This window comes from Acidobacterium sp. FHG110202_01 (genome assembly GCF_059115305.1).
The window spans coordinates 343,340-401,010 of record NZ_JBZYWJ010000006.1 but is presented as its reverse complement, the minus strand read 5'-3'; the positions used below and the strand labels follow the sequence as shown (position 1 = coordinate 401,010).

The following is a 57,671-nucleotide window of genomic DNA, read 5'->3' as shown; positions in this document are numbered from 1 at the left end:
GTTACCATCGCGCCGGGCGCAACGTACAGCGTGGATATAGGCTTTAAACCCGATGGCGGCGCGTACTATTCCGGAGAATTCACGGCGATGGATGCCTCGGCGAAGCCTCTGGCCAAGGCCTCGGTCAGCGGCGTGGGTCTGGCTGCGAACACTTCGCCCCAGTTGACTGTTGACCATGCGAGTCTGAATTTCGGAGAGGTGCCTGTCACCACATTCTCTGCAATGCAGCAACTTACTCTGACGTCTACGGGAACAGCTCCGGTTACGATTAATCGCGCGGCGCTTGCAGGAGCAGGCTTTATCATATCGGGAGCGAATTTCCCGCTTACTCTCAATCCGGGCCAGTCAACCAAGCTGCAATTGCAGTTCGGCCCGGCGGCGACTGGAGCAGTGACCGGTAGCCTTACGCTGTACTACACAGATGATAAAACTGCTACCGTAAGCCTGAGTGGAACGGGTACACCTGAGCCTGATTCACATTTGTCTGTCGGCTCCCAAAGCCTGGACTTTGGCGACGTGACGGTTGGCGCATCTTCGACGAAAAATGTCACTCTTATTTCTACAGGAACGGCTCCAGTTACTTTGTATTGGGCAACGCCTGCGGGTGCTGGCTTTAGTGTGCCCCAGGTAAAATCTCCAATTACTCTCAATCCGGGCCAATACACAACATTACCTGTCACATTCACCCCGGCATCAACCGAAGCAGCGACAGGAAGTCTCACTCTCTACTACTCAGATCACCAGGTTAATGTTGTCAGCTTGAGTGGTACTGGCACGTCAGCTCCTTCCGTGTTTCCAGAACTGACAATTAATCCAACGAACCTGAATTTTGGTGATGTGACGGTAGGATCGTCGTCCACCCAGCCGATTACACTCACCTCCAACGGAAAAGGTCCGCTGAGAATAAATTCAGTATCTGTGAATGGGACAGAATTCTCCATCTCAGGAGTGTCTTTCCCTGTCACGCTGAATCCGCACCAGTCCGTGACGCTGCAGGTACGATTCACTCCAACCGACACAGGTTCGAGCTCTGGCAATGTGGCCATCAGCAGCAACTCGGCTGCAAATGCAATGGCAACGGTCAACCTGAGCGGCACTGGAACACCCGCTCGAAGTCCACAATTATCCGTCAGTGCCGCCAGCCTGAACTTCGGCGATGTAACTCTAGGATCATCGTCTGCGCAGCCACTTACCCTGACATCGACGGGAACAGCTCCCGTGACAATTGATACAGCTGCCGTCACTGGTTCTGGATTCAGCATTACCGGAGCAACCTTCCCGCTCACTCTCAATCCGCGTCAGGCCGTGACGGTACATGTGCATTTCTCTCCTGCAACAACAGGCGCTACTAGAGGTCATCTGACGATTACCAGCAACTCATCTACTAATCCAATCGCAGCCATCAGCCTGAACGGCACAGGAGCGCCTGCTACCAGTCCGCAGCTGTCTCTCAGCGCTGCCAGCCTGAGCTTTGGAGATGTGACAGTTGGTACATCCACCACGCAGTCCCTCACTTTAACGTCCACCGGAACAGCTCCAGTCACGGTTAATTCTGCAAATGTGACAGGCACTGGATTCAGTGTTACAGGGGCAACCTTCCCACTGACTCTGAACCCACGCCAGACGGCGACGATCGAAGTGCGCTTCATACCTGGAGCAACTGGCGCTGTATCAGGACTGCTGACCATCGACAGCAATTCGTCCACGAATACGACGGCAACGGTTAACCTGAGCGGCACAGGAACTGCTGCCCCCAGCCCGCAATTGTCTGTCAAACCGGCAAGCCTGAGTTTTGGGAATGTGACAGCTGGTACATCTTCGACGCAGCCGCTAACGCTGACTTCCACCGGAACTGCCGCTGTAACCATTCGCTCAATCACAGTGTCAGGAGCGGAATTCGGCGCGTCTCAGGAATCCCTGCCGCTGACCCTGAATCCGAATCAGTCCGTTACCTTGAACGTGCAATTCGCTCCCACGGCAACCGGAGCTGTTACAGGCAGCGTGACCATTCACAGCAATTCCTCTACCAACGCGACGACAGCCGTCAGCCTGAGCGGAACAGGAACTGCAGCTTCAAGCCCGCAGCTCTCTCTCAGTGCCACCAGCCTGAGCTTCGGTAGCGAAACTGTCGGATCTCCAACAACCAAATCACTCACGCTGACCTCAACGGGAACAGCCGCCGTTACTGTCAATTCTGCTGCTGTGACTGGTACCGGATTCACCGTTTCCGGAGAAAGCTTCCCGCTCACACTCAATCCCGGACAGGCCGTAACCCTTGAAGTTCGGTTTGATCCAACAAATGTAGGAGCAGAGACCGGTCAGTTGACCATCAAGAGCAACTCCTCCACAAATGCAACTTCAACAGTCAGCCTGAGCGGCACTGGAGCTGCAGCTGCCAGCCCGCAATTGTCCATTAGCGCTGCTAGCCTGAGTTTTGGCAACGTAACAGTCGGCTCTTCGTCGACGCAGCCACTAACTCTAACTTCGATAGGGACAGCTCCAGTAACCATCAGCTCAGCCGGCATCACTGGTACGGGATTCAGTGTTTCCGGATCTACCTTCCCGCTTACCCTCAATCCTCAACAGTCAGTAACGCTGCATGTGCGCTTTACTCCGGCAACAACGGGAGCGGAATCCGGCACTCTGACTATTGAGAGCGATTCCGCAACGAGTGCCGCTGCCAGTGTGAGACTGAGCGGCACCGGCACCGCGGCTCCGAGTCCGCAGCTATCTATCAGCGCTGCCAGCCTGAGCTTTGGTAATGTAACCGTCGGCTCGTCATCCACACAGCCGCTCACTCTCACTTCAACCGGAACTGCCCCTGTTACGGTTACGTCGGCGGTTGTAAGCAATACCGGCTTTACAGTTTCAGGGACTGCATTTCCTCTCGCATTGAATCCGGGCCAGTCAGTAACGTTGCAGGTGCGGTTTGCTCCGACAGCGACCGGCACTGTATCGGGCACTTTGACGATTGACAGCGATTCTGCCACCAACGCAGCTGCTTCGGTGAGTTTGAGGGGTACTGGTGCCGCTGCCCCCAGCCCGCAACTATCAGTTAGTGCAGCCAGTCTGAGTTTTGGCAGCGTGACGCTGGGCTCTTCGTCCACACAGCCGCTTACGCTCACCTCAACCGGAACCGCAGCAGTAACTGTCAACTCCGCAAGTATTACTGGCACTGGCTTTAGTATCTCCGGCGCCACTTTCCCGCTTACGCTCAATCCCCAGCAATCTGTAACGCTGCAGGTAAAGTTCCAGCCAGCGAACACAGGAGCTGTTACTGGTCAGCTGACAATTGCCAGTAATTCCTCCACGAATGCCACGGTCGCAGTCAGCCTGAGTGGTACAGGCAAGGCCGCATCCAGCCCGCAATTATCAGTCAGTGCAGCCAGTCTGAGTTTTGGTAATGTGACGGTCGGATCTTCATCGAAACAACCGCTCACCCTTACTTCGACAGGGACAATCGCTGCAATCCTCAACTCCCTCACCTTGAGCGGTTCCGGCTTCAGTATCTCTCCAGAGTCTTTCCCGCTAACCCTGATTCCAGGTCAGGCTCTAACGATCGAAGTCGAATTTAGTCCGACTAAGACCGGTCCGGCCTCAAGCATACTGACGATCGGCAGTAATTCTTCCACGAATTCGAATGCGACAGTAAATCTGAGTGGTACCGGCACAGCCGCTACCAGCCCGCAGTTGTCAGTCAGTACAGCCAGTCTGAGCTTTGGCAACGTGACGGTCGGATCTTCAGCTACCCAGTCCCTTACGCTGACCTCGACCGGAACCGCGCCGGTAACTATCAATGCAGCAGATGTAACAGGCGTGGACTTCACTGTATCTGGAGAGAGTTTCCCGCTCACCCTCAATCCGCAACAGTCAGTAACGTTGCAGGTTCAGTTCTCACCGACTGCGGCAGGTGCGGTCACAGGACAACTCACAATCACCAGCAACTCCTCCACCAATGCAACTGCAGCAGTCAACCTTAGTGGTAGCGGCGTAGCTGCGGAAAGCCATGAAGTAGATCTCACATGGGCCGCTCCGACCAACTCGCCCGTCGCTGTCGTCGGTTATCACATCTACCGGGCAACCGGTACTGGATCGTTCGGGTTGTTGAATTCGTCTCTGGAAGCAACAACCGCTTATGTGGACACCGCGGTTCAAAGCGGTGTGAGTTATACCTATGAAGTGAAGAGCGTCGATGCCTCGGGGGTAGAAAGCAATCCATCGAACGTAGCCACCGTAACCATTCCCTGAAAACAAAAAGGGGAGGGATACGCGCAGCACTTTCCACCAAGTGCTGCACGCATCCCTCCCCGAGAAGATAGACGCAACAGAAATACAGGATTTAGTTGTTTGTTAAGGCCCCGCCCGAGAAAGATAGGATTTTGACTGTAGGTCCGCCGAAAATTGCGTCGGCGATTCCAGGCTGCCCAGTAGTGTACGTGCTATCCGTATAGCTCAACATCAGCACGTCATTGAAATAGATTCGGTGAGTCGCTCCTTGTGATTCCAGACGCAGTCGTCGTGGAGCCGTTCCAACATCCACGTCCGCCGCCGCCAGCTGGGTGAAGTTCAATCCGCTGACGTCATCAGTCCGATAGAGACGTACCTGTCCGGCATAAGCAATTGCCAGGTATCCGCTCCCATTGGATGTCCCCTGTACGCGCGTCATGACTCCGGGCCAGCTTGCCGTTCCCGGGTCCTGGTCGTAGGTGATCTCCGCATATTGATCAGTGCCCACAGCTGGAGCCACCAGCCGCGCTCCGCTGGTGGTTTGTGTCGTATAAACGCCGTTGTTCTTCTTGAGAACTGTCCACGATCCTGTCGTGGACCACATCCCATTTTCCGACAGTGGATCTTCGACTCCGGCAAAACTGCTGGTTATCGACGCGCCAGCACCCGATGTTCCCACTGAGAACGAGATCGTATAGTCGTCTGAGTTTGCATTGCCTGTCCCGTCTTGACAGCGCACATAGTAGTTGTAGGTGCCTCCATCCGCTAACCCCGTAATCAGTGTCGAGTGCGCCGTTCCTCCCGTGGTACTGAAGGTATTGGTCATCGACCCATACGCGATGCCTGTTGCAGTCGCATACCGGCATGCGGCATTTTCATCAGTGGCAAGGCTTAACGATGTCTGTGTAGTCCCCGATGCCAGCACGCCGCTCGGTTGTCCAGCGCTCCGCACCGGAGCAGTGCTATCTGATAATGAGCCGCCGGAGAATGTGAGAATCTTGACCGTGGGTCCACCGAAGATAGCATCGGCAATGCCGGGCTGCCCAGTACTATAGGTGCTATCGGTGTAGGTGAGCATCAGCGCACCGTTGAAATACATACGGTGAGTTGATCCCCGTGATTCGAGGCGCAACTTCCGCGGCGCCACACTCACATCCGTATTCGCCGACGCCAGTTGGGTGAAGTTCAGTCCACCGGTATCATCGGTCCGGTAGAGCCTCACTGCGCCCGCGTATGCGATCGCCAGATATCCGCTCCCGTTGGATGCTCCCTGCAAGCGTGTCATCACTCCGGGCCAGCTTGCCGTTCCCGGGTCCTGATCATAGGTAATTTCCGCATACTGATCTGCACCTGCCGGAGCCACCAGCCGCGCAGCGCTCGTGGTTTGCGTCGTGTACACGCCGTTATTCTTCTTTAAGGCTGTCCATGATCCGGTCGTGGCCCACATCCCGTTCTCGGAGAGCGGATCTTCTGTTCCTGCGAAGCTGCTGCTAACGGTTGTTCCCGTTCCGCCATCAGAGCTTCCCACCAGGAAGGCGATTACATAATCATCCGGATTTGTATTTCCCGCAGCGTCCTGGCAGCGCACGTAGTAGCTGTAGCTGGTTCCATCCACGAGTCCTGCCACTACTACTGACTGCGATGTACTGCCCGCGCCGCTGAACGCATTTGTCATGGAATCGTATGCCACACCAGCAGTCGTCGCATATCGGCATGTCGCATTTTCATCTGTCGTTAGACGCAGCATCGTCTGACTTGTTCCCGCAGCCACCACTCCAGTTGGCTGCCCGCCACTTCGTTGTGGAGGTGTCGTATCGCCGACTCCACCGGGATCAGAACCAGAACCGGATAGCGCGCCACCTATAAAGGAGAGGATCTTGACCGTAGGTCCACCAAAAAGGGCATCAGCAATACCAGGTTGCCCTGTAGTGTATGTGCTGTCGACGTAGGTCAGCATCAGTACACCGTTGAAATACACACGATGCGTTGATCCTTGCGATTCGAGGCGTAGCTGCCGTGGCGCTGTTCCCACACTCGCATTTGCCGATGCAAGCTGAGAGAAGCTTAGTCCGCTCACGTCATCGGTCCTGTACAGTCGCACCTGCCCTGCATAGGCGATCGCCAGATATCCGCTCCCATTCGTTGGGCCCTGCACCCGCGTCATCACTCCAGGCCAGCTTGATGCTCCGGGATCCTGATCGTAGGTGATTTCGGCAAACTGATCGGTGCCGGTCACAGGCGTTACCAGACGTGCTCCGCCGGTTGTGTCGGTCGTATACACGCCGTTGTTCTTCTTCAGACTGCTCCACGACCCCGGTTTGTCCCACATCCCGTTCTCAGATAGCGGATCCTCAACTCCACCGAAACTGCTGCTGCCTGTGCCACCGCTGCTGGCTGTTTCCACCGAGAAGCTGATTGCATAGTCGTCGAGGTTGACGTTGCCCGCACTGTCCTGGCACCGCACGGAATAGTTGTAGCTGCTTCCATCTGCCAGGCCCGTCACTAGTGTCGAGTGAGTAGTTCCTCCAGTGACGCTGAAAGTATTGGTCATCGACCCATAAGCCACACCTGCAGTCGTTGCATAGCGGCAGGTTGCATTTTCGCTTGTTGTCAGACTCAATGTTGTCTGTGTCGTCCCCGATGCCAGTACACTGCTCGGTTGTCCTTCGCTGCGCACCGGTGCCGTCGTATCGCCAGTTCCTCCACCGGTCAGCACGCCGCCAGTAAAGGACAGGATTTTGACCGTAGGTCCACCAAAGATGGCATCCGCAATGCCGGGCTGTCCCGTCGCGTATGTGCCGTCCGTATAACTCAGCATCAGCACGCTATTGAAGTACACACGATGTGTCGTTCCTTGCGATTCTAGCCGCAGCCGTCGCGGCGCCGCGCCCACACTCGCATTTGCCGATGCCAGCGCGGTGAAATTCAGCGACCCAGTGTCATCGACTCGATACAACTGTACTTCTCCTGCATATGCAATTGCGAGATAGCCACTCCCATTTGCCGAGCCCTGTACGCGGGTCATGACTCCTGGCCAGCTCGTGGAGCCTGGATCCTGATCATATGTGATCTCCGCGAACTGATCAGCGCCCACAGTCGGCATTGCCAGCCGCGCTGCGCTCGTAGTCTCTGTTGTGTAGACGCCGTTGTTTTTCTTCAGGGCCGTCCAGGACCCAGGGTCATCCCACCTTCCGTTTTCCGACAATGGATCTTCGACTCCGGAAAAGCTGCTGCTGATGTCTCCGTTGGCTGTTGCCACCGAGAAGGCGATTGCATAGTCATTAAAATTCGCGTTCCCCGCTCCGTCCTGGCAGCGCACATAGAAGCTGTAACTGCTCCCATCCACCAGTCCGGTCACTAATGTTGAATGCGTGGTTCCTCCAGTAGTGCTGAAGGTGTTCACCATCGTGCTGTACGCTACTCCGGCGCTTGACGCGTACCGGCATGTCGCGCTTCCGCTGGTCGTCAGGCTCAACGTTGCCTGAGTCGTTCCGGCCGGCAGTGTTCCTCCCGGCTGGCCATTGCTGCGTACGACAGCTTGGGCAGCAGGCAATGCATTAGCATCGAGATCTGTGACTGCACCATCCAGCCAGCCGCTGCCCCAGCTATGTTCCCGAACGCCACCCTGTACCCAGGTATGCGGAATGGAGGCCGCCGTCAATTGGTTATGCAGCTGTATCATGTCTGCGGTCCAGGCAGCCTGGTCTCCGCTGACCCATAGGCGATTTCGCTGCTGGAACGGCTGAGCGCTGCTCGATACAAGCGCAGGAATGTTATAGAGGTTGAAGTTTGCCTGTGTCCCAAAGTTTTCTGGTAAAGCAGAGAAGGCCGACAAATCGCTAAGTTGCGCAGGGGAATCCCACGCTGCTGCTGCGCTGAAAAGATCTGGATGGCGGAAAATAAGAAAGAGAACGCCATTTCCAGACTTGCTGAATCCGATCAGATAGTGTTGCGGAATGTCATTGCCTTGCGCAAATGCGTCGCCAAATGGAAGCAGATCGTTGATGATGAAACTCTCCATCCGGTGTGTAGGGTCATCAACGTTATCTCCATACCACGGCTCATAGTTAAAGGATGGAGAAATGAGCGTCATGTTGAAGCGATTGGGCACATCAAGCAATCGCAGCTCTTCCAGCCCGTCACTCCACATCGACGTCAGATCCTTAACCCCCTGATCTACAGGCAACACATATAGAAATCGCCGAGGCTTTCCCGGCACTGGATTCGTCGGCTCAAGCACGCGAATGATTTGCTGCTGCGACCCCTGATAGATAGACGTCACGGGATAATACTTCACTCCGTTGGCGTCAACTGTAGGAGTCCCGACGGTCATTGCTGGCGCGTTGCTTTGCGCATGGACCAAAGGTGCGATCACGGCCAGGCCCAGCAACAAACAGATCGCGAGGATCGACAGATGTCGAATCCATGCGTTGCAGTTGCAAGGCCTGACAGTGCCTTGGCCTCGGACTCTGCTCTCGGGGAGCATCAAAGATATGGATCGATTCATAGTAGGAGACTCGGAAAGAAAAGCATCTGCGAGGAATCGGTGTCCGCTAGAACTGTGGCAGGAGTACCAGGCAGCAGCTAAAGTACTGAAGGGCCGTTAATTCTGTGGAATGAGAAAACCGGGATGTGGAAGAAAGCTGTTGACTGCTCAAAGGATTTGCTACGCAGAAACCGCAAGAGGTTCATTGGCTGACCGTCTTCCCATGAACCCTCGAATAATCTCAAGGTAAAAGTGCTTCTGTTTCATTACATATAAAAGCATCAAGAGATAGACAGAACAAAGCACGACGACGCCTGTCCCCAGTCTGGGAATTGGCGACAACCGCCATCCCCAGAAAAACTGCAATCCCAGAGCCAGTCCGGCAGCCGGGATTCCGGATAGTAAAGGTCGACTTATAGCCAGCAAGAGATCCCGCAGAGAAACGGGAGTCCCATGTGCAGACCAGCCGATCAATGGAATCACGGACAGCGTCATTACGGCAGAGTATGCCAGGGCGACGCCCTTCGGTCCCCAGTGCAGGCCTGCTGCATAGCCTAATGCGAGAAGAGGAGCAATAGTCATAGCCAGTTTCAGGCCCCTTCCGACGAGCCCGCAGGCAGAAAGCAGCCATCCAAGAGGCGCGAGAATCGCAAAGCCTAAAGTGACAGGCGCAAGGAGGCGAAAGATTGGACCTGCGCTGTTCCACTTAGCGCCAAGAAAAACGTGAATGATGTCGTTGCCAAACAGCCCGCATGTAAACGCGATAGGCACTGTCAATGAGAGCACCAGAGAATAGCCTTTAAGGAAATAACTCCTCAGGCGTTGCGGCTCATTCTGAAGCCTGGATAATGCCGCGAAGACAACGCCCCCGGCAGCGTTATTCAGGTTGTCGGTTGGAATGTTAATGAGTTGATAGGCTCGTCCGTAAAGTCCAAGTGCGGTGACGCCCCAGAATCGCCCTAATAGGATCTTGTCCAGATTCATGGCAAAATACATGATCAGGCCATTCAGTGTGAGCGTGCTGCCAAACCGCATCATGGAGCGGACGCCCATCCCCCGGCGGGGTTTTCCTGGAATCCATCTGGATATCGACCAGACACAGATTGTGAAAACCAGCGGCGTGACGGTCGTGGTGACTACGAGAGACCAGTATCCAAAGCCAGACAGTGCCATGCCGATGCCAATCGATGTGCTGATCAGCAACGAAAATGTATCGATGCAAGCCAGAGTGACGAAGCGCATTTGCCGTTCAAGCAGGGCGCAATGCTGCACAGCGGCAGAATTGAACAGAAATGCTGATGCCAGTACAGCCGTCACGGCGATGAGACGGTGCTCATGATAAAAAGCAGCAATAAATGGGCCCAGCGCCAGAGTAATGAGGCTCATCGTTGCGCCGACCAGCACGTTGATCCAGAACAGCGTTGAAGACTGCTCGGTTGAAATACTTTCGCGTTGAATGGCTGCCGCCGATAATCCGAAGTCTCTGAAGACGCTGAAAACTCCGGTTACAGCGGTCACCATGCCTACCAAGCCGAAATCTTTGGGATCTAGGAGTCTGGCCAGGATCATCAGCGAGCCGGTTCGCAGCAGCAGAGTCGTCACCTGTGAGACGATTTTTGCCAGACCGCCGCGAATCGCCCGTTGTTTCAAATCCTTCATCGCTTCCTCACACCACTCAAGCAGATACCTCCTCGAGTATTTTTATTGCAGATGCAGTCGTTTTAGAGAACGGCCTTGCGGCAGTAAAAGGCTTCAGCATAGCCGCTGGGCGCATTGCATTCCATCCCGCGCAGCCGCATGAGAGATTGAAACGTCGACTCCTCAAACCAATGCTTACTGCGCTGAGATTCGAACGAATCAATCAGATAACGAACTTTCGTCTGCCACGCTTCAGTAGACAGTGGCACAAAAAACGACGGCTGCCCAAGATCGCCATCGTATTTCGGAATTTCATATTCGAGGATGAAATGATTCCGAAAGGTATTCCATGTTAGTTCTGACAGCAAACGATGGTCCTGGTGTGCGTCCCGCCTGTTGTGCGTCAGAATAATGTCTGGCGATACCAGCTTCAGCTGCTCGAAAGTATCTTTTACCTCGGGGCCGACAAAGGGCATGAATCCATCACGGAATTCTTTCAGCAGCAGATACTTCAGCCTTGACCCGGCAAAGGATTCCGCCGCCCGCTGTGCTTCAGCCTTGCGTACTCCGATAGTGCTGAACACTACCCAATGAAATTCACACTGAGGGTATTCCTCCGCAAGGCGAAGGATCGTGCCGCCGCACCCGATTTCAATATCATCAGAGTGCGCACCCAGACAGAGGACATTCAGTGGACCATCACTCTTGCCGAGATTCAGTTTGATCATGATGAGACGCTATTCTACTCCGGCTGCATGGTTCTTATGTTGCTGATACAACCGCTGACAGAGCGCGCTCCGCAGCCAGTTCGCCGCTCTTGAAGCTTTCGTCCGTCCACATATAGCCCCAGTCTCCGTAGCGGCCGCAGTAGGCAATGCCAATCTCATCGAGATAGCCATGCACTGTCTTAAGCGCCTCGGAGCGTTCAAGATCGAAGATAATGTTGGCATACTTGAGAAACATCGCCTTGCGTTCCAGAATCACGTCATCCTCGCGTAGCAGACCGCAGCGCCGAAGATCGCGAATCACAGGCTCAATCCAGTCCTCGGGCTTACCGGTAAAAGGCTTGTATTTGTCCGAAAAGTAGACTTCCGCCTGAATGTTCCCAGTGCCCGGAGGTGCATTGCGCGCAGAGAGCATATGCGGAAATCCAAGCCGGGTAAAGCAAATGTCCTCGTCATAAAAGTAAGTCATGTGGGCCGACGATATGTCCTCACGGTTGACTCCAATATTCACGAGAATGCAGGTGGAGCATGCCAGCCTCTTCGAAGCCTCCACCACATCCTGCGGAGCGCCATTGATCATACGAATCAGGTCCGGAAGCGGTACTGAAGAAACTAGAGAGTCGTACTGTGTGACCACGCCATTCGAAAATGTGACCTCACGCGCTTGAGGATCGATCGACACCAGCTCATGATTCAGCTTTATGTTCCCTAACGGAACAAACTTGTTCAGATAGTTCCTGAATCCGCCATCGCTGGGGTAGCGGAAGTGGGTGATGTAATGAACCTGCGGCGCTGACGCCGACACCGCTCCGCGAAGCACCTCTTCCAGGCTCGGGCGATAAATGCGCGGCCCAAGCCAGTCAGTGCTCATGTTTTCCGCCGTTGTCAGGTGATACTTCCGCGTGTACTGCATGGGAAATTCCTCGGCGAATGTCTTGCCGAAACTCGCATAAAGCCAGTCCGCATAATTATGGATCGGCCGCTCCGGAGCATAGCGCTCTTCGACGAAATCACTGATGACTTTAAGAATTGTCTCTTCCGGTAGCCCATGAAGATGGAGCTGTACAGGATGCAGCGGCCAGTATCCGCGCCAGTAGTTATTCAGATTGATCTGTATTGTTTCGTACCGCTGCTCTACGCTGTCGGCAAACAGTTCCTGGATGCGGCTGTCCTTTGTGAATGAGATATGCGGCCCAACATCGAACAGGAAACCGCTCTCATACCGAAAGGACGTCGTATGTCCGCCATAGTAGGCGTTTTTGTCATACATCACAGGAGCGATGCCCTCCTGGTGCAGGCGGTAGGCAGCGCCGAACCCAGCCATTCCGGTTCCAAGAACAACAATATTTGGCGATGACATTAATGGATCTCTCCGAATTTTCTGATTTGAATTACTAACTGGCCTTGGGGGATAGTGTGAAAGTACATGAGATGCCCCGATCAGCATCCATTTTCTGCCAGAACTTCGTATCGTTTGATCTGCTCAAGGGTGAGTTGCTGAAGATCAGCTCCGCCTTGAAATGCCTGGTACCACTCGACAATCCATTCGAGCGCCTGCTTCAGAGGAAGCACAGGACGCCAGTTCAGATGCGCACTGGCCTTCGATGCATCCAGCTTGAGCGCATGCGCTTCTTCCGGATGTGCCGCTGAATCCAGACTCCACGAAGCATGGTTTCCCCAGAGCTGTTTTAGCTCATCCGCAATCCACGATACCGGCTTGGCGTCAGTATCGACGGGTCCGAAATTCCATCCGGAGACAAAACGTTCGCCATTTTCTGAGAGCCGTTCTGCAAGCATCAGGTATCCACGCAGCGGTTCAAGAACAAATTGCCAGGGCCTGAAAGCAGACGGATTTCGTATCAGGCAGGATTCATTGCTGATGAAAGCGCGTATCAGGTCAGGAATAAGCTGATGGCTCGTCCAGTCCCCGCCGCCAATCGCATTACCGGCGCGGGCACTGGCAAGAGCAACACCGTGCTCGCTAATTGATTCGGGAGGGAAGAACGACTTCTGGTAAGCAGTCGTGACAAGTTCAGCGCAGCCTTTCGAATTCGAGTAAGGATCGCGTCCCCCCATTGGCTCATTCTCGCGGTAGCTCCACACCCACTCGCGATTCTCATAGCACTTGTCGCTGGTCACGTTCACCACAGCGCACGGCCGCCCGAGTTGCCGCACAGCTTCCAGCAGATGCACTGTGCCCATCACATTGGATGAATAGTTTTCTATCGGATCTTCGTAGCCGCGACGCACAACCGATTGCGCGGCCATATGAATTACAACTTCAGGATTGCACTCGTAGATTGCGCTTCTGAGATGCGGATAATCTCGAATATCTCCCCGTATCGAGCGGATAGCACCTGCGACATGCGCCTGCTCAAAAAGATTTGGCTGGGTCGGAGGATCAAGAGCATAGCCGGTAACATCGGCTCCCAGCGCATGGAGCCAAAGCGACAGCCAGCTGCCCTTGAAACCGGTATGTCCGGTCAGAAATACGCGACGGCCTTGCCAGAACGAGTGGCTGACGTTCATCGAGCTCCTGCCATGGACAGCGTCTGCTGTGTGGATTCTACCGCCGCCGGCCAGCGCTCATTCTGTTCGCGCCAGAGCGCTCCGGCAACTCCCTCCGGAACTGCATCGACATCATCAAAGGAAATCACATCATCTTTCGCGACATCCCGACGCAGCACACAGCCTTCAGACAGGCCGATAGGCAATGCTCTTACGCTGCGCGCTGCCGCAGCGTTCTCGATCAGACCATAGGTGCAGAACCCTCCAATACCGTCAAGACGCTCGCCGGCTTTCAGGTCACGCTTGGCAACACTCACCACTTCACACACCGGACCGCCGAGAGGCGAAACCGTCGCATCGCGATGAATCACGGCGCGGCCAATCGTGGACATGATCTGAAGATGAGGCAGATGGAATGGTGTGTAGAAAACATAGAACGGGCCATCTCCCAGTTTGTAATACGCAAGCTGGGCCTTCTTGAGCTGTGAATCTTCGTGGACCACAACAAAGGCTCCTGTGTGCGGAGCTGCGCCTAGCGCATAATCTACGAGACCGGTCTCCAGCATCTCTTCTGCCGGCAGGAGATTGGCAACCTCGCGCACATAATTGCACGCCGGACCATACATGCCGCGGCGTCCAACTCGGAACCCCGTAGCATTCGCAAGCACAGTAGCTTCCATAGATAACTTGGTAGAGTCAGCAAAGGAAGTGACTTTCTTCACATCCTGATCGTTCTTCTCCGCAAATGCCTTCTGCGTTTCTGGATTGCGGTAATAGTCGACCATGCCCTTGATATTGCCCGCTGCAACAGTGCGAAGCCCCAGCGTCCGCAGATAGCGCAGCAGTGTCATGGCGACTCCGGGCTCATCTCCATCCGTATGCGTCAGGACAACCCCTGCTTCGTCAGCCTTGACCTTCAGAATTGGCCCGATCAGCGAGTCCAGTTCAGCATTCACCAGCACTACATGTTTGCCATGTTGGAATGCATCCAGCACCACTTTGGCTGCAGACTCCACCGTGCCTGTCACTTCCACTAGAACGTCGATGGCATCACAGCCTGTCAGCACCATAGAGTCATCAGTCAGCACAGGCAGGCCGCGAGCAATATTCTCCTCAGCTTCGCGGGAAGAACTGACCCGTGTCCACTGCGCAAAGCCGCCTTCGCGAAATGCTCGTTCTGCATGTTCTGGTGTGCGATTGGCGATCGCGACCAGCCGCATTCCGGGAACCGGTGTTCCCAGTTGCAGCGCAATGGCCCGGCCTGTAGCTCCAGCGCCTACTATGCCCACACGAATAGGATTTCCAGAAGCCTCCAGCTTCTCGAGGGCAGTATCAATATTCATAAGAGGTCTCCAGCGATTCGGCTCGAAGCGAGCCAGGAAGAAATGATTGATTGTTGTTTGATCTTAGTTGCCCAGTCAATCGCGAGCGTTTCCGTTCGCAACCACGGCCGTTTCCAGGTCTTTCCAGCCAGATAACGCCGGAACAGGAACAGCAGTAGGCACTCTATTGTGTATGGAATGATTACCGTTGTTTCTCCACACATGCCATGGTGCCGAACCTGTAGACCAGAGACGCTCCAGTTCCTGCCGATCCTTGAAAGTGTCCATACCGGCCCAGAAGCCATCGTGTTGATAGCCAATCAGCTGCCGCTCTTCCATCAACCTCTGGAAAGGCTCGAGCACCAGCTCTTCTCCCTCGCCGATGTAATCGAAGATCTCCTTCTTGAAGATGAAGTATCCTCCATTAATGCGGACACTGCCGTTGGTGATCGCGTGAACTCCTGAAACCAGGCTGCTGCCCGGCTCAAGCGAGACAACGTGATAGCTAAGGTTTGGCAGAACACAGAGGAAGCTGGCGATCTTATCTTGCCGCCGGAAATGTTCCAGTTGACGCGGCAATGGAATATCGGTCAGGCCGTCACTGTAATTAGCCAGAAACTCATCTTCTCCATCGAGATACTTCTCGACGGCCTTAAGACGCTGGCCAATATTGGCATTGACTCCCGTATCGACGAAAGTAATGCGCCAGTCATGGATATCGCTGTTAAACAGCTCTACCTTTGCACCGCCGCAGGAAAGCACAAAGTCATTCGACGTGCACTCGCTGTACTGCAGGAAGTACTTCTTGATTGCGTCGGCGCCATAGCCCAGGCAGAGGATGAAGTCTTTATGGCCAAAGTGCGCATAGTACTTCATCACGTGCCACAGCACGGGCCGGTATCCGATGGTCACCAGCGGCTTTGGGATGTTCTCACTATCCCGAATACGCAGGCCCATTCCACCGCAGAAAAGTACGACTTTCATAACAGATCTCCTTGAGTTACAGACAGATTCAATTTGAGGAGGAGGAGAGAAGGGAATAGGGATAAGTGTCCGATGGTACTGAGGTATTTATCTTGCCCGTATGATGGAAGCGGACTAGACCTATCTGGTTGTAGCGTCTGCTCGCAGGAGTGCTGGTTCATGTGCAGGCATCCATGCTTGTGTAGAATTCGGCGGAAAGAGAGTGTCGAATTGCTTCGTTAATTTCACGCCATACTCTGCTCGACTTGCCGCCATGCTTCTCTTGATTGTTTCTGTGTTACGAACTAAATCTGCGAACCTGTCCATTAACTGGATAGGGTCAAAAGTGAGCATATCGACACAGTATTCTGACAACCCAAGATCGCCCATAAGGTGTGTAACTTTTGGATGGTGCGCAATTGCAAGAACAGGCTTGTTTAATAAATGCGCTAGCACAACGCCATGGAATCTGCATGTAACAACGTAGTCCATTGCAGACATTTTCGACAACAGTTCGTCGACAGACTCAACCGAATCGTATTTCGGTGTTGAAATGTCGTGACGGTCTCGCAAGACCTTTCGCAGATCTTCAATTGCGGCGGGGTCGGCCTTGGTATCACTGCCGAAAAGCTTGAGAGAATAGGGTTGCTTGACGAGCAGTGACACAAACGTCGCTATCTTGCCTATCAGATCCTCTTGAATTGCAGTTGCATTCGACGGGTATTGCAGGAGATCACTAAATGGAAACGGCATGGGAGCCACGCCTACGACTGGCTGGCTGGCATCTCTGACTGACACTGTGGGTGATATTACTTCAAGGCTGTATACATTGTCCGGGAAGACATAATTGTTGCCTTTAAACCCTAGTTCTAAGGCAAGTTGTTGTGATTGCTTATCACGGAAGGATACATAGTCAGCCGCATGAAGAGCTCGGGGAACGAAGAATTTACTTATGGGATGGTTTAGAGGACCTGCCCCAACATTCAGAAAAATACACTTAACTCCAGCCTGCTTAGCCATGCGCGTCCACATAAAAAGTGCATAGGGAAAACTCCACGGGCCGCCTCGTTCGGTGAGTTGTCCCCCACCGCTGACTACTAAAAGATCAAAGGACTTCAGAGTTCGATACGAGTTAACCAGAAAAGCTAGTTCATTGAATGCTGCTCTGGGTAGACGGACTAGAGGATTTCTTGTCTTCTTAAACCTGCTTATTAGCTTGCGTTTGCCGGGCTCGCTGGAAGCTGTTGCCCCTGATTTGCGGCTCTCCCATCTGTATCTCCGAATGGGGCAGCAGGGAATTCCATGTCTCTTCATGGTGTCATCTGGATTCATGGAAAAGACGATAATTTCGGCATCATTCCATCGCTGTCGGATGTTACCTATGACAGCGTCGATGATTGCATCATCACCTAAATTTCCGCAGCCTGTGTGATGCAGCAGTGCGATTTTCTTATTTGTCTGCTTCATTCGCTCGATTGGATAACTTCAAATATGCAGTGGACAGAGAGATATAGGAAGGGGAATCTAGCCAGCGTGCAGGCTAAATCAGTGAACAAGTAACCCTGATGTCAGCCCGATGTCCGGTGAAGTACTTGCTGGTGAGATCTTATTTTGGGCTATGGATCCTGCCAGGCTCTTTAAATGCTGCTTTCTGACTTCCAATTGCGGCAAAGGAGAAATACCCACAGTATTTAGAATTGCTTCCCATCTGTAAACCCAGTCATGCCTCAGTAGGGCCTGCCGCATATTCATTTGCCGCATCGCCTGCTGCCGTTCGGGCTGTTTATCAAGTTCCTTCACGATTTTGTCAGCATTCGACGAGTTATAAGGAAGATCAATCATCGCGTCTGGCCAATCAAAAAACTTCTCGAATTCTCCGTTGTTCGGACGCTCTCCCAATAAGATGCCGCCCGAAGCAGCAGCCTCGAAATAGCGATTTCCGATTTCAATTTGTGTTCCCCTGATATCTGGTCGATCAATTAGGCCCGGATTGACAATGAAATATCGGCTTCTCTTTGAGATATTTGCAAAGAGAACTCTGTGTTCGATTGGATCAAGCACCTGATTGGCAGATGTGCTGTCATATATATAGAACGTTCCATCTTCTTCGGCCATTTTCAGGAAAGCTCGATGCGTGACTGCGGATCGGCGGCCGATACTGTAAATATCGCCGGCTCTCTGAGGCGGGTTCGGATAAGGGCAGAAGCGGATTGTGTCCACTCCAGGCGGTAGAAAGACACATTTGTTTTGCCCTAGTAGATCATTAATAGGCTTAACGCTCTGGCTATAATAAAGGACAACAAGGTCAAATTGCTCAAGCATCCGCAAGTAGTTGCGATAGCTGTTTATTTCCTTGATCCATACTTCGTCGATGAGGCAAATAGCCTTCTTGCAGTTGTTTCTCCAGTCTCCTGCCGCATTGATTCTGAGCAAATCCGATGGGTTCCCGCAAATTGCCAGAAAAAGATCATATCCCGTATTCATCGATGTTTGTTCAATCCCGGGATTCAGAATAAACGGAGTGTGGTAGGCAAGCTGCTTGGCAAGCGTATGACGTCGCGTCGAGGGATCAATTGTCGGCGACAGCATCTCTACCGTGTCTATTTGCGCAATTACATCTTCAAATTCAAAATGAGGACACCGAAACGGAAGTATCTTAGATAAATTTCGCTGCGAGAAGATAAGTGTGCGTGGATGCATAGATTGTATTTCCATATCGTGATTCACGGCTGTCATCGAATGCTTTATGAGCTGTTGATAAGCTTTTCGCGCGAGATGTTTATTCCTGTTATCGCTGCGTTAGCGGCCAGTTGCGATCCTGTTCAGAAATTGCGGCAACCTCCGAAGGCCACTGAATATCAAATGCAGGATCATCAAAACGGACGCCACGAGCCGAGCCCGGAGTGTAAAACTGCGAAGTCATATAGTGCATTTCAGTCTGGTCTTCGAGAGTCTGGTATCCATGGCCGCATCCTTCCGGCACATATAACATGCGGCCATTTTCTGCAGTTAGGGCAGTTCCGAACCATTGGCCATACGTTGACGAGTCAGCGCGAAGATCCAGGGCCACGTCAAACATGGCTCCTCTGGTGCAGCGCACCAGCTTAGCCTCTGTTGCTGGTTCGACCTGAAAGTGCATGCCGCGAACCGTGCCTTTGTATTTGCTGAATCCCATATTTGCCTGAACGGGAGCAAAATGAATTCCACGCTCTGCAAATTCCCGGAGACACCATGCGCGAAAGAAGCGCCCACGATCGTCTTCGCGGAAATCCGGCTCTGTGACCCATACGCCCGCAATAGCGGTTTCGGTAAACCGCATGCTTTTAGCTATCTCCTTGAGCATTCTGCAAGGCAAGCTCCATGTGTTCAGATGTTGTCTCGCCGACCTCGAAAACTGAAGCATAGCGAATTTTCCAGTCCGCCCGACGGTCGTCAAGTGGCTCCAGGCCCCAGTATTCGAGAGGCCAGCCGCGGCGGATGGAATCGTCGCCGTCGTGAATCTCTCTCAACAAATCCGGCACAGGTTGCCAGCCCATTTCAAGCGCGATCTTAGTCCGCACGTCCAGGTCAATGCCTGACACGAAGAGATGACCTCTAGGTTTAACCATCTTTGCAATATTGCGCAGACATATCGATGCAGCATCAGATTCCATATGGCAGAGGAAACGGTTTGCCACCACGATATCCTGAAGGCCCATCTCCTCTCTGAGACTGGAACTACCGGCATCTCCGCATATCCAGGTGATCCCTTGTCTGAGGTAAGACCGAATGCTCGCCTGATTCTCATTTACCTCGAACATGGCATCAATTTCGTCCTTGGACATGCGCTCGAACATCCATGCATTCTGGTCTCTCGATGTATTCCATCCAATAGCATTCCTGCCCCCGGAAATATGATCGCGCTGCGCGATAACTGCTTTGGGACTTTCAAATGCGTACACTCCCTGCGATGCAAAATCAACGATCTCCTGGGAAATATCCACTGCATATATATTGAGTTGCAGGTCGGGGCGCGCTGAGCGAATCGCCCAGACGATTGAGTAGACCTCAGCGCCCTTACTGCATGCCATGACAGCGAGATCAACGCGAGCGCCATACGGCTTGCGATCGAGTAGTCGTTGCACAAGCTGGAGCTCAGGCCGATTGCGCAGAAAAAACGTCGCAAAATATTGCTTGCGGTCAGCAGAGAGGCGAACCATGCGATCCAGATGCCGGGCATATGCCTGGCCAAAAGACTGGCGACGCAAAGCGGGTGGTAGATACTTCCAGGCCCGCCTTGCTAGGGAAGCATAAACGCCGAGACTCTTTCGCCGCATCTCTGAATCGGCAGCGGACGTGATAGGACTTATTTTTGTCATACTGTTTCCAGCAATGAATAACCCAAGCAATGAGAAAGACTTGGTTGAGTTTGCTCCTACAAGCGGTTTTGCTTCGTATTTCCTGCTAGCAGGCACGAGGTTCCTCTATAGGAAGAACAATGGGAGTATCTATCTGGTGTTCTTTTCGCCGTAAAAGATCGATCAGTTTTCCGATAATACTTCGACCTGACCATGGATGGAGTAGTTCTTGAATAAGTTCAGGATGCTCCCTGGGAATATCGTGATGGATGCGACCATCTAATGCCGCATGATCAAGATAGTCAGCAGTTTCTGCAGCCTGGGGAAAATATGCAATCATGTTTTTCTCTATTGCAGGCTGATTGCTGAGAAGCCGTTCGCCCGTAAGCTGTGCCCGAAGTGCCACCATCAGATTGCGCCCGTTTCCAAGAGGCAGGGGGCAAGGCGGAGTACAGCGAGGGTTCATCTCAATAAGGTAAGTAACCCCCGTATCCTTTTCGATCATAAAATCCAGCCCGAAAAATCCGGAAATTCCAAGGCGCCGGGCGATTTTCTCAGCTGCGGATATCATTTCGGTGCCGGGCACAATCTGTACTACAGTTGCCGGACCTGTCGCTCCGCGCGTTTTGATTACCTCGACGGCAATCCCTGCCAATACCTTCCCCTGCCAGCAGACAACCGCGCAGTTTGCCGGGCGGCCATTGATCATGGATTGGGCAATCACCGATCTGCGCGAATGCTTCCAGTCAAACCACGACCTGCCCCGGTCGCGGTCGAGCAACAGTCTCTTGGCTAGTTCGACCACACTGGCGCGATTCGTAAATTCAAGAAAGAAATGTTCAGCCTCGCTAATATCCTTTGCGATTTTTACCCCGCTGCCTCCCCATGTGCCGTCTGCCTTGATCACCCAGGGCGGTGCAAGCTTGCTGCTCCAGAGATGTAAGTCAGTGCCGCTCTCAATTGCAACCATCTCCGGTACTGGAATGCCTTCCGATTGAGCCATTTTAAGAAGTTCATAGCGGCTGGAAACTATCGGGAAGCCGTCGGGCGAGCCCAATGAACGCTCAATCAAAGTTGCAATTTTGCTCCCTGCCGTGCCTTGCGATAAAGAGATCGAGTGCAATTTATGCAGATGCTCGACACCACGATCGCAGGAAGGAACAATCAGATCAGGATCAAATGACTCAATCGCCGTTCTCAGAGAGTCTGCAGGTTTGAACCCGTTATAGTGAAACACGCGTTCAACACTAACCTTCTGAACAGGGTGGCCAGGTGTAGGGCAGAGCACTGCTACCTTGCAGCCCATGTTGCAGAAGGAGATCGCCAGACGCGGAACAACAGGCCAGCGATTCGTATCTGTCAAAAGAACCCTGAGACCACCCGAAGTAGGCTTTTTCAATTCGGATTTTGGTTTGCTCATTTATTTACAGGAAATTCGGTAATGTCCTCCCTATATCTGTTCGAATACCTGCAGATTATCGGGTCTGCCATAAAGCACCGATGATCTATGAGCCGACTTTGCAAGATGCCTGGAAAGGCGTCGCGCAGTAAATCGTGTTCCATATGCAAATCGCATAACGGGGCCGAATGTATTTGCAGCAGTTACACCGACAAAATAGAGACCAGGGACAGAAGATTCAAAATTTGTAGATAGGCGTGGCGATTTGCCTGTAAGACGGATTTTGCCGCGCAGTTCATCGTCAAGCAAGGCTAAACGCTGCAGATCGATGCGATACCCTGTTGCGGCGATGACGTGATCACATGTGAGCATCCAGGTTCGTTCACCATTAGTCAACTGCAGGCTAACCATGCCATCGTGAACTGCAGCGCTAATGATCTTCGTACCGACGTGGAGAGGGACTTGTCCAACAACCTCATCTCGAATAAACCATCCAGGAGCTGGACCGAGAGTTTTACGAACTCTGTTAAGTCTCAGCCTTTCCGGCAGCCAGCGGAAGACCTGAGGGGCAGTCACATAAAAGTAGAAATCCATTCCCAGTCCAATGCCGGTCATTGGTTTAAGAATCCGTTCCGGCAGTGAACGAAGTTCAGGCGGATTATGGAAACGGATCGCAGGGCTACGTGCAATCACTTGAGCAGCGGCGCCGGCCTGGTGCAGCAAAGCCGCCAGATCCAGAGCTGACGCACCTGCTCCAACTACTGCGACTTTGCGGTCTTTAAAACCCTGGAGATCGCTGTGTGCAGAACTGTGACTGATGAAATCGCTGGGGATTGACGACAAGACCTCGGGGATTTGTGCAAATTGCGTTATGCCTACCGCAAGGACTACCTTGCGTGCAAACAAATGTTCGCCATCATCCAGTCGCAATTCAAAACCTACTGGAGACTGCAGCAGCGACACTACTATCTTGCTCTCGAGGTTAGGCACGAATTTCTTCTGAAACGCCAATCCATAAGCCACAAATGTTTCCAGCGGAACGGGAAGCTCCGTGTCCTGGTATGGCAACCCTTTCTCCGTGCAATAGTGAGCAAGTGTGAATTGAGACTGCGGATCAGCCAGAGAGGAGGCAAAGCCCTCCGATTTTAGCCGCATTCCCTTGGGCATCTGGTTGGCCCAGGCACTCATCGGGTTTCCAAAAATACGAAATGAGATGCCGAGCTCGGCAAGATACGCAGCAATCGACAGCCCGTAGGGTCCGGCTCCGATAATTGCCACGTCGGTTGCAGTTCTAAGTGTTGGTTGTGTCATTGCCATATAGCCGGCAGGAATAGATATCCTTGCCTCCTGTCAAAGAGTCGTTCTAGTTAATTTGTGTGTTCGGGAGATATCGGTAGAGATAAGAAATAGAGCTCTATGCGATTCAGGGGATATCCGGAGTGCTTTATCAAGCGAGAACTCTAAAGCACTCCGTTCGTAAAAGGGAAGTGACAATCTAGTGTGGCGTTGCTGTCAGACTAGTAGGAGCTGCGGGAACTGGAAGGCTGCCGCCGCACGATGTGTCTCCTTCGTACCGTGCTTTTGCCGGCATTTGATTCGTGATTGGAGTGATATCCGGTCCGATGCCTGGCCAGGTGCAGGATCCGAAAAAGGCTGGTTTGGAAGTGTAGTACATCGAGGCCTTTAGCGTGTGATTCGAGCCGCCTTCCCAGTAAGCCACTCCATTCGTCTTGTAGTCATAGTTGCCGTGGTTGAGAGAAGTTGTATCCGCACTTGGAATGCTTCCACTTGCGCCGCCAAAACTGTATACGATCGGCTTGGAAGGACTTGCATACTCATCAAACCCCCTCAATGTCGCATTAGCCCAGGTGGTGTGCTTGTCGGTAATTCCAAGCACATTCCCGACGAATGAGTAATAGGTTTGCATGGGATAGAGATCAATGGCGTCAAAACCATTGCTAGGCGGAAAACTGGGTACCCCTGTTCCAGTTTCATCCCCCCATAGCCAGTTTCTAAAAAATACAAAGTGGGAAGAAGATCCCCAAAAGTCATCCGCAGCCACATGAGAAGCTATATTCCCTTCCCATAAGTTCATATATGGGTGGGCACCATGAGAGATTCTTGCGGAACCAAGATAAGTTAGGTCATCAGTATAGTCGTCATCAATGTAGTTATAGAGAATGGCTGTTCCAGAGCCACCTCCCTGGTAAACAACACTGTGACGATTGTGCCGCATGACATTGTTCTCAACTTTATGGTCGCTGTTGACGAACTGAAAATAGACGCCATAATTGGCTCCGCTGGCGGATGACCTTCCGTCGTGCACATAGTTGTCCCGGATCTCGTTTCCATAGCTGTAATCGAGTTCGATATGCGCAGAGCCACTGTTGCTTCCCGTATTGTATGTCTCCACTCCTTTTACCCAGCAATAGAGGCAACCGGAGAGCAGGATAATCTGGTTTGGCCCGATATCGCCCGTCACATTCACTCGAAAATTCTCAAATCCCGCCTTTTGCGTGCTGAACGTATATTTACGATACTCAGGGTTTGCGTAGAGAGTGTAGTAAAGCGGCCGCGTGAGTGTGGCAGTCGAACCGGAAACAGAAGCAACTTGTACGATCTGCTGCATCACATCATAACCAGTGTTATCGCCGCACCATCTGCAGTTTCCATCCTCTCCGTTAACGGAGACAAGAGTTGGATCATTATCAGCAAACACTGCAATCCACTGGCCTGCGCTGAGCGATCCCGAGGCAAAGGTGATTGTGGTATCTCCTTTCTTCGGAGCGCCGCTGAGGGCATATCCCGGACTCTTTACCCCATATGTGGTCGACGGAGATAGGTTGTTGCTTGAAGCCGAAAAACTCTGTGTCGTCAGGGTGCCATTGGCGCCAAGAAGAAAGGTAGTAGCCGTGGTGTCCGCAGCCGGCAGGAATGGCTGGCCCGAGGGCTTGGCACCGCGCAGAACAACATTACTCTTCAAGCGAATTGAACTGTTAATAAGATATGTCCCTGCCGGAACGTATACTGCGGTACCGCTGCTTGCTGCGTTGATGCAGCTCTGAATTGCAGGCCCATCATCAGTGGTTCCATTTCCTTTAAGTCCGCTGCAGGTGACTGAAGTGTAGGTAGGTAGAGTTCCGTTATTCCACAAGTCAGATCCGGTTTTCCAGGGGATCTGACGACAGCTTCCCGGGCAGCCACTGTTGTTATTCGGAAGGTCATATGCGGTCTGTGCTGCAAGGGATCCGACCAAAAACATACTTACGAGCGCCGCGAATGCGAACGCAGGGGGGGAGTTTCTCTTAAACATGAATGTCGCACCTCTCTAGGATCAGTTGCTATCCAGCCTGGTCACAAAGAGGTTCAACAAAGATTTCGGGAACTCTCCTCATCACAACAACATGCTGAATTTGTTGTAATGGCCCACTGCTCATCGTGCCGAGATGATCAACGTTGCTGTTATCTATATCAAAAGATGAGCATCTTTGCATAGGCTGATCGATAAGGCGGCGTTAAAATTCATCATGCTCGTAAAATTACCGAGCAAAATCTGAATCGCAGCGCTTATTTTTCCAAATTAATAAGGGTTTGATGTACAAGGGGATGGAACGGCAAGAGCAAACAACTACTTGCTAATCCACCCTGATTCATTTTATTTACTGCACAATGCCTCTGCCGCGAGCCTCATGCGCATAGTTGAATCGGAATCTGAAGCACGTAGCGCGCGTGAACTGTCGTGCCAGGATCCGCTCTGCAGACGCTGCTGTTTTCTCCATACTGACGCGCTGGATATTTCTTGGGTGATGATGCCTGATGAGGCCTGAAGTCCCGAACGAAACATCCAGTACTGGCTCAAAGAAAGCGGCGGTAAAGAATTCGTCCTGGACTCCGTTATCGTTGTGGGGAAATGCGAATGCTTTCGGGCTTATACCGAATTGCGCTTCCAGAGTGTCTATACTCGTGCGCGTCTGTGCAAGCTGTTGAGACAGCGAAAGATTTGCATATAGCGAATGATCATGGCCATGTGCGCCCACAGTGAATCCTCGGCTGAGCAGTGTCTCAATCTGCTTCGAGGTGAGGATCGGCTGGGCATCTTTGACATATTGCTCTAGATCAAAGCCCATAACTTCAGCGAGGGAACGCACAAGCGATCCATGCTTATACCCGATCGACAGCATCCGGCCCTGCAGCGTGCTGCCGCCGTTTTTCGGCGCGGGCAAAATGGATTCAAAGCGTGCCCTTGCAGTGTCGGAAAGGTGTTGGGTCCGGTCCATCAGCACACTGATCGCGTTGTAGTGAGCAAGTCCGCCGCCGTCCAGAAATGCCGTATTGAGGAAGAACGTAGCAGGAATGCCGGCGCGATGCAGAATGGGTGCAACAATGTCGTGCATCTCTCTGAAGCCATCATCGAACGTTAAATGAAAGCACGAGCGAGGAAGTGAGCGCTTCCCGTTCAACGCGTCAACGATATCGCTGAGCGTTACGGGTTCGAAATGACGGGCAAAAAATTCTACATCCGCTATGAACTCTGCGATGCTTCGGAAGCGATATAAATTGCTTACGTGCGGAACATGCTGATCGCTCACCATGTGGTAAAACGGGACGACGAGTGATACCCCGGAGAGCGGACGCACCCAATCCATTGGTATTCGCGATGCTGCTTTCGACAGTAAAGATGACGACATGGTCTAGAGGCTGGAACGCTCGTTCAGTGGCAACCGGTGGATCAGGTGAGCAAGACCTTTGAACATCGTGGCCTGTCCCCAGTGCAGCATAGGCGTGCGGGCCGTTATCCCAAGAGGATACTTGCGGTAGTAGAAGAAGCCGGCAGGGTCCTGCATGTTGCGAATCGTCCAGTCCGCCACCTTGAGAGCGAGAGACAGTGATTCAGGATCTTCCGCAGAGAAATAAGCAAGCGTATCAATCGCTTGAGACGCACACTGAATATCAATCGGGTATGCACGGCTGTGGTAGTACTTCGGGCGTCCGGACTCCTCAAAGAAGTGATCCTTAAAGAAGCGAAGGCCTTTTTTTAGATGACCGGAGAATTCCGTATCGGACGTGCATTCGATATAGCACTTCAGACTGTCCAGGTTATACCCGGTATGAAAATTGTCAATCCAATGATGCCCATCATATTCTGCATACCACCATGCACCGTTGGAAAGCATGCGCGAGCAGCTGTATACCATTGCGCTGCGGGCTACATCTATATAGTCCGGCCGATTCGTATGTTGCGCGGCACGGGCGAGCGCCGCGGCGCCCAGCATATTCGCGTTATGGATCGATTCCTGTGCGTGGGCAAAGTAGCTGAGGCAGGTCCCTTGATCGGTCCGCTCGCGCGGCAGTGACATGATCCAGTCGCACGCGCTCAATGCTAAATCCAGAAACCACTGGTCCTGTGACTGCTCGAAAGCCTCAAGATATGCCTGAGCAATCATGCTCGTCCAGACAATGATGCTGTCATCTTTGTGGTAGGCCCCGCCTCGGCTTGAGAAATCAAAGAAGTTCGCCCAGCTGTGTTTTTCGAATTTCGGAGATTTGTGAACATCGAGCCAGTACAAGCATTCCGTTGCTTTCGTCCAGTAATCTGTATTGCCGGTAGTGCGATGCAGCAGAAGATAGCCCCAGGCCATCATTCCTCTGCCCTTGGTGGAATCAAGGGGTTTGATTCCAACCAGTGGCCTGATATTGATTGGCGATTGTCGAACAGCCTGTTGCAGAATGCGTTCGGCAAGCAGGTTTCTAAATGTAAGGACTCTGAGCGGGCTTGACAGGCCATCAAACGGCTCGTATCCACGGTATCCATGTGCTTCAACCCAGTTCTGCACAGCGGTGGCGCTTTTCAGCAAAGGCGCCGCCAGCGATTTGTATGTTACTGCCTGGGCCGGGTTCGGAGCTGCAAGTGTTTCCATAGGTGTCCTCTTGGTTGTCGTCTGAGAAGTGCTTGCAATAAATGGAGAAAATGATTAGTGGGATAGATGTTGAACGCAGGAGAGAAATCCACCGAACATTCCCTCGATGGAGGCATTCGCAAGAACGTCCCGGCGCGCATTCGCAGACATGCGCCAGCGCTCCTGATCGTTATCAAGCAAAAATAACAATCGATCACGGAGCGCGCACCGATCGTCTTCAGGCACCATGAAACCGTTCTCCCCCTCGCGCAGATATTCGATCTCGGGAGGCTGATTTCCATGCTCAGTTACCATCGGCAAGCCCCAGAAAAAAGCCTGATTAAGGCCGAGGCCAACGTGGCCGGGAATCGAACAGACATCGGCCATTTTGAAGATCCGGCTGATTTCACGGTTCTCAGCGTCATGAACCTCGCCGAGATAACGCGTGTTTGCGGGATTCATGCGCACGCGGAGCTCATCGCTCAGCCCCGACCCGACGATGACAAGGCCAATGTCAGATCGGTCGAGTTCACGAAACATGTCGATCAGATGATCGACCTTCTTCCGGTTCCGTTCCTCTCCGATGCGGCCAACAAACAGCACCACTTTTTGAAATGGAATGCCGAGATCCCGCTTGATTTCATCCTTCGACTCACGTACCTGAGGGAAATCCTCAAAATTGATCGTGTTATTCGCAATGAACACCTTATCGTGATGTTGCTTGGGAATGAAACGGATCAATGATGCCGTGTAAAGAATGAGACCGTCGCTGATGACATGCAGATAGTCAAAAAACATATTGCGCAAACGGTTGTCGGGATCGTCCAGGTTCCGCGTCTTAGTCCAGAGCGCCACAGGTATGCCAGAGAGTTTCAGCCAGTGAATCAGAGGCCATAAGATGCGGTCCTTCAAATGCAGAAACAGGATCACCACATCAGGCTTGAAACGCTGAATCTCGGCTCGATAGGCAAAAAAATCAAATGGCTCTTCAATGAGCTCAAACTCGCGCCGGTTTTGATTCTGCTGCTGCAGCTCGTTCGATAGGACAGCAAAGTCCCACCCATGCTCGCGAAATCTGCGCCAGAAATAGTTGTAGACCGAAACGCGGTAATGCATAAGCCTGTTGGAAACCAGCAGAACGCGCTTCGTCGGCGACGCCAGGGCGTCATCCACAGAGATTGGTGTGAGTATTTCGCTACCAGCAGATACCATGATATCGGCCATTCATTGCTTCGGTATTTTCGATAATCCGAACGAGATCAACAACAATCTGATCCGGTCGACCCACCCGCGTGAGAGTCTCGAGAAATTCCTCACTCGCATTGCTGACTACAACTACGTCGGAGTCACGCACAAGCTCCTCCGCTGACGCTCGCATCAATGACGAGATGTGAGGAATCTCTTTTTGGATATATTCCTTATTAGCGCCGACGAGACGGGCGATCGAGACAAATTCGTCATAGATGTTTACGCGGAACCCTTTCCCGATCATGGTTTCGATAACTTCCAGAATCGGGCTTTCGCGCAGATCGTCGGTTCCGTGTTTGAAGCTCAATCCAAGAAATCCCAGTGATTTTCCTTTGTACTTCTGCAGCAGTGTTGTCACCCGCTCGACTTGCTTTCTGTTGCTTACCAGAATCGCATCAAGCAGAGGAGTCGAAACATCCAGCGTGCGTGCGTGGTAGGTGAGCGCTCGCAAATCTTTCGGTAAGCACGAGCCGCCAAATGCAAAACCCGGCTTGAGGTAATAAGGCGACAGGTTAAGCTTCTTATCCATGCAGAAGATTTTCATCACTTCATGGCTGTCGCAATCGGCGGCTTTGCAGATATTGCCAATCTCATTCGCAAAGGTCACCTTGAGAGCATGAAACGCATTGTCTGAATATTTCAGAGTCTCTGCCACACGAATACTGGTACGAATCAAGGGGGCGTCAATCTCACTGAATAATGCGGCAACCGTGGTCCCTGCGCGGCAATCCAGTTCTCCAACCACGGTTCGAGGTGGGCAAAAAAAATCTTTTACAGACGAGCCTTCGCGCAGGAATTCAGGCACCATGCATACGCCGAAATCACGCCCTGCGGTTTTCCCTGAACACGCCTCAAGGGTAGGAATGACAAGCTTCTCGACGGTTCCGGGCAGGACCGTGCTGCGTACGGCAACGACGAAGTATCCATTCTTGGTCGCTAGAGCCGTACCAATCTGCTCGCTGACACGTTGCACCAGGTCAGTGCTCAAGCTCCCGTTCGGGCTGCTCGGAGTGCCGACGCAGACCAGGGCGATATCGCTGCCTGCAATTGCCTCTTGCCAGTTCTCAGTAGCCCTTAAGCTGCCGTTCTCAGTAACGCTCGCGAGCAAGTCCGTCAGCCCGACTTCAATCACCGGCGGCAGGCCCTGATTGATCAGCGCAACTTTGGCGGGGTTCGCATCAACACCTATGACCTCGTGTCCCATCTGGGCGAGGCACGCCCCAGACACCCCCCCTACATATCCAAGGCCGAATACTGAAACTCTCATCACTGATTCCTTATTGCTTGCGAGCTCAAGCCCAAACCACCACGCGCCAGATTCGCTGTAGCTTGAATTTCATGTTCCTAAGCTGGCAATTAAAGTGAAAAAATTCTCTGGAGAGGCATTTACCGCAGCGCGGCTTCAAGGGGATAGGACGAGCGCGCAGTCTCTGAGCCGGCTCTGAGCTGGCTGAAGATTTGATCCATAATGTGTGCGGTCAAAATAATTTCCCGATAGGGAATAGGCGGCGGAGTATCCTTGACGATCGACTCGTAGAAGGATTCAATCAGATACTTCATGCCCGACTTCATATGGAAGTCTCGCTTCAAAAAGCGCCGCACGTTGGTGATTCCATTGGAGACATTCTGTTTCGCCATGGCGAAAGGCGGGACAAATTTTTCTACATAACTTGTATATCGCTGGCCGCGTAGCTTGATAAGCGTTTCCTGGTCTTGATCAAGCACAAGCCCGTTCTTTTTCCCGTACACGCGGAACTGATGCAGAGAAGGTCGCATCTGTGACGAAAATGTGAAGTAGGCCGTAGTTCCTTGCTCTTCAGAAATAATGACTCTCAGCTCATCTATAAGCTCCATCTCGCCTTTGCTCTGAAGAAATGGGCTGATAAAGCCGTGAGCCATAACAGATGGTGTTTCGCTTGTCAGATGCTCGGCAATACGGGCTATGCCATGACTGATAATGTTGTGCAGCAGTCCGCCAGGCAGCTTGCGTACCCAGTAATTCTTGTCATTGAGCAACGCACCGGCAAACCCACCGCGCCCAAGTTCATAGCAGAAGTAGCTCTCCATGTGGACTGGCCGACCACCCAGATAGCCACTGTGGATGAATTCCCGCATGAGGCGCGCAGAGTGCCTGAACTGATCGTCATGTCCTGCAGTTACCTTCAGGTCTCTGGCGCTTGCGAACGCCAGAAGTTCCCTGGCGTCATGCTCGTAAAGCGTAAACGGCTTTTCTACATAAACGTGACAGCCGGCTTCGAGGCAAGCCTTGGCGATACTGTAGTGGCTCTGCGGCGGCGTTGTGATGTGGACCACATCCGGCCGCGCCTCGCTCAACATGTCGTCCAGATTGCTGAAGTGCTGCTTGATCGGAAACCGTTGAAAAAGCTGGCGAGCCATCAAAGGCTCGCGGTCGCAAACCCCTACGATCTCGCAATTCTCGATCCGCTGAATCTGCTCGCAGTGATCATCCGCGATCTTTCCACATCCCACAATTGCGACTTTAAGCATGTGACCCTTCCGCACGGCAGCTTTCAAAATGACGGCGAAGCCCTTCGCTCGTAGGTATGGAAGGTTTCCATCCGACTTGCGTCTTCAGCTTGGCATTGCTGTAGCGCGTTTTCTTCCAGGACGAGTGCCAGGCCAGCCGGTTGTATGCCGGCGGTAGTTGGCCCTTCGACCATTTCGAATACGACTCCCAGAGAAAGCACAGGTAATAGCTCAGGGCATGCGGCACATAGATGGATTGAAAACGTCTCACGTTCCTCTTATAGAGGCGAAGAAATTCGCGGCTGGAAGGCAGATTGTCATCAACTATATTGAAGACCTCACCATCCACATTCTTTGCCAGGCCGGCAAGCGCCATTGCCTGTGCGCAGTTGTCTACATAGGTCAGCGGCATTGTGTTTCCGCCGCCGAGATGCAGAAACATTCCAAAAGTGCCTATTCCAACACGGCTATGGATACCCAGGTTTCCGGGTCCATAAACCCATCCGGGGCGGATGATGACATAAGGAATGCCAAACCTCCGCCCATAATCCTTAACGAGCTTGTCCTGCTCAGCTTTGGCAAAGCAATATGAATTGCCCCGCAGTTCCGGATGTTCCTCAACAGGAGCAGACTCGTCCAGCAATCGACCTTTGGGATTGTCTTGGTTTCTATAGACTGCGAACGAACTCATGTTGACGAACCGCCGCAGACCACCTTGAGCTACGCAGGCATCCAGCAGGTTCCGCGTCGTTACTACGGAATTCATGAAAGCATCAGGAAACGACTTTTCGCCTCTGCCCGCAGCCAGGTGAAAGACAACCGTCACGCCATCGACAGCCGCAGCGCAATCCTCGGCAGAAAGCAGGTTGCCGGTCATGAGTTCTATTGCAGTGCCATTCTTATGAGTGCGAAGCACATCATCGAGGCCATCCATTTTGCTGGACGGTCTGGTTAGACAACGCAGATTGCAAAAGCCTAAATCGAGTAGAGCCTTTACTACCCTATGGCCGATAAAGCCCGCCGCACCGGTTACAAGTATGCGATCGTCCGGGCTGATAATCGAAGGATCAATATTCATGGAGTCCACTATGAACGTGCAGTTCTTTATGCAGTAACGTACGGCTCTTTTATCGGATTGATGCCGACAAAACCAAGGAGCTTGCCTAGATGATCGAAGAGTCGAACTAAGATGCTCATGAACTTCCCTTGACCTAAAATCAACGCGAACGGCAGGGCCAGAGCATAGACCGGAGCAGCCACGGCAGAGGTCAACAGATCGCGCGTAGCAAATGTTGGATGGGCCAGAGAAGTGTATCCTCGCAGAAGAGCTCGCTTCAGTAGAAAAGAGCGGTTCCAGCGTATCGATGGCACTGTTTCATAAGCCACGGCTTCGTTACACCAGATAAAGACGTACCCCTTTTCGATCACTCTTCGAAAGAAATCCTGGTCCTCGCCTGTGCGAAACTCCGGCCTGAAAGGCTGTGCCATACCATCAAAAACTTCTTTTTTCAGTAATGTGTTGCCGGTGCGCCCTTTGCGCCAGTCAATCACTAACCCTGTAGGGTATGTTGGGCGATCATAAAACTTGCCTGCCACAACCCATGCAGGCGGAGGCTCTGCGAACCGTGGATGTACCGGCCCAAGAGCGCCATACGCATTGTATTTTTGGCAGGCCTCGAATAAGGTAAGCAGCCAGCGGCGAATAGGAGACTCATCATCATCGATGAATACGACAAACTCGCCTTTCGAGTGTTCAATCGCCTTGTTCCGCGCGAGTGCTATATTCTGCTCGGGCTCGACATAGTAATCGATGTCAATTGTCTGCGTTGCCGCGAACTCGGAAGCCACTTTATGTGCCGACTGTTCACGATCGTTATCTACTATGAGTATCGAGTAGGTGAACAAGCCTCCCGTGTCTTGCCCTCGAAGATCCTCCAGCAGATTTCTCAGCAGTTCCAGCCTTCTATAGGTGCAGATACAAACCGTAATATGAGTCATCCAATCGTCTCTCGTGGGTTTTGAAGAGAAGTAATGCAAGTGGCTCAGGCCACCCGGATATGCGTATCGTGTTTGAGTCGAATCCTCGGAGTTGATCGCGGAACATTAATGGCCAAAAGGAGAAACAGGAACCATAAGTCATGCGTTCCCTTGAGAAAACTTGTTTCAGTAATGTTGTTTATGAGAACGCTCAGTAGTAGCACCAGGCGAAGGCTTCCGAGTGCGAAATCCTTCTGCATGTCATCCAATGCGCCGGCAAATCCCGCACAAATAACAATGAATAACAAGACAATGCCAATCGCACCGAGTTCAACGTAGACATCTAAGTAGCCGTTATGTCCTTCCTCTGGTCGCCATCCGGGTGTTTTCGCGGACCAATTGGGCATCGGATAAATTGCGTAGCCGGTGGGCCCAACCCAGAGAGCCCCAACTCCTACACCCAGCACTGGGTTTCTCTCTGAAATATGAAGAAGGTCAGTCCATATGAGTGTGCGGTCGGTAAATGACATGTCGCGTCCGGCAGCCGAAAACACAACTGTGGTCGGCGTCGTATCGAATGCTGCAAATGCGGCATACACGAATGGAGCAAACAGGACAGTTGCGATCGTGAAGCCAAGAAGAATGCGCTTGGCGCGGGTGGCTCTTTTCCTTATGAGTTGCAAACCGATCAGAAGAACGGCGCAGATAATATACGCAATGATGGAAGTGCTGCTGTGGGAATTCTTCGATCCGCGCAATAACCACAATGTAAGGACAAGAAACAGCAGGTTCAGTGTCAGTTTTTTCTTGGGCCAGTTCTCAAAGATTTCCCATGTAAAGTACACCCCGCTGCACATTGCAACCTGTCCCAGGCTGTTTTTATCCGTGCTGATTCCAACCCACTGTTCTTCCGATCCACTCCAGTCATACTGAACTCCAATATTTCTGAAGTACTTGATTGCCAGGATCGACAGCGGGATGTGGAGGATATAAAACCGCCTGAGGAGGGTCCGCATTGCGCCGAGTGGATCGGGCTCGGTAAGCGCAACCAGCACCATCACAAGCGTTCCCGCTGATCGAATCCATCGACGAATTGAAATACCCGGGAAGTTCGACCATATGATGGTCAGCGCCATATAAAAAAACAGCGCTACCACCCATTTATTGCGGCTAAGAATCCTCTTGACCCGTTCCGCTCTCAGGTTAAGCACATATAGCCCGAGCGCCATCAGCAAGATCACTAGCACCTCGTCTATCGGGCTGCCAGCGGAAGAATCTGAGTCCCAGACTCCGGGATGAAGCCAGGTGGATAAAGTCCTGGTGCCGGCAAAGAAAAGCCAGATAAACGGTACCCAGATCCACTGAGAAGGAACCTCTGGTTTTGTAATGAGAACCTGTTCCGAAGCCGGCTGCTTCGCCCCAACAGGCTCCAAAGTAGCCTGCATCACGCGGGACGCTCGGTGCCGGTGCGCAAACCTACGCCTGTCGCTGTTAACAGACTAAGGTAACGATCCGCTTGTGCTTTGGGATTGTGTTTTTGATAGAAAGTGAATGCTGTACGCGCTAGCTCCTTGCGCTCTTCCTGGTTACGATATAGCTCCACAATGGCGTCAGCCATCTGCTCTACATTCTCGGGTTCATAAAATCGCACCATCGTATCGTCAAAGTAGCGAGAGATCACGGCAAGGCGCGGTGCAATGACTGGAACACCCAGATACACATACTCCAGCAGCTTAACCGGAAGCATATATTTGTCGCAGGCAAGATTGCGACGGTTGCCAATGATACCCAGATCCATCCCCGATACCATCTGTGAGATTTGCTCCACCGGGAAGAACTTGCCGCTGAAGTGAATCCTCTCTTCAATTCCCAGTTGACGTGACAACGCAATTGCCTCAACCAGATAATCGCCTGAACCATATATCCACATCTCTACTGGAACCTGGTCAGCGGCCTTGGCTACTGCGCGGACAATCAGATCGATCCCAAGACGATGCGCAATTGTGCCGTGATAGACAATTCGAAATGCGTCGTCTTTCCGTTCCACTGATACTGGTGCGAACAGATCCACGTTCGGCAGGTTCATCAGCACAGTGATTTTGTCTCTTGCAATCCCACAATTCTCGACAAGATAGTCCTTCTGGTTATGGTCCGCACAGAATATATGATCGACAAAAGCTGCCGATATCCGTTGTTCCAGCTTCAGTGTCTTAATCCGCGCATCGTTTTCTCCTGCATCAAACTTCGCCATGTAATTGACAGTCATCAGGTCGTGAACGTCGAGCATTACCCGTGCACCCTGCACCTTCGGGATAATCGCGGCAAAAACCAGCGCATTGGGCATGTTGTGCACATGTATCACATCGTAACGATGGCGAAACGAGCGGGATGTAAGGAAGAAAAATGATTTCAGGAAAAACTTCAAGTAAGACCAAAGGTACATAACTGTGCTCTGGCCTTGGTACTTGTTCATCAGGTAGAAAACGGAGCCTGCTCTGAGAGCACCTGCATTCGACTTTTCATTCTCTCTCAACGCAATTACATCAACCAGGTTTCCCTCGTCCTCAAGCGTACGCACATATGACTTGATTCGAGCGTCATTGATGTAGTGCGCGTAAGCTAGCATGCAAACTTTCATTCGTATATCCGTATTGAGGTGGAGTTGTTAGTTTCGGTACGAAGCAGATACGTCTCGGGCTTTCAGCAGGTGTTTATAGCTTTTCGTCAGCCGACATGACGGTACAAAATGCGTCCAGTCGCCTGCAGAACAGCATCCGGCATCATGGCGAAGAGCTGTTTCGCTATGCCGGAGGAGTGTTGTTCGCTCTCTTCCTTCGACTGCTTGCGCGACCAGCGAACATATGTGAGTGTTGAGGACTTCGCTCCCCAACGGTCCTTGAATGTAATCAGCCCGGGATTATCGGCGTCTGAACGACCGAAATCCATGCTCGTCAGCCCTGCAGTTTTTGCCTCGGTGATCGCTTTCCAGAAAAGAAACGGAGTGCCTCCAAGATTCTGGAATGCCTCATCGGAACATCCGTACTTGTAGACAATTACGTCTTTGTGTTCCAGAGTCAGGATGCTTGCAATCTCGCTCCCATCTTTGAAGGCGACTCGAATCTTTAATCGATTTCCCATGCGGGCGGCAAGGTTTCTGAACCATTCAATAGGCTGCGGCGGTAGCTGATGCCGGCGGCGCGTCTTGACCATGAGCCGATAAAATGCCTGCAGCAAAGGCTCTGAATTGCCATGTTCATATACAAGGGCCTCACGTTCCGCTCGGCGGACTTTTCGCTGTACACAATCTTTATGGAAGCGCTTGAAGAGGTCGTCTAAGCTCGGCCGCAGATCGAGCATATGTAGATAACAAGATGGACGCTTGACCGCACCGTGAAGTATCGAAAGCTCGCTCCGCGGTCTCAACTCCACATACTTCCATGCCCCTGCATCCACTGTTTTCTTCAATTCTTCCAGGATGACGGCTTCAGCATTCGAATTGTCCATCAATGGTTCGCAGTGATCCGAGAACGGAAGAGATACCATACGACGGCCGGTCAGCCAGCTCTTGATTTTGCAAAGTACAACGCCGTTAGACAGCGATGAGGATGGTGGTGAAGTCGTGTAAACCACCGGCGTGTATCCATACGTCTGATGCACAGCTTCCAGCCATGGACGGCTGTGAAAGACGGACGAGGATTCGTGTTGACTTACGAACTCCGGCCATCTGGCATCGCGAAGAGGATTAATGGTGTAAACAGTCACAGCCCTTCCTTTATCGGTAGGTCGTCATTTCTTCAGCGTGTACCGATGCTTTTACAAACTCAGCAACATCGCGCGGTAAAGCACGCCAGGCGGTGTCTCCAAACTGCGCGGAGACGTAGGTGAGGAAGTCCTCATAGAGCGATACAGGAAATTCTGTGCGGCCAGCCCGTCCATCAAATGCAATGTAATCGGGATGAACATTGACGAGCGCTAAGCCGCCATGCCGCGCAACCCAGTCGAGTTTGTGCTTCCAGAGGTCGTTGGTCTTTTCGCCGAGGACCAGGTAGAGTGTCGAATCTTGCGGAAGGCTGTAGGGGAGCTCCACATAACCGGTGCCGTCAGGCCGTTCCACCCAGAACGGGAAAATTGTGCCGGCGCCATCAGATTGTGGCTCAAATGGATCCGTATCAAACGTCGACGCGTCATACAGCACGTCGAGCTGTTTTAGCCAATCAAGATTATGGAACATGAATGCTGACCGGAATCCTACCGCCTGCCAGCGCTTGAGATGCTCATTGATGCGTTCGGCTCCTGTACTGAAATCAGCTTTTGACCGGTACAGCGTGCCATCATGATGCAGATCATGAACACCTACTTCGAAGCCGTGCCCAGTGAGAAAAGATCGAAGCCAGGCTGGAGTCTCATACTCGCCTTCAGGAACGAAGTTAAAAGATGAGCGAAAGCCCAGGTTTATCTCAAGTTCAGCGAGGGTTCTGCTTCGTTCCATCCCCTTCTTGCCTTCGACATCGTGTGTCAGAACAAAGGCGAAGGTCTTTCCTTCAGGCCATCCCGGCCAACGCTCCGGCTGCCCAGCGGTGGTTTCATTAATCGGCCAAACATTGGCACTGCGACGGCGTTGGCGCGAGGCGAGCTGCGTTCGAAGTCTTAATCGCAGGCTGTGCGGTATGGCCGGCTTGATGCAGTAGTATAGATCGATCAGCTTCATATCAATTGCCAGTTCCCTGTGCCTTAAGGCCCACCTGCGATGAGCGGTTGGCGGTGAAAGGCGCCAATGAAAGCGCAATGCCTGCCCAGGACTTCACAAATAGTGCATTTGAGCGCAGCGACTGCAGAAAGCATCGGCGAGCGTTTTCGAGATTGCCAATAGAAAGCTCCTGGCAGCCGAAATCGTAATAACGGTTGGCGGTATACATGGAATTACGCCACTTTTGCACAACACCTGCAAGACCTTGGCGAGTCTTGCGCCCTGCCTTGAGTTGGAGCAGGCGAGCGGTGTTCGATTCAAAGTCTTCAAGTTGCCCATTGCGCCGTCGATGCGCCAGCCGAATTGCGGTCTTCTGCAGTTCGCAAACGTACTGATGGCCAGCCACCGTGAGCCCTTTGGGGTTCAATCGATAACTGACTAGATTTTCATTGAGGTTATAAGCCTGACAGTGTTCGAGAATGCGCAAAACAAGATCGTGGTCTTCAGCAGGTTCGAACTCTTTGCGATACCCCCCGGCAAGTTCGAGAAGCGCTCTTCTGAACATGATGGACGAATGAAGAAAACACCAGCGTTCCATCAACGCCTGCTGAATTGCTTCGTTATCCTCTGGCAGGCGCGCTGTGGAGAGTATTGCACCGTCTGAATCGATATTGTCGTAAACTGCGCAGCCCACAAGACCCGTAAAGGGGTTGGCATCGAGGAAAGCTATTTGCCTCAACAATCTGGATGGCCCACATATATCGTCAGCATCCATTATGGCTATGAATTCACCTCGGGCTGCAGTTAGCGCATCATTGCGTGACACAGCAGCACCCCGGTTCGTTTTATGTCTGATGACCTGCATACGCGGGTCATTGAAGGATTCAAGTATGAATAGGGAATCGTCGGAAGAGGCATCGTCTACGATGAGCAGTTCAAAGTCGCAAAAGGTCTGGGCAAGTATGCTGGCGACCGCTTCATGTAGAAATGGTGCTGCGTTGTAAACCGCCATCACAACGGTCACTCGTGGCGTCTGGCTTTCTTCCGCGGACAGTTTTTGGGGTTCCGTCATAGGTGCAGCGCTGCGAAAATGTTGCTTAAGTTTGGTTGTCGTGAACTTCTTTGCCGTTACATCTGCATAAGAGCAAAGATGGATGAAGGCTGAGCCATAGAATCGGTGAAGTACTTCTTTGAAGTTGAGAGAGGTGTTGCAGGATCAATGCGTGTGGAGTCCGCTATGCAGCGGTTCTTGAGCAAAGCGCAGCGTCTCCTCAGCAACTCTGGCCTGTTGCTCCTGGGTGAGCTGCGGAAACATTGGCAGGGAAACAATTTCGCTGGCCACTCGCGATGCCGCAGGAAAATCATCCGGAGCATACTTCAGAGATGCATAGGCTTTCTGCATGTGCAGGGGAATCGGGTAGTGGATCCCTGTGCTGATTCCGGCGGCTTTAAGGTGTTCCATCAATCCATCGCGATCGTTAGTCCGAATCACATACAAGTGGTACACCGCGTGTGACCATGAAGGCTCATAGGGAAGCACCACCCCTTCAATATCTGCAAGCAGGAGATTGTACTCGGCTGCCCGTTCGCGCCGGAGATTGTTCCATTTCGCCAGGTGCGCTAGTTTCGCATGTAGCAAGCCGGCTTGGATCGCATCCAGTCGTCCGTTGTAGCCTTCCACGTCATGGTGATATTTCTTTGCCTGGCCGTGATCACGCAACATCTTGATCTTGCTGGCAACACAGGCATCATTGGTTGTGACTGCGCCTGCCTCGCCGCAGGCGCCTAGGTTTTTCCCTGGATAGAAGCTGAAAGCCGCAGCGCTTCCCATGGATCCGGCTGTCATCCAGCGATTCAGTTTCCTTGAGAAGTACTCTGCGCCGTGTGCCTGGCAGGCATCCTCAATTACCGTAAGATTATATTTCCCCGCTAGTTCCAGGATGGCATCCATATCAGCCATCTGGCCATAAAGATGTACTGGGATCACTGCAGCAACACGCCGGCCGCTCCGGAGGCTGATGAGTGCGCCAGACTCATCCCGCGTGCACCGCTCCTCCAGGTACTGCTGGAGCTTCTCGACGGACATGTTGTAAGTGCGCTCATCAATGTCGACGAATTCAGGAAATGCGCCAGCTTGCGAAATTGCTTCCGTGGTGGCGATAAATGTATGAGGCACAGTCACCGCAACATCGCCAGGCTGCACGCCGCAAGCCATGATGGCGAATCGCAAAGCATCTGTGCCGCTGCTGACGGCAATCGAGTAGTTGGTATTGCAGAAAGTCGCGAATGCCTTCTCAAATTCCTCCACCATGGGTCCGCCGATAAAACCAGCTGTGTGCAATGCGCGGTGAAACACGCCAGTGAGTTCCTGCTCGAGCTCTACATGCGGAGTGACCAGATCAAGAAATGGAATGCAGTTTGGAGCTGTATTAATAGACATTCAGACCTTCCACGGGCTGTTCGATATAGCGCAGAACTTTAGCTGGATTTCCGGCAACAATGGAGTTCGGCGGGACATCCTTGGTGACAACACTGCCCGCGCCAACAATCGCATTTTCACCAATGCTGGTATTCGAAAGAATTGTGGCCCCCGAGCCGATGGACGCGCCGTTCTTAATCACTGTGCGCTCCACCTTCCAGTCAGCTTCAGTCTGCAGGGTTCCACCAGAAGTAGTGGCGCGCGGATAGCTGTCATTAATAAAGGTCACTCCGTGTCCGATAAAGACGTTGTCTTCAATCACCACGCCTTCACAGATAAAGGTATGACTGGAGATCTTGCAGCGCTTGCCGACACTGGCATTCTTTTGTATCTCTACGAATGCGCCGATCTTCGTATCATCACCAACCTCGCATCCATAGAGATTGATGAATTTCGAGAGCCGGACATTCTGCCCCAGCTTTACGTCATCCGAGATGCAGTTATACGAATTCATAGATAAACCAGAGAACCTTTCTTGCTCATCGATTCGCTGGCCGCCTCCAGCATCTTGACGACACGCAGACCGGCGCACCCGTCGTTAAATGGCTTCTGTCCGCTCGATACACAATCCACGAAATAAGACAGCTCCTGTCGCAGAGCCTCTACTTGTTCCAACTGGGGGGCCCACATATCGCCGGAGCGATAGCTTACAAGAAGCTCGTAGACTCCCTCGCGGTTCGTGATATTGACTCCTTTGTCGTAGACCTTGACCTTCTCGTCTGCTTCCAGGTCATTCCAGACCAGCATCCGCTTCTCACCGCCAAGAAGCGTAGTCCTGACCTTTACCGGCGAGAGCCAGTTGACATTGATATGCGCAAGAACTTTCTCCGGGAAGTAAAGTGTCATGTAGGCTACGTCTTCATGGCCATTCAGATGGTTCTGTCCTGTAGCGACGACTGCCTCCGGTGTTCCTGGAATGAGGTAGTCCATGATGGAAAGATCATGCGGCGCAAGGTCCCAGAGAACATTAATGTCATGCTGGAAGAGCCCCAGGTTGACGCGGGTCGAATCGTAGTAATACAGCTTGCCCAGTGTCCCCTCGTCGAGAAGCTGACCGATTTTCCTGACTGCGCCAGTAAATAGGAAGGTATGGTCCACCATGATCGTGAGGTTCTTCCGCTGCGCGAGATTGATCAGTTCCTCGGCCTGCGCAGAGTTACTGGTGAAAGGTTTCTCAACGAAGACGTGCTTGCCATTTTCCAGAGCAGCCTTTGCCAGCTCATAGTGAGTCCACACAGGAGTAATGACAGCAATGGCATCAATCTCAGGCGATGAGATTACCTCTGCCGCATCCGGAGTCACCTGTATCCCCGGATAAGCCTTTTGCGCGCGCTGCCGGGCGCTTGGGCTCATCTCTGCAATTGCAAGTACTTGAGAGCCTTCCAGAATCGTCAGGTTTCTGACGACATTAGGCCCCCAATAGCCATATCCGATAACACCGAAGTTCACGATCTTTTACCACCCTCTAGAATTTGTGATGAATGTTGCATCTGTTAGTTACGAGGGGAGCGAATGCAGTATGTAAAGAGAAGGATCCTGCTGCAGGATTTCAGCACGCGCCTCTGAGTACCGCGCGCGGAGTACGCACCAGTATCTTGATGTCGAGCCATGGCGACCACGACTTTGCATATTGCAGATCGAGCCGAACCATGTCGTCAAACTTGATGCGGTTGCGTCCGTTCACCTGCCACAGCCCGGTGATTCCCGGCTTCACATCCAATACGCGGCGGCGGTGCCACGTCTGGTAAGTAGCAACTTCATAGGGAATAGCAGGACGAGGCCCAACCAGCGACATATCACCTCTAAGGACATTCAATAGCTGCGGCAGTTCATCCAGGCTGCTCCTGCGCAGAAACTTGCCTACTGGCGTGATCCTTTTATCGCTCGTGAGTTTATAAACACCTTCTCCATTCCCATTCTGCGGTTCGCGCGTTGCTTCCCCGGCGATGAGCCTCTTTACATATTCCCGGTGAACGCTCGGGTCGTTATTGGCCTGCATCGAACGGAATTTCAGAAAGGTGAAACACTTGCCATGTTGCCCAACCCGCTGCTGTTTAAATAGCACTGGTCCCGAAGACGATATTTTGACTGCTATGGCAATCAACAGAAGAATAGGAGAGCAAAGGAACAGTATAAGAGCGCTGCCGACGATATCCATCGCCCTCTTTATGCCTAATAACTGTCGTTTCTCATCATTGCGGCTCGCGAGGTCCGGATAGAGAGTCGCATCGCTCGGGCGGCCATGAGTGTCATGGTCCCAGTCATCCGGGAAGAAGTGGAATGAGATATTGATCTGGCTGAACTGCTCAACTGTTAGCAGATCTCTGAGCGTGTTGCTTATTCTGGTCAGAATCGTACTGAGAACTGTTTTCTTATCGTCAGCTGTAAGTCCTGTAAACATCGCGCCGACGATAGCCCGTTCTTTGTACCATCCAATAACATCGGTTTCTCTCGTCGAGGACAACAGTGCCGATACTATACTGTCCAGGGCTTTCCCCAGTTTCTCCGGGCTTTGATGATTGCCGGCATCCAGCAGCATGAGCAGAAATGGATGCCCCGAACGCTCCGTTCTCTTGCGCTCTATAGCGAGCATCCGGCGAAAGGCCTCTTCGCTGAAAGCTGTGCGTTCTCCAGCTTCGCCAGAAAACAGCAAACGTGCCGCAGTATCGTCAATCGAATCTAATAATGTCACCGAACCCCTCCTTACTCGTTTCGGGTAGTGATTGAACCGATAGGGATATGGATAGAACTCAATGGGGCCTTGAAACGTTAGGAAATCAGAAGGCAGAGGCAGGGTTGCTGATTGCCTCCTGAGGGTCAGCAATAAACGTACATGCCAGCTTTTTTAGTCGCGATTCTCTGGCTCGGAATCAGTCGGCTGGCAGTAGTAGTAGTAGTGTTCGCTTTCAGCCGAGTTTTGAGAGCTATTTAGCAGCGCGCCAATCAGCTTGTTCTGATCGATAGCTTCAAGTCCTCTTTGCAGCCGCCGCTTTTGCGTGACTCCCTGGCGGGCGACCAGGAGAATTCCATCCGCCAGTCGCGACCAGACACTTGTATCAGCAAGCGGCAGCACCGGCGGGGAATCAATAATCACCCAATCAAATAACGTGCTCAATTGTTCGAGCAATGCAGAGAGTCTTCCTGACTGCAGTAGTTCTAGAGGATTAGCCGAAGCACTGCCCGCAGGCAAAAGCCATAGATCAGGACCTTCCAGGCGGTAGATATTCCCAGCTTGAGTACGGTCGCTCTGCAGCCATTCGCAAAGCCCTGGCATCTTGTTCAATCCGAATAACCGCGACAGCGATGGCCGCCGCACATCTCCTTCGAGCAGCAGGACCGTCTGCTGCCTTTTGCGGGCAAGTGCGCAGGCCAGGTTAGCAGCCACCATGCTTTTGCCTTCGCTCGGAATCGTGCTTGTGATCAGTACTTTTTGCAGCGATCGTTCCCGTCTGAGATGCCGCAGCTTAACCCCGAGAAAACGGAACTTCTCTGCTATTAGACTTTCGCTGTCGGTGAAGCAAGGCAGCAGGCCCTGAGCAGGTACTGTGATTTGCAGAGAAGGGAATTGGGCAAGCAGTTCTATGTCGCGATTTGTTGGAGGACCGCCGGCCTTGGAAAGATCAACCGCTTTTGAAATGGCCTCCAGGGCCAACAGTCCAGTGTTCTCCCCAGGTGTCACCAGGTGCTGTTCAGAAACAGTATGGCGCTCAATGACATGCAGTAGATCAGCCGCTGTCGATATTGCCGGCTTCTCCACTCCGGAGCGTTCGGTTTCCGATCTTTGTAGTGCGTCAAATATAAGGCTCATTCTCGCTCACTTGCACAGTCGCATGCACGCCCAGATCAAATTCGCTTGCGTATAGATTAAGGAGGGCATTTGTATCTTGCATCTCTTGTGATGGAACTGCACCGAGACGAAGGTCTCTTGCCACATCATCGATCACGTCTGCAGTAACACTTTGCATCTGTTTTGCATAGGCCGAAATCAGAGCATTCTCGCAAATCGTGTTGATCAAGCGCGGAAATCCACGCGAATGTCTATGTATGGATTGAATCGTCTTAATAGGGAACAGCGTACTCGCTTCGCTGTTCTCCCCTGCAATCTGCATGCGCCGCTCAATATAGCCTTTGCTCTCATCTAAACTCAGCGGATCGAGCCGCGCACGAAGAGCAATTCGCTGCTTAAGTTGCCTCAGTCCAACCGAGTCTAGCTTCTCATCCAATTCAGGTTGTCCCACCAGGACAATTTGCAGCAGCTTATCTTCTTCCGTCTCTAGGTTTGTTAGCAGGCGAATCTCTTCGAGTATTTCCGCAGATAGATGGTGTGCTTCGTCCACAATGAGGACTGTTGTCTGCTTCTTTGATCCGCGCGAGATTAGGAATTGGCTAAGGTCGAACAGCAGTTCGCTTTTGTTCTTGCCCGATGCAGGAATTCCGAAGTCGGCGAGTATGTACTGCAGAAACTCTGTTGGTGAGAGCAGGCTGTTAAAGAGATACGCATACGCAATATCCGGACTCTGTTTCAACAGGTGAAGCAGGCAGCGAAGCAGCAGGGTTTTGCCCGTGCCGACTTCTCCCGTGACTACAACAAAGCCTTTATGCCTCCGCACCCCATAGTAGAGCGCAGCCAGGGCTTCATTATGCCGCTTGGTGGCAAACAGAAACCTGGGATCGGGCGTGAGCTCGAAAGGATTGCGATTGAGATGGAAAAAAGCTTTATACATTGAGGAAAACTGAACCTTAACTGTGCAGGTAGTTGAACGCCGAGCCTGCGAGAATCACGATCACAATAGCTGCGGCCATACCCCACCCCAGCACAATTTTTCTCTTGCCTTGTTGCTCCTTCGACGTGCTCAGAACCTCGGGAATTTCGGAAATCAGCGGTAGTGGCAGCAGATTCTTGATTTCTTTTTCGCTGTGCATGCGGTCATCTATGAATTCAAAGGCTCCCGCCACCAGGGCCCCCAGTACCAGCCCCAGGCCAATTCCAAGCCCGCAGAATTTGACTCGGTTGGGGAAGTCCGGCTTCAATGGCAGACTCGGAGGATCGAGCACACTGAAGCGCTCGCCTTGTTGGAGCAGTTCCATACTTGTTGCCATCTCCGATTGATTTTTCTTTTTCAGAAGGTCGTCGTAATTTGCTTTGGACTGGTCATAGCCCCGGGTCAAATCGAGCATCTGCTGCTCAGTAGCAGGCTCTCGGTTCAACCTAGACTGGTACTCGCCAATTTTGGCTGTCAAGTCTGCAACGGAATGTTCGCGGTTCTTGATTTCCGATTGATTTGCCTGAAGCTGACTCTGCAATTGCAGCAATGGTGAACCCTGAGTAAGCTCTGCCGGATCGCGCGAGATCGCGCTGTCATCGTTGCGGGTATCTGCAGTGCCTTTGTTCTTCAGGTCAGCAATGAGTGTCTCTCTCATCTTCTCTGTCCTGGCAATTTGCGTTTTCAGATTCCGAATATCCGGATAGCTGTCCGTATAACGGGAGCTGAGATCCGCTAGCTGCGCTTTGAGTCTGTCGAGCTCCTTATCCAGCGCCGGCAGACGCGCAGGTGTGCCGTCGGCTGTCCGCGCCGTTCCCGGAAGACTGCGGTATTGGTTGATCAGCGTCTGCAAATACACGTGCTGCTGCTGCGCTGTATTAAGCCCATCCTGTTCGTTTACAAGTTGCTGCTGCAAACCACTCAGGATTTGGAGATTGCTCGCCTGCTGGCTGGGCAGATCTCCTGCATGTTCTGCCTTGAACTCCTTGATCTTTGCATCCTGCTCCGCAAGACGTGTTCGGGCCGTCTCCAGCTGGTCTTCAAGAAACTTGGTTGTGTCTTCTGACTGCTGCTGCCGCACTTCCAGGTTTGCGTTGATAAATAACTTGCTAAGTTCGCCGGTTACCTGCTGGGCTATGTGAGGATCGCGCGATGAATAGTAGATATTAAATGCCGTGATCTCATTTTCCCTGGGGTCGCGCACAAGCTCGATGTCGATGTCCTTGCGCATCCGTTCCACTTTCTCGTCTGGGGTCAGATGCTTGCGGCCTTTGCTGTAGAGGTTCAACTGATCGATAATCAGAAGAAGGCGCGTACGGCTAAGAATCTGCTGGGAGATGCTTTGCAGGCGGTCCTGCAGATTGTCGCTGATATTGGGCGTGACATAATCCTTGGGCATTGTAGGCTGCTGCACCAGAATCAAGGTGCCCGACTTGTAGCGGACCGGAAGAAGCCAGCTTGCTCCCCAAACCAGGAGCCATCCGGCAAAGAGAGGTATCAGGAAATGAATGTGCCGGCGCCGGACAATATCCAGGTAATACTGGATATCGAGTTGACCCGCTTTTTGTTCCTCAATAACTTCTGGCATGTTGTCTCTTATCTTCCCAATGGCCGAGTAAACTGATAGGAGAGGGAAATATACTCACGATTGGAATCAGGTGTCGTAGAGAACACCCCGATGCTGCTGTAACTCTGATGCAGGCGTTGATATCCGAAATCAAGAATGAAGTGATTGCTTAACGGATGCTGCATCGCGAAGGTGCCGGCAAGTGTGTGCCCTCCGGGATTCAACTGGCCCATAGATTGACTGACATTCTTTGTGTTCGCGTAAGCGAACGCTGGTCCAATGGTCCATGTGCGTGCCAGTTGCCAGTGAACAGAGGCATTTGCGTTATCTGCACGGAATGCTCCTATCAGCCCTCCTCCACCGCTTACTAGGTGTAAGTAGCTGGTCGCAAAGCTCATGCGTGTCCCTTGCCATCCCATGCTTGCCATTACAGTAGGCGCCCATGAGTGCGTCGCCGGAAGAGATGTCTCTGAAACGTTATAGTGTTGCGGACCTGCCGACAAAGACAGAGACCAGTCTGGTTTCAGATAAATCGTGTAGAAGAACAGAAAGGCATGAGTCAGGGTTTCACTGTTGATTCCTGTCTGGGACCCATTCTGCAAAGCGGGCAGAGAGCTTTGAATCTGTGAATACTGATAGGTTGTGCCGAAGTACTGTGTTTGCGAAAGACGATAGCTGTAAAAGCCCGCCCCTCCGCGAGAATTCGAGTCAGCAAGACCTGGAACCTGGTTCGGATCAGGGTAATGCAAGTTCGTAAAGCTCCCCGAACCTCCAACCATCCCGTTCCTGCTGAATTGATATGTGATCTCAGTATTTGCGTCGTTCTTGATCTGGTTGGCTATCGGCACGATAACAGGCGACAGCGTGGTCTGTGCTTCTCCTGATATCGCACCGGAAAACCCATAAGGTTGGCCGAACACATTGGATGTTTTTGTGAAGGAATCCCGCAGGCTGGCTGTGATATGAGGACTCAGTCGGTATTGAAAATCCGCACTCAGTCTGTGGTCCGCTTCATTCCTCGAGTTCGTGCGCTGATAAAAGGTAAACCCAGGGCTATAAGAGAATGTCTGATGCAGCCGCGCGGTGGTCTGGTCGAGAGCAATCGTTGGAAAGATCGAGTAGCTCATATCGCTGATTGGCGTAACGCTGGTGCCAGGCAGCACATTATCGTTGTATGCAGAAGTAATGGTGAATCCTGCATGCAGATAATTCGATCGCGCCTCTGAGCCAACCTGAGTAGAGTAGGCCTTCCCGCTCACAGGAGGAGGAGTCCGCATCTCGGTTCCATTGGATGAATCGCCGGCAACCTCAGTCTGCGTCTGTCCCCAGACCGGCAGCGCAACGAAGAGAACAAGGCTTAGATAGATTCGTACAAGCATAACTGCCTCAAGGCACAATGATCGTGTCACGTGGCAAAAGTGTGATGTTCTGTTCAGGATGCTTTCCCTTGATCACATCCTTGTAGTTGAAGGTGATGCGCGTCTCAGCGCCGGCATTTTGCCGCAGAATGTATACGTCTTTCTGTTTGGCGAAGTCCTTGAACCCGCCGGCCACTGCAATGGCATCCAGAACGGTCACTCCATTGGTCAGCGCATAAGATCCAGGCTTTAATACTTGACCCAGGATGTTGAACTTCTCGCTGTGAACCTGCTGCACCATCACGGTAACTTCAGGTTCAGCAATATAGTTCTTTAGCCTGCTGATGATCTCCTGTTCAAGCTGCAGCGGAGTACGTCCCGCAGCCTGTACCTCTCCTGCTAGCGGCAGTGAAATTCTTCCATCCGAGCGAACCGGAATGGACCGCGAGACATCTGGCTCTTTCCACACATTGATTGACAGAACATCGTCACTGGCGATTACGAAGCTATTGTTGTGGGGTTTGTTTGCCGGAGAAATCAGCGGTTGTGCGAGCGCAGCCGTCACACCGGCATTAGAAGGCTGACCATCAGTCTGGCCAGGCGACGCCGGAGCTTGTGCCCACAGTGAACCGGCAACAACTGTGAAGACGATACCTAAGCCGATCCGTTTTATCATCATGTTACTGTTCCTATTGATGAACTACTTCTTAAATTACTTACACAATCTGAGGCGAAACCCATGAATCTACAGTTGAGCGCGCCGGGGCTCCTGCAATCATCGGCAACTCTATGCCGTGTGTGCCCACCGGTTCCACATCGGCTGCGTCAATCTCTATTCCTACCGACTGGGCCAGCATGTCTACAGAAAGTACCAGGCGGTAAAGATTCTTCTTGCGCGTCAGAATTCCTTCAAGGCCTTCAAGCGCTCCGCGCGTAACCCGCACTCGTTCGCCGCACTTCAGAAAAGGATGAGGTTCCGCGCGGCACGGCCCTTCAACGATTCTGCGAACCGCCTCGATCTCATCTTCAGGAATGATGGCGACCCGCTCGCCTTTCGACAGGACCATGTGAACGCCCGGCGTCGTTACCACCTGCAGCCGGCGCCCGAGCCCGCCGCGGACAAAGACATAGCAGGGAAACAGCGGCATATGAAGTTTCTTGTTTCTATCTTTCCAGCGATGCACGGTTTCATAGAGCGGGAGAAAAACATCAAAACCTTTTGCCGACAACATATCGGCAACAACTTTCTCATGCTGATGGCGTGTATAAAGCGCCCACCAGCATGATTCGCCATACAGCTTATCGTCAGTGATGAATGCACTCATCGGTTCTTCTCGCCTCTTTCAGATATAGCTTCGCCCTGTGAGCTACAGCTCCTGATTTACCGCTTGCTATTCAAAATTCAACCGTTGCCCTGAATTCAATTCAGGACTTGAGGGTTACCGGATCGCTGTTATGCAGCTGTTATCCGACGTTATTTATGTGATGAGTTACTGTCTTTCGTATCAACGATTGTTGCTCGCCTCTCTCTTAACCAGCATTTCTCAATCCTGGGTTTCGCAGAAATTTCGCATGAACAATCGTGGATGCCATTGCGAATTCTCCGGATACAGCTGAGCTCTTCGTTGACCGAACCACTACACCACGGCAGAAAACTTCTGCGGCGCTTTCGCCGCTTAATTCAATAGGAAGAACAAATCTCATCTCGATCGCAGTTTTAGGCTCAAGGAAATGATTAGATCGAATGAGCACTCCAATTACGCTGATATTTTCCGTTGTGCCTTCATGCCATCTACTCTCGCCGCGCACACGATAATGGATTGCCGTGCGAATGTCGTACCGCTCGGCCTGGCGCGCATCTTTCTGTAGAGTGGTGGCAACCCGCTTAGACGCCATCGTGTCTCCTAATACCTGCAACTGGGGGACAATTGGGGGTTGCCGGAAGGGGGTTGACCTATGCTGGTCATTCCCGGCATTTATGAAATAAAACTAAGTTAGGCGATAAAAATCAGCAATGGCTCACTAGTACTAGGGTCATAGAACCACCTAGTTCTACGTGGTATAGAACTACTTGGTAGTGTTTTTGTCGCTTTGTCATACAACTGGTTCGCTGATCAATTTTTTTGCGTTGGAGCTGTAACGAATGCCGCGAAAAGATACACCATCTTAAAGGCTTCTTTGACTCCAGCCTCTGTTGCGGATGCATCAGTCTTACGAAAAGAATGAGCTTAATCAGAATTCGCAGAGCGGTCAGTTCGTGAGTCTGTGATTCACTGCGAACAGCGCAAGCTCGAGCCGGTTGGAGACGCCAAGCTTATCGAAGATCGTGCTGATGTGGTGCTTCACAGTTTGTTCGCTGATCGAGCACCGTTGCGCAATATCGGGGTTCGAATATCCCGCGACGACCATGGAGACAATCTCAAGCTGGCGCGGCGTCAGGCCAAAGTCCTTGGGCCTCGTGCCTCCATCTGCCGACGGAGAAACGCTGCGTAGCGCCTTCACCAGATCGGAAACGCTTTCCCGTCCGATCCAGTACTGGCCTCCCATCACTGCGCGAATGCTGTCGAAAAGCCGTTGTGAAGTGGATTCTTTAAGGACAACTCCGCAAGCGCCGAATTTCAAAGCCTGCACAATCTCAGGTTTATCAATGGTGGCTGTCAGGATCAGCGTCCGTCCCTCAAATCCCGAGGCGGAAAGATCGCGCAAAGCATCCATCCCGTCTTTGCGTCGCATGGACAGATCCATCAGGATGAGGTCCGGCTTCAGCTCCTGTGCCAGCGCGACAGCTGCCTCTCCGTCCGGTGCCTCACCTACCACTTCAAAGCCTGGTTCACTTTGAAGCAGTCTGTGCACGCCTTCACGAAAGAGGGAATGATCGTCGGCGATCAGAATACGGACGGTCTTACGGGTTCCATTGCTCACGGGCTCCATGATGAATGCCCCAAAGATGCCAGCTAAGGCCTATATATGTATGTAGGTTCCTGTCAGCGATGGAACTGAGCGACGAGCTATCCTGGGCAACCTCAGTGTACATCAGGAGTGAAATAATTTCACAGTTTTCCCCTTAACATGTTGCAGAGATTACATTTCACTTGGAAAAAATCATGAATTTATTACAACATTGTGGCTTGACAGGGGTTCCTGCCGATGTCACCATCAGTCCACGGCGGAGAGCCATGGCCCGACACACGAAGAGGCTTCGGCATCACAGCTCCCGGCGTGTGTCACTGTACTGGCTTTAGCTGGAGTCGCCTTGGGAAGTGTAGCAATTGCGGAAGGTGCGGGGCAGAACCGCACGACGGGTTACGCTGCTTCGCGTAAGGCATCCATTCTGCATGCTCCCTTTTTTCTCATCGAAAACCTGTCCCGCGAACAAGCCGTCACCATCTTTCGTCTGGCAGCCTCCATTCTCCTGATTTCCGCCGCCGGTCTGCACGGCACAGAAGCATCTTTACGCTTCGTGCTCCTGCTGTATGCCATCTATAGTTTGATCGTTGCCGCGAGTGCATTTGTTTTCCGTCATCTGCCCCGGCTTCTGTTGTTCTTTATTCATTCCTCAGACGTATTCTGGGCAGCACTGATCTGCCTCTTTTCCGGAATCCTCCATAGCCCGTTCCTCGTCCTTTTCCTCTTCGCTCCGGTCACCGCTGCTTACCGCCGCAAGGCTCTCACAACTATTGTGGCAACCGCTGCAAGTGTCTCGCTCATCCTGCTTGAAGCTGTCATTGTCAACCTGCCTGAATTCTCGTTGTTTCACCTCATGGTGCAGCAGCAGCTGCCGGTTGCCTTTGTTGTGAAGGTCTCCATCTTCCTTGCTCTTGGAGTTTTCCTGTCTTATTGGGCATATCAGAGCGAGCAGGAGTATTACGCATATATCGCCAGATCGGCAACGCAGCGCCTTCATCCGCATGCTGGCCTTCAGGCGAATATCAAGGAAATACTGCCTTTCGTTCTTCATGCCTTTGCAGCCAGAAGGGCGATGCTGGTTCTTGCCAGTACTCAGGGCAATAGACTGTTTCTATGGGAAGCCCAAAGCGACAGACAGCTGGTGATGGAACGGCGTAATCTATCCCCAGGCGATGCCGAGAAGTATCTATGGCCCATGCCCGAAGGAAGTTCCGCCATGTGGTGCTCCCGGTTCGCAGGGCATCTTCATTTTCGTCTTCTTGATCGCCAGGGTACGCGCTTCAAGGCCTCTTCCTCAGCCACCTGCGAAGATTTCCCATTGGATCAGCCCTTCCACACGCTCATGGTATCCACGCTTCAATTAGGGAGCGAGTGGACAGGCCGTCTGTTTCTGGTCGATCCGTCTTCCTCCAACCTGCGTCTCCTCTGGCAGTTGGTTCGCGATATCGCGCCCAGCATGTACAACTTTTATGTATCGCAGCACATTCGTGCCCGTGTGCGCGCCATCGAACGCCAGCGTACTGCTCGCGAGTTGCACGATGGAGTCATCCAGTCGCTGATCTTTGCTGAAATGCAGGTCGACCTGCTGCGCCGCCAGATGACAAACCCCACAGTGGGAGTGAATACGGGCGAGGTTCTGAGCAATGTTCAGCTTCTGCTACGCAAAGAAGTTCGCGACCTGCGCTGCCAGATCGAGCAGTTGCGCCGTTCGTCGCCGCCACGCCAGCTTCTGCCTCGCATTGCTGAAATGGTCGAGAAGTTTCAATGCGAGACAGGCATCTCCACAAACTTCTCAAGTGAAGTAGAAGTAGAGAACGACTCCGTCCCGGCACGCATTTCGCATGAAGTAGCGCGCATCGTAGAAGAAGCGCTGGCCAACATCAGGAAACACAGCGGAGCGCGAAAGGTAGAAGTCCGCCTCGTCTCCCGCCCCGAGGGCACATGGCAGGTCATCATCCAGGATGACGGCTGCGGCTTCAACTTCTCCGGCCGCCTCTCCCTGGCCGAACTCAAAGCAGCGCGCCTGGGCCCGCGCGTCATCCAGGAGCGCGTTCACGCAGTAGACGGCGACCTGGCGCTCGAGTCCCACCCCGGCCGCGGTGCCCGCTTGGAAATTCAGTTTGCCTGCAAGTGATGAGCCTCACTTTTTGCCGGTGAGCCTGTTGCGAAAACCGAGAATGTATTTTCTGAAAAGGACTGTGAGAGAGGAACGGCGCTCTATTTTTACGGTGGAATCCTCCTGGATGCGCAAACGGCCACCCTGGAGTACCTCTTCCAACTGCTCAGGAGTTAGGATGAACCTTAATCCTTCTTGCTCTTCCGGCTCTTCATATTCTTCATCCATCGATGAGGTCCTTGGAGGAATGTTCAGCGGCACAAAACGGTATCAGCGCTTCCGTCCCTCATCGCATGCAGAGATGAGTTCCTGAATTGTGATCGAAGGCGCACGCCTCCGACGAGCCTGGATTCTTGCAACGGCTTCCTTGATCTCTGACTCGCAGCAGTCATTTTCACGGACAAGTCTGGTAATAAGTTGACCATGAAGGATAATCACCAGCGTTTGTCCTTTCTCCCTATGTGTCTTTGCCAATCAACGGATACATGATACCCAATCCGCTTCGCGGAGGTCGGTCAATTTGATCGGTTTTGAAGGGGCACGACTTTAGTCGTGCCGTAAACGGTCTTAAATCAGTGCGGCTTTAGCCGCTGAGGGAGTGCTTTTGAACTTGCAATGGACTTTTTCAGCACCCTCCCTAGCGGTAATGCAAAATCCCTCCTGCCCGCTCCGCTTCGTTCTTGACTACTCTATGTGCTGTATAGCATGATATACAGCAGGGGTGAGGGCAGGTGGCACAAATTTTCAAGGCAAGGGTTTTCATGAGCGGCCGAAGCCAGCACGTCCGCATTCCAGCCGAATACCGCTTCACCAGCAAAGAAGTCTACATTCGCCGCGATCCTCAGAGCGGCGATCTGATTCTGTCCCAGGCCCCGGGAAACTGGGAGGAGATATTCACTGCGCTCGATGCAGCGGGCTTTCCGGAGGATTTTCTCGCTGACCGCAGGCAGGGAGTTCCGGAAGTGCGGGAAGAGCTGTGATCCGGCTCTTCATGCTCGACACCAACACCGTCAGCTATATCCTCAAAGGCAAATCGCCGGCAGCACGCGCGCGTCTCGCTGCTCTCGGCCACGAAGAAGTTGCGTGCATTTCTTCCATCACGGAAGCAGAACTGCATTACGGGATCGAGAAAACCCGCAGCGGCCCCGAACGCCGGAACGCCCTCGAATGGTTTCTGGCCCGCCTGCAGATTCTGCCGTGGGGAAGGGAAGAAGCCGCTGTTTACGGGCGTCTCCGCGCCAGACAGGAAGCCATAGGCAAGACGCTGGGCCCTCTCGATACGCAGATTGCCGCGCACGCCGTTTCTATTGGAGCCATCCTGATTACAAACGACAGAGCATTCCATCAAGTCGAGAATCTGCCAGGATTGGAGAACTGGGCAACAGACTTATAAATCGGGGAACGCCAGATTTATTTGTGATGCTCATTCTGATTCGGTCCAAATCGCAGCACATTCCTTATCCCACCAATCCCGGCAACCATGCAGAATGATGTCGCACCACCGAATATCAAAACAAATATCCAGTCTCTTTCCTTGAGGCAAATTACGCACTCATCGAAAGCGTATAGTCCGAACGCGATAAACAGAAGTGAGAGAATCGTGTATCCGGAGCGCTGTAGCAGATTCAGCGATTCGCCATTCCTAAGCCATCGTTGGTTGAATGTCCCCGATTCCCGCTAGCTTTTCTGAACAGGATCGTAGCTGGCAGGACCGTGCAATTCGTCTCGCCCCCGACGTTCGTCCGAACTGTGCGAACTATTTCTCATTACTGTGCGCATGGACTTTCTCTTTTAATCGACCCGGCAAGCAAATTGAACAATCCACCAAGGTCTTTTGCAAATAAAAAACGCCCCGGTTTCGACCGGGGCGTTTTCACGAAGCTGAGAACAACCTAAGCGCGCTCGATTTCCTTCAAGCGAGCAGCCTTGCCGCGAAGACCGCGGAGATAGAAGAGCTTGGCGCGGCGGACACGGGCCGAGCGGACTTTCTCGACCTTATCGATGACCTTCGAGTTGAAAGGGAAGATACGCTCAACGCCCTGGCCGAAGCTCATCTTGCGGACGGTGAAGGTGCCCTGGGGGCCATTCTTGCGGGCAATCACAATGCCCTCAAATGCCTGGAGGCGTTCTTTATCGCCTTCCTTGATCTTGACCTGCACGCGCACCGTGTCGCCGGGCACGAAAGGGGGCAGGTCCGTGCGGTTCAGCTTTTCGGCAAGGCGCTGCATGACGGGATGGATAGACATAGTTCTTTCCTGCAGTTGAATTCAGAACTTTTAGTTTACACGAAAACGTAAGGATTTGCAGGGCTTCGATATCGTTTTATGCGACCTGTCCTCTAACGGAAAATAGGAATAGCTGCCTCTTCCTTGCCAAATCAAACCTCACCATTGCACCCCTGGATACAAGCTCGGAATACGAGATGCCCGGTACAGGGGTGCTCCGACAGTCTGCATGTGCCAGACTGTTTGTGGAGCGCTTTCCGGAGTTACTTCAAATACCTGACCTAGCGCGCAGAGATCATATTCCACATCATTATTTGCGAGTTGTTCTGCATTGCCGCCAAAATTGCTGTAGAGACTGGCTGGCAATACCTGATGGAAAGTAAGGGTCGCAGTTTTTGCACCCTCGTCAATCTGCCACACTGGAACCGTCGTATAACATGCAGGAGCTCCACTTGTACCGCAGGTGTTGCCCGTGGGAAAGATCCTGTCGTCACCGTTATCCATTAAGCCAAGTGAGAATACACCGCTGGTATTCGAGCTGAAGAACGATGGAGCGTGCTGGGCATATTGCCAGTCGGTTGGATCTGTGCCTCCCTGAAGGGTAAAGTCTCCGCCTTCCCCCAAATGCCACAGAATACTGCCGTCCCCTGTGCCATCTGCATAATTGACCTTGACAACCCAGTTCTGGTGCCTCATGGAAACCAGAATATTGCCGTCATCTTTTGAGTAGACTATGGCGTTTGTATGCGTCCAGTCAGGAAACATCATCGGATGGCGGTTTGGGTCCAGATGATTGAATTCATTCCATGCCCATACCGGTTTCAGATTCTGGTCCAGGTCCACAATCACATCGCCGAGCACGGTAGTTGCAGAAGTATTGGTGAGAGGAGGCGTGCTTGTGCTGGACAGCGCCATGGTTGTATTGGCCAGCACCAGCCAATGACCGTTTGGCAGAGGCTCTACATCATGATGGAAGGTATCGACCGTCACATGGCACTCAGTACAGGTAGCGTTCGCAAGTTCTACATTCAGGTCGTCGATTGTAATTTCACGTACGGTATCTCCTGCGAGATTGACTTCACGCATCTCGTTGATTGTCCCTCCAGGAAGTGCTCCATTCAGGGGATTGCTTGAATTTGCCCCGATGGTCATCAGGAAATCCCCATTGGGCAGCATTTTTACGCCGTCAATAAAGTTTAAAGATGCATTGCCGGGGTCAGCATACGTCCACAATATGTTGCCCGCAAGATCGGTCACTACTACTCCTGTCGCATTACCGTTCAGAGGGTTCAGCAGCTCCAGTCCCGGTTGCGGTGTCATCCCTGCTGTCGTTGTTGCTGTCACACTCAACCGCATATTTGCCGGCACAGCTCCCGTTGTGAAGGTATGGTCGCTGTCCTGTGCCGTAATGCCGTTGTCAAACTCTATTGCAGCCTGTATGTGATACGCGGTGCTGGCGCGCATGCCCGCTACATAAATGCTCACAGTGCCGCCGGCCTTGGATGTTGACTGGCTCCATGTGCTCAGGCCGTAGTTAGTATCTGTCCCGAAATTGACTTTCACACTGCCCGGAAAAGGCAGTGTCATGGTGTAGAGCGCGACCTGAGGATTATCGGTAGCTGTTACCTGTCCGGCAGACAAAGTCGAGGAAGTTCCTGTAATCGCGACCGTCAGCGGAGTTCCCGCGGACACATTGCTGAAGCCCATGTTCAATGTAGCGTTCTGTGTTGCAGGCGCAGAAGCTATTGTAGGTGTGTACTTGACGATAACATCGCAATTGGCACCCGCTGCCAGTTGTTGGCCGCATGACGTGCTTGAGTCAATGGCATAGCTCGCATCTCCGCTCAGCGCAGGGCTCATGGTCAGCGTAGATTGGCCTGTATTGGTGACCGTTACAACTGTTTTGCTGAGAGGATTGTTCACTAGGTTATTCCCGAAATCGAAAGCCGTCGTGCTCAACGAAGCAGCCGTCACCGGTGCGGTAACGGTTAAAGCTGCGGTCGCATCATGTGTGAGCGTGCCCGAAGTTCCTTTAAATGAGATGTTGGCTGTGCCGGCTGCGGCGCTTGCGTCCGCCGCTATACTTATCTGTCCCTGTGAGCCCGGTTTGAGGGACAGGCTCGATGGTGTTGCTGTTATCCCCGTGGGAAGTGACCCGGCTGTCACAGTAACATCCCCGCTGAAGCCGTTCACCGCCGTAACCACAACTGAGATTGTCTGTGCAGCGCTGCCCGGAACTACTGTGATTGTTGATGGAGCGGCTATGACAGAAAAATCAGCTTGACCTTGGGGCTGAGTCGATGTCTGGCTCGGGGTTTCATTATGATTCCCGCCGCCGCAACCAGTAAGAGCAGA

The 57,671-nt window shown here is 52.5% G+C and carries 45 protein-coding genes (2 of these 45 running past the window's edge); 4 read left to right on the top strand and 41 right to left on the bottom strand.

The annotated features are described in order from the left end of the window. On the top strand, window positions 1-4,248 hold the 3' portion of the coding sequence (locus AC5S16_RS15215; protein ID WP_493930933.1) for a beta strand repeat-containing protein. The gene continues 228 nt to the left of window position 1, outside the view; only the last 4,248 of its 4,476 coding nucleotides appear in the window; its start codon lies off the left edge, out of view; its stop codon occupies window positions 4,246-4,248. Between the two features lie 91 nt (window positions 4,249-4,339). Here AC5S16_RS15215 and AC5S16_RS15210 read toward each other — a convergent pair whose 3' ends face one another. The 38 genes from AC5S16_RS15210 to AC5S16_RS15025 form a co-directional block, all read right to left on the bottom strand. Then, window positions 4,340-8,602, bottom strand: a complete 4,263-nt coding sequence (locus AC5S16_RS15210) for an alpha/beta hydrolase-fold protein (protein WP_493930932.1) — start codon at window positions 8,600-8,602, stop codon at window positions 4,340-4,342. A 291-nt stretch (window positions 8,603-8,893) separates the two neighbouring features. After that, window positions 8,894-10,372 (bottom strand): lipopolysaccharide biosynthesis protein, encoded by a 1,479-nt coding sequence (locus tag AC5S16_RS15205; protein ID WP_493930931.1) that lies wholly within the window; start codon window positions 10,370-10,372, stop codon window positions 8,894-8,896. A gap of 62 nt (window positions 10,373-10,434) precedes the next feature. After that, complete coding sequence (locus tag AC5S16_RS15200) at window positions 10,435-11,079, bottom strand: PIG-L deacetylase family protein (RefSeq protein WP_493930930.1); 645 nt, start codon at window positions 11,077-11,079, stop codon at window positions 10,435-10,437. A gap of 34 nt (window positions 11,080-11,113) precedes the next feature. Then, the gene (locus AC5S16_RS15195; protein ID WP_493930929.1) at window positions 11,114-12,436 is read right to left on the bottom strand and encodes a protoporphyrinogen/coproporphyrinogen oxidase; all 1,323 of its coding nucleotides are present in this window, start codon (window positions 12,434-12,436) and stop codon (window positions 11,114-11,116) included. 80 nt (window positions 12,437-12,516) lie between these two features. After that, window positions 12,517-13,605 carry a CDP-glucose 4,6-dehydratase gene (gene rfbG, locus AC5S16_RS15190; RefSeq protein WP_493930928.1) on the bottom strand — a complete coding sequence of 363 codons (1,089 nt, stop codon included), beginning with the start codon at window positions 13,603-13,605 and terminating at the stop codon, window positions 12,517-12,519. Then, window positions 13,602-14,927, bottom strand: a complete 1,326-nt coding sequence (locus tag AC5S16_RS15185; protein WP_493930927.1) for an NAD(P)H-dependent oxidoreductase — start codon at window positions 14,925-14,927, stop codon at window positions 13,602-13,604. Before AC5S16_RS15185 ends, rfbG begins: the two co-directional genes overlap by 4 nt. Window positions 14,928-15,002: 75 nt before the next feature. Further along, window positions 15,003-15,890 (bottom strand): glycosyltransferase family protein, encoded by an 888-nt coding sequence (locus tag AC5S16_RS15180; RefSeq protein ID WP_493930926.1) that lies wholly within the window; start codon window positions 15,888-15,890, stop codon window positions 15,003-15,005. 120 nt (window positions 15,891-16,010) lie between these two features. Further along, window positions 16,011-17,336, bottom strand: coding sequence for a polysaccharide pyruvyl transferase family protein (locus AC5S16_RS15175; RefSeq protein WP_493930925.1), 1,326 nt, complete (start codon window positions 17,334-17,336; stop codon window positions 16,011-16,013). A gap of 78 nt (window positions 17,337-17,414) precedes the next feature. Continuing rightward, window positions 17,415-18,569 carry a glycosyltransferase family protein gene (locus AC5S16_RS15170; protein WP_493930924.1) on the bottom strand — a complete coding sequence of 385 codons (1,155 nt, stop codon included), beginning with the start codon at window positions 18,567-18,569 and terminating at the stop codon, window positions 17,415-17,417. Window positions 18,570-18,657: 88 nt separating this feature from the next. Beyond that, window positions 18,658-19,188 (bottom strand): dTDP-4-dehydrorhamnose 3,5-epimerase, encoded by a 531-nt coding sequence (gene rfbC, locus AC5S16_RS15165; protein ID WP_493930923.1) that lies wholly within the window; start codon window positions 19,186-19,188, stop codon window positions 18,658-18,660. Between the two features lie 4 nt (window positions 19,189-19,192). Further along, a complete protein-coding gene (locus AC5S16_RS15160; protein ID WP_493930922.1) occupies window positions 19,193-20,227 on the bottom strand; it encodes a CheR family methyltransferase in 1,035 nt (344 codons plus the stop codon). Between the two features lie 85 nt (window positions 20,228-20,312). Next, on the bottom strand, window positions 20,313-21,626 hold the full coding sequence (locus AC5S16_RS15155; RefSeq protein WP_493930921.1) for an ATP-grasp domain-containing protein: 1,314 nt from the start codon (window positions 21,624-21,626) through the stop codon (window positions 20,313-20,315). A 30-nt stretch (window positions 21,627-21,656) separates the two neighbouring features. After that, entirely contained in the window at window positions 21,657-22,922 is a 1,266-nt protein-coding gene (locus AC5S16_RS15150) for an NAD(P)-binding domain-containing protein (RefSeq protein ID WP_493930920.1), read from the bottom strand. Between the two features lie 178 nt (window positions 22,923-23,100). Then, on the bottom strand, window positions 23,101-24,867 hold the full coding sequence (locus AC5S16_RS15145) for a glycosyl hydrolase family 28-related protein (RefSeq protein WP_493930919.1): 1,767 nt from the start codon (window positions 24,865-24,867) through the stop codon (window positions 23,101-23,103). Window positions 24,868-25,264: 397 nt separating this feature from the next. After that, window positions 25,265-26,251, bottom strand: coding sequence for a polysaccharide deacetylase family protein (locus tag AC5S16_RS15140; RefSeq protein WP_493930918.1), 987 nt, complete (start codon window positions 26,249-26,251; stop codon window positions 25,265-25,267). 45 nt (window positions 26,252-26,296) lie between these two features. Then, window positions 26,297-27,523 carry a hypothetical protein gene (locus tag AC5S16_RS15135; protein ID WP_493930917.1) on the bottom strand — a complete coding sequence of 409 codons (1,227 nt, stop codon included), beginning with the start codon at window positions 27,521-27,523 and terminating at the stop codon, window positions 26,297-26,299. Between the two features lie 54 nt (window positions 27,524-27,577). Then, complete coding sequence (locus AC5S16_RS15130; protein ID WP_493930916.1) at window positions 27,578-28,714, bottom strand: glycosyltransferase family 4 protein; 1,137 nt, start codon at window positions 28,712-28,714, stop codon at window positions 27,578-27,580. After that, window positions 28,698-30,017, bottom strand: a complete 1,320-nt coding sequence (locus AC5S16_RS15125; protein WP_493930915.1) for a nucleotide sugar dehydrogenase — start codon at window positions 30,015-30,017, stop codon at window positions 28,698-28,700. The genes AC5S16_RS15130 and AC5S16_RS15125 overlap by 17 nt, the downstream gene beginning before the upstream one ends. 119 nt (window positions 30,018-30,136) lie before the next feature. Continuing rightward, complete coding sequence (locus tag AC5S16_RS15120) at window positions 30,137-31,258, bottom strand: Gfo/Idh/MocA family protein (RefSeq protein ID WP_493930914.1); 1,122 nt, start codon at window positions 31,256-31,258, stop codon at window positions 30,137-30,139. Continuing rightward, the gene (locus tag AC5S16_RS15115; protein WP_493930913.1) at window positions 31,251-32,315 is read right to left on the bottom strand and encodes an NAD-dependent epimerase/dehydratase family protein; all 1,065 of its coding nucleotides are present in this window, start codon (window positions 32,313-32,315) and stop codon (window positions 31,251-31,253) included. The genes AC5S16_RS15120 and AC5S16_RS15115 overlap by 8 nt, the downstream gene beginning before the upstream one ends. Before the next feature lie 26 nt (window positions 32,316-32,341). Next, window positions 32,342-33,235, bottom strand: coding sequence for a glycosyltransferase family 2 protein (locus AC5S16_RS15110; protein ID WP_493930912.1), 894 nt, complete (start codon window positions 33,233-33,235; stop codon window positions 32,342-32,344). Window positions 33,236-33,279: 44 nt separating this feature from the next. After that, a complete protein-coding gene (locus AC5S16_RS15105) occupies window positions 33,280-34,659 on the bottom strand; it encodes an O-antigen ligase family protein (RefSeq protein ID WP_493930911.1) in 1,380 nt (459 codons plus the stop codon). Beyond that, window positions 34,659-35,840 (bottom strand): glycosyltransferase, encoded by a 1,182-nt coding sequence (locus AC5S16_RS15100; RefSeq protein ID WP_493930910.1) that lies wholly within the window; start codon window positions 35,838-35,840, stop codon window positions 34,659-34,661. The genes AC5S16_RS15105 and AC5S16_RS15100 overlap by 1 nt, the downstream gene beginning before the upstream one ends. 98 nt (window positions 35,841-35,938) lie before the next feature. Further along, window positions 35,939-36,976 (bottom strand): lipid II:glycine glycyltransferase FemX, encoded by a 1,038-nt coding sequence (locus tag AC5S16_RS15095; RefSeq protein ID WP_493930909.1) that lies wholly within the window; start codon window positions 36,974-36,976, stop codon window positions 35,939-35,941. Window positions 36,977-36,986: 10 nt separating this feature from the next. After that, complete coding sequence (locus AC5S16_RS15090; RefSeq protein WP_493930908.1) at window positions 36,987-37,922, bottom strand: polysaccharide deacetylase family protein; 936 nt, start codon at window positions 37,920-37,922, stop codon at window positions 36,987-36,989. Window position 37,923: 1 nt separating this feature from the next. Beyond that, window positions 37,924-38,973 (bottom strand): glycosyltransferase family 2 protein, encoded by a 1,050-nt coding sequence (locus AC5S16_RS15085; RefSeq protein ID WP_493930907.1) that lies wholly within the window; start codon window positions 38,971-38,973, stop codon window positions 37,924-37,926. Window positions 38,974-39,117: 144 nt separating this feature from the next. Next, a complete protein-coding gene (locus AC5S16_RS15080; protein WP_493930906.1) occupies window positions 39,118-40,341 on the bottom strand; it encodes a DegT/DnrJ/EryC1/StrS family aminotransferase in 1,224 nt (407 codons plus the stop codon). Next, entirely contained in the window at window positions 40,331-40,834 is a 504-nt protein-coding gene (locus AC5S16_RS15075; RefSeq protein ID WP_493930905.1) for an acyltransferase, read from the bottom strand. Before AC5S16_RS15075 ends, AC5S16_RS15080 begins: the two co-directional genes overlap by 11 nt. Beyond that, complete coding sequence (locus AC5S16_RS15070; RefSeq protein ID WP_493930904.1) at window positions 40,831-41,829, bottom strand: Gfo/Idh/MocA family protein; 999 nt, start codon at window positions 41,827-41,829, stop codon at window positions 40,831-40,833. Before AC5S16_RS15070 ends, AC5S16_RS15075 begins: the two co-directional genes overlap by 4 nt. A gap of 100 nt (window positions 41,830-41,929) precedes the next feature. Next, window positions 41,930-43,072, bottom strand: coding sequence for a sugar transferase (locus AC5S16_RS15065; protein WP_493930903.1), 1,143 nt, complete (start codon window positions 43,070-43,072; stop codon window positions 41,930-41,932). Between the two features lie 153 nt (window positions 43,073-43,225). Continuing rightward, a complete protein-coding gene (locus AC5S16_RS15060) occupies window positions 43,226-44,137 on the bottom strand; it encodes a CpsD/CapB family tyrosine-protein kinase (RefSeq protein WP_493930902.1) in 912 nt (303 codons plus the stop codon). Between the two features lie 34 nt (window positions 44,138-44,171). Then, window positions 44,172-45,104 carry an ExeA family protein gene (locus tag AC5S16_RS15055; protein ID WP_493930901.1) on the bottom strand — a complete coding sequence of 311 codons (933 nt, stop codon included), beginning with the start codon at window positions 45,102-45,104 and terminating at the stop codon, window positions 44,172-44,174. A gap of 16 nt (window positions 45,105-45,120) precedes the next feature. Then, a complete protein-coding gene (locus AC5S16_RS15050; RefSeq protein ID WP_493930900.1) occupies window positions 45,121-46,731 on the bottom strand; it encodes a GumC family protein in 1,611 nt (536 codons plus the stop codon). Window positions 46,732-46,739: 8 nt separating this feature from the next. Further along, a complete protein-coding gene (locus AC5S16_RS15045; protein WP_493930899.1) occupies window positions 46,740-48,089 on the bottom strand; it encodes a hypothetical protein in 1,350 nt (449 codons plus the stop codon). A 7-nt stretch (window positions 48,090-48,096) separates the two neighbouring features. Then, a complete protein-coding gene (locus tag AC5S16_RS15040; RefSeq protein ID WP_493930898.1) occupies window positions 48,097-48,747 on the bottom strand; it encodes a polysaccharide biosynthesis/export family protein in 651 nt (216 codons plus the stop codon). A 37-nt stretch (window positions 48,748-48,784) separates the two neighbouring features. After that, window positions 48,785-49,393 carry a UpxY family transcription antiterminator gene (locus AC5S16_RS15035; protein ID WP_493930897.1) on the bottom strand — a complete coding sequence of 203 codons (609 nt, stop codon included), beginning with the start codon at window positions 49,391-49,393 and terminating at the stop codon, window positions 48,785-48,787. Window positions 49,394-49,598: 205 nt separating this feature from the next. Continuing rightward, on the bottom strand, window positions 49,599-49,964 hold the full coding sequence (locus tag AC5S16_RS15030; protein ID WP_493930896.1) for a PilZ domain-containing protein: 366 nt from the start codon (window positions 49,962-49,964) through the stop codon (window positions 49,599-49,601). Between the two features lie 354 nt (window positions 49,965-50,318). Further along, window positions 50,319-50,990 (bottom strand): response regulator, encoded by a 672-nt coding sequence (locus AC5S16_RS15025; protein WP_493930895.1) that lies wholly within the window; start codon window positions 50,988-50,990, stop codon window positions 50,319-50,321. Window positions 50,991-51,321: 331 nt separating this feature from the next. On the opposite strand from AC5S16_RS15025, the gene AC5S16_RS15020 reads away from it, so the two are divergent. After that, entirely contained in the window at window positions 51,322-53,109 is a 1,788-nt protein-coding gene (locus tag AC5S16_RS15020) for a sensor histidine kinase (RefSeq protein ID WP_493930894.1), read from the top strand. 6 nt (window positions 53,110-53,115) lie between these two features. Here the strand turns inward: AC5S16_RS15020 and AC5S16_RS15015 are convergent, their stop codons facing one another. After that, window positions 53,116-53,319, bottom strand: a complete 204-nt coding sequence (locus tag AC5S16_RS15015) for a hypothetical protein (protein ID WP_493930893.1) — start codon at window positions 53,317-53,319, stop codon at window positions 53,116-53,118. A gap of 533 nt (window positions 53,320-53,852) precedes the next feature. On the opposite strand from AC5S16_RS15015, the gene AC5S16_RS15010 reads away from it, so the two are divergent. After that, window positions 53,853-54,071, top strand: a complete 219-nt coding sequence (locus AC5S16_RS15010; protein WP_493930892.1) for an antitoxin — start codon at window positions 53,853-53,855, stop codon at window positions 54,069-54,071. Beyond that, window positions 54,068-54,484, top strand: a complete 417-nt coding sequence (locus tag AC5S16_RS15005) for a type II toxin-antitoxin system VapC family toxin (RefSeq protein WP_493930891.1) — start codon at window positions 54,068-54,070, stop codon at window positions 54,482-54,484. Before AC5S16_RS15010 ends, AC5S16_RS15005 begins: the two co-directional genes overlap by 4 nt. Window positions 54,485-54,983: 499 nt before the next feature. Here AC5S16_RS15005 and rplS read toward each other — a convergent pair whose 3' ends face one another. Both rplS and AC5S16_RS14995 read right to left on the bottom strand, forming a co-directional pair. Then, window positions 54,984-55,337 carry a 50S ribosomal protein L19 gene (gene rplS / locus AC5S16_RS15000; protein WP_493930890.1) on the bottom strand — a complete coding sequence of 118 codons (354 nt, stop codon included), beginning with the start codon at window positions 55,335-55,337 and terminating at the stop codon, window positions 54,984-54,986. 138 nt (window positions 55,338-55,475) lie between these two features. Then, a protein-coding gene (locus AC5S16_RS14995) for an aryl-sulfate sulfotransferase (RefSeq protein WP_493930889.1) crosses the window boundary here: on the bottom strand, window positions 55,476-57,671 show its 3' portion. It continues 39 nt past the right edge of the window; 2,196 of the gene's 2,235 nt are visible here — the last part of the coding sequence; its start codon lies off the right edge, out of view — the gene reads right to left on this strand; the stop codon is at window positions 55,476-55,478.

Excerpts from the sequence above, each read along its gene's own strand:
- AC5S16_RS15085 (WP_493930907.1), bottom strand. The coding sequence starts at position 38,973 with ATGACGGAACCCCAAAAACTGTCCGCGGAAGAAAGCCAGACGCCACGA.
- AC5S16_RS15180 (WP_493930926.1), bottom strand. The coding sequence starts at position 15,890 with ATGAAAGTCGTACTTTTCTGCGGTGGAATGGGCCTGCGTATTCGGGAT.
- AC5S16_RS15175 (WP_493930925.1), bottom strand. The coding sequence starts at position 17,336 with ATGAAGCAGACAAATAAGAAAATCGCACTGCTGCATCACACAGGCTGC.
- AC5S16_RS15120 (WP_493930914.1), bottom strand. The coding sequence starts at position 31,258 with ATGCTTAAAGTCGCAATTGTGGGATGTGGAAAGATCGCGGATGATCAC.
- AC5S16_RS15110 (WP_493930912.1), bottom strand. The coding sequence starts at position 33,235 with ATGACTCATATTACGGTTTGTATCTGCACCTATAGAAGGCTGGAACTG.
- AC5S16_RS15200 (WP_493930930.1), bottom strand. The coding sequence starts at position 11,079 with ATGATCAAACTGAATCTCGGCAAGAGTGATGGTCCACTGAATGTCCTC.
- AC5S16_RS15080 (WP_493930906.1), bottom strand. The coding sequence starts at position 40,341 with ATGTCTATTAATACAGCTCCAAACTGCATTCCATTTCTTGATCTGGTC.
- AC5S16_RS15185 (WP_493930927.1), bottom strand. The coding sequence starts at position 14,927 with ATGAATATTGATACTGCCCTCGAGAAGCTGGAGGCTTCTGGAAATCCT.
- AC5S16_RS15035 (WP_493930897.1), bottom strand. The coding sequence starts at position 49,393 with ATGAGTGCATTCATCACTGACGATAAGCTGTATGGCGAATCATGCTGG.
- AC5S16_RS15150 (WP_493930920.1), bottom strand. The coding sequence starts at position 22,922 with ATGGCAATGACACAACCAACACTTAGAACTGCAACCGACGTGGCAATT.
- AC5S16_RS15135 (WP_493930917.1), bottom strand. The coding sequence starts at position 27,523 with ATGGAAACACTTGCAGCTCCGAACCCGGCCCAGGCAGTAACATACAAA.
- AC5S16_RS15130 (WP_493930916.1), bottom strand. The coding sequence starts at position 28,714 with ATGGTATCTGCTGGTAGCGAAATACTCACACCAATCTCTGTGGATGAC.
- AC5S16_RS15145 (WP_493930919.1), bottom strand. The coding sequence starts at position 24,867 with ATGTTTTTGGTCGGATCCCTTGCAGCACAGACCGCATATGACCTTCCG.
- AC5S16_RS15115 (WP_493930913.1), bottom strand. The coding sequence starts at position 32,315 with ATGAATATTGATCCTTCGATTATCAGCCCGGACGATCGCATACTTGTA.
- AC5S16_RS15160 (WP_493930922.1), bottom strand. The coding sequence starts at position 20,227 with ATGACAAAAATAAGTCCTATCACGTCCGCTGCCGATTCAGAGATGCGG.
- AC5S16_RS15100 (WP_493930910.1), bottom strand. The coding sequence starts at position 35,840 with ATGCTAGCTTACGCGCACTACATCAATGACGCTCGAATCAAGTCATAT.
- AC5S16_RS15170 (WP_493930924.1), bottom strand. The coding sequence starts at position 18,569 with ATGCATCCACGCACACTTATCTTCTCGCAGCGAAATTTATCTAAGATA.
- AC5S16_RS15090 (WP_493930908.1), bottom strand. The coding sequence starts at position 37,922 with ATGAAGCTGATCGATCTATACTACTGCATCAAGCCGGCCATACCGCAC.
- AC5S16_RS15155 (WP_493930921.1), bottom strand. The coding sequence starts at position 21,626 with ATGAGCAAACCAAAATCCGAATTGAAAAAGCCTACTTCGGGTGGTCTC.
- AC5S16_RS15050 (WP_493930900.1), bottom strand. The coding sequence starts at position 46,731 with ATGCCAGAAGTTATTGAGGAACAAAAAGCGGGTCAACTCGATATCCAG.
- AC5S16_RS15055 (WP_493930901.1), bottom strand. The coding sequence starts at position 45,104 with ATGTATAAAGCTTTTTTCCATCTCAATCGCAATCCTTTCGAGCTCACG.
- AC5S16_RS15105 (WP_493930911.1), bottom strand. The coding sequence starts at position 34,659 with ATGCAGGCTACTTTGGAGCCTGTTGGGGCGAAGCAGCCGGCTTCGGAA.
- AC5S16_RS15030 (WP_493930896.1), bottom strand. The coding sequence starts at position 49,964 with ATGGCGTCTAAGCGGGTTGCCACCACTCTACAGAAAGATGCGCGCCAG.
- AC5S16_RS15195 (WP_493930929.1), bottom strand. The coding sequence starts at position 12,436 with ATGTCATCGCCAAATATTGTTGTTCTTGGAACCGGAATGGCTGGGTTC.
- AC5S16_RS15125 (WP_493930915.1), bottom strand. The coding sequence starts at position 30,017 with ATGAGAGTTTCAGTATTCGGCCTTGGATATGTAGGGGGGGTGTCTGGG.
- AC5S16_RS15040 (WP_493930898.1), bottom strand. The coding sequence starts at position 48,747 with ATGATGATAAAACGGATCGGCTTAGGTATCGTCTTCACAGTTGTTGCC.
- rfbG (WP_493930928.1), bottom strand. The coding sequence starts at position 13,605 with ATGAACGTCAGCCACTCGTTCTGGCAAGGCCGTCGCGTATTTCTGACC.
- AC5S16_RS15205 (WP_493930931.1), bottom strand. The coding sequence starts at position 10,372 with ATGAAGGATTTGAAACAACGGGCGATTCGCGGCGGTCTGGCAAAAATC.
- rplS (WP_493930890.1), bottom strand. The coding sequence starts at position 55,337 with ATGTCTATCCATCCCGTCATGCAGCGCCTTGCCGAAAAGCTGAACCGC.
- AC5S16_RS15015 (WP_493930893.1), bottom strand. The coding sequence starts at position 53,319 with ATGGATGAAGAATATGAAGAGCCGGAAGAGCAAGAAGGATTAAGGTTC.
- AC5S16_RS15010 (WP_493930892.1), top strand. The coding sequence starts at position 53,853 with ATGAGCGGCCGAAGCCAGCACGTCCGCATTCCAGCCGAATACCGCTTC.
- AC5S16_RS15075 (WP_493930905.1), bottom strand. The coding sequence starts at position 40,834 with ATGAATTCGTATAACTGCATCTCGGATGACGTAAAGCTGGGGCAGAAT.
- AC5S16_RS15045 (WP_493930899.1), bottom strand. The coding sequence starts at position 48,089 with ATGCTTGTACGAATCTATCTAAGCCTTGTTCTCTTCGTTGCGCTGCCG.
- AC5S16_RS15140 (WP_493930918.1), bottom strand. The coding sequence starts at position 26,251 with ATGGATTGGGTGCGTCCGCTCTCCGGGGTATCACTCGTCGTCCCGTTT.
- rfbC (WP_493930923.1), bottom strand. The coding sequence starts at position 19,188 with ATGCGGTTTACCGAAACCGCTATTGCGGGCGTATGGGTCACAGAGCCG.